Below are 57,671 nucleotides of genomic sequence, written 5' to 3' on the forward strand. Positions count from 1 at the left end.
AAAAGAGTCGCATAGAGAAAAAAAACATTTAAATATAAAAAAAGGAGATGTGCCTTAGTGTTGACACATCTCCATATTTTATTAAATCTGTTAGCACATCATCCAAATTATCGAGCTACTGGACCTGCTGTTTTTTCATATTTTCCAGTCTCTTCATTATACATGAATGACATAGCATAATTGCCATCACCACGGCCAGAATATATCTTATAGACTACTATATAGCTTAAACCCGGATCCGGTTCAGTAATCCATGATGGCAAAAGAATTTCAGAAATACCAAATGCAAGACGCTCATCCATAATTTCTTGTGTTTCTTCGTCAGTCTTACCATCCAAATATCCATCAATATTATAATAAGCCTTCCAAGTACCATATTTGTTATTGATATTACCATACTTACCAGAAGAACCAAAGTAATATTCTTCCGTAGTAGGATTCTGACTACTCATGAAAGCCGGTTTATTCTCAGCGACCCAATTCACCAACGTCTGGTAATCTTCAGCGGCAAAAGTAATCACATAATTTCCACCCAGTAAACGAAGCAGTGTCCACGTACTACCATCGAAAGAGAGTTCTGCAATCTTCGTAGACACAGCCAAATTCTCAGCAAACGGATCGTATGCAGCCCATGCATTACCATCATACTTATATAGGGCTTTTTCATCAGTGGTTATCTTATTTGCATAATACTTATATGTCACTTCACAAGTAGTCCCTGACTTGGCATAAGCTAATTTTTGTTTCAAGAAAGTAGTTAAATAAAAATCTACATCCATATTTGAATCAAAATTATTATACTTGCCCGGTGTCCCACTTTCAGTGCCCATAGCATCATAATCTTCATTGGTCAACTCATATTTTTTGTCCGGTGTAAAGCTACTGAATTCTTCCCAGTCATTTACTCCCTTCTTATAAGTCTTTACTAAGCTAGAAGTAGTCCCACTTGCATAATATTTATAAGTAATACTAATAATCTTTCCTTCAGCAAGGCTTGCATATTTTTCAGAACAAAATATCTTCAAATAAGCATCAACATCCATACTAGAATCAAAATTATTATATTTTCCTGGTTGCCCCGCATCTGTACCCATCGCATCATAATCCTCAGTCGTCAATTCATAAGAAACATCCGCTGTTACTGGTTCATAATCCACAGTAATGTCACCAAAAAGCACATTAACCTTTGCCATGGAACCTTTATCACAATAAGGATAAATCTTCTTTAGCATACTGTTTAGTTCATTCTGTAGGGCTCCTCTATCTGTGAAATATCCTTCTGCAGGATACTTCCCTGTGAAATCACCCTCATACTGAATAACATCAGTTACAAGGGTATCATCGTATCCATCAAAATACTTGTCATTATAATCGCAACCTACTAAAAGAAGTAGTATTGCAAACAAACTAAATATCATTTTTTTATTCATAATCGTACTTCTTAAAGGTTTAGAATGTGAACTTCAATCTTACGTTATAAGTACGGCCAAAGCCATAGAGCACGCGATATGCAGTTTCCCAGTTACTATCTGATCCATCATAAGCATCAGCAATATACTCCTGATTAAACAGATTATTCACATTACCGCTCAAGGTTGCACGCACTTTACCAAAATCAAAGGTGTATCCAGCATTCAAATCAAATGTACTATAGGAAGGTATTCTCCATGGTTCATTAATTGCTATCTTTGCATTGGGCGCTAATCCACTAGCACTGATAGCATAGTCAGCATAGTTGCGACCAAAGAAATTCCAGTCAAGCCCTACACGTACTCCTTTCATCGGACGTACATTGAGTCCTAAAGCCGCCGTTGTTTGTGCTGCACCACCCACATGAATGTTGTCCATTTTGAAGTTAGCTTTTGCATGATCTGAAGCTCCTATACCAGATGCTATTCCACCATCAAGATCTTTCAACGGTTCACCTGCTGTGTTGTAGAAATAACCATTCGCATCGCAATCCCAACGCCAGTCACCAATAGAGAACATACCAGTAACATCCATCCATTGGAATGGTTTAACAACAAAATCAAGCTCCACACCCATATGGCGTGCATCAACACCTTGCATATTCACTGTCCAACGGTCATTAACAGTTTGCCCACTGTCACCAGTATACTTAAAGTCTTGAGATCTTGTCATTGTTTTATCCATCCACTTCGTATAGTAAGCATTCACATTAGCTGTGAAGAAACGACTACGATACCCATAGCCTAATTCAAAAGAGAAAATTTTTTCGTTCTTGGCATCAGGATTCAAAGCATGGCTATTCTGAGAATTAATGAAAGCTGCATCAAACATTGGAGCACGACTAATATAACCCAAGTTGAAGAATACATTATGATTCTCCGTCAGATTATAGTTTACCCCACCCTTAAGGTTCCAGCCTAGATAGTTGTTTGTATCAGACTTTGCATGTTGTTTGTCATAATAGAAACGATCGTAACGCCAGTAACCTGTATTGGAAACAGAACCTGAAACGAATGCACTCAGCTTATCACGATTGTATTCCAATTGTCCAAATACACCTTCTGACATAACAAAACCGTCATAGTCACGATAAACAACATCACCAACCTGCAATTTCTTATTTTTAAACTCTGCGGTACCAGCTCCCGCATAATTCTCAGCTTTTACATTACCACGATTATAATCTACATAATATGCTCCATTATAAAGATCAACGATCTTGTTTTGGTGCAATCCTTTATAATAACGGAAATCAACACCCCCATAAAAATCTAAATACTCTCCAAACTTTGTTGTATAAGTAGAAAGTAAACCATACCACATATGATTATTCAAGTTCTTACTCATTACCATCTTAGAACCTGTAGTACTTTGTTCATTCATTTCCTGAATCTGATCATAGGCAAATGTTCCATCTGCATTACGGAAAGTCGTATTCACTATACCATTACTTGCACCATACCACATATTTTTATGATCATTATCAGTCTGTCCGCTATATCCGTTGCCACGCCCAATAGACACATATAAAGCCGTACTCAAACTTGATTTCTGATCAATCTGCCACAAGTGGTTCAATGAGATTTGAGGTTTATGGTATTCGTTATACTGAGTCATTTTACGCTCACCATTTTTACCGAAACCATAAGTAGGATTATATTTATAAGGACTATCACTACCCATGTAATTTTTAACTCTTTGCCACTCTTTAATGGTCAACCCATCTTGATTGCTACGTTGATAATGTTTTTGAGGAGCTGCAAAAGCACTAAATGTTAATTGATGGTTATCATTGAAGCGTTTTGCTACACTGATAAAGTAGTTATACCCTTCAAACTCAGTACCCTGAACATAACCATCACCCCATGTTTTACCACCAAGCAAAGTAAATGCCCATCCATCTTTTGACAAGCCAGAGGAAACACTAAACAAAATTTTGTTGTAACCGTCATTACCCATACCGTAGGAAACAAAACCACCTTTCGTAGCCTCTGTGCTTTTAGTTATAACATTGATTGAACCACCCACTGCAGGAGAAGCAACTTTAGAAGCACCCAAACCGCGCTGTACTTGCATTGAGCGGGTAACATCGGACAAACCTGCCCAATTGGACCAATATACCTTATTATTCTCCATACCATTCATTGGTACGCCATTAATCATAACAGCTACATTTTCTTGCTTGAAACCGCGAATTACAGTTTTAGAGTCACCATAACCACCACCGTCTTTCGTACTATATACACCCGGCGTAGATTTTAAGATTTCGGGAAACTCCTGTGTACCCAGCTTTTCTTCGATAAAAATCGGATCTACTGTAGACACGGCAATCGGAGTCTTACGAGCCACAGCCACCGACGAAGTAATCGTAACGTCCGCCAGCATCACTGCATCCGGTTCCATCTTGATAGTACCCAAATCAACAGAAGCTCCCTTCTGTGTTATTTTCTTCTTAAGGTCTTTAAAACCTACATACTTGAACAGCAGTGTTCCACCTTGAGCAACACTTTGCTTAAAATAACCATCAATATCGGTCACCGTACCTTGTGAAGTGCCTTCTACCATAACGGCAGCACCCACCAACGGTTCGCCTGTTTCGGAGTCGACAAGCTGCCCCCTCACTGCTGTCTGAGCAAATGCCGCAGCACTAAATACGGACAGCACTGCCATCAACAGGAAATGAATTAGATGTTTTTTCATACTTCTGTTTTTTGTTAATTAAATGTGTTAATTAGAATTGTTAATTAAGTATTAAATACTGTTTTAAGACGCAAATATAATTAATAAGATTTAGATTTGTATTACATTTCTGCTACAAAATTTTAGGGTATATAGGAGTTATTGAAACTTTTTATAACAAAAAAGCCCTACAAGATTTTTGCAGGGCTTTCTATTTGTCACTAAAATATAATTTATGCTATCAGATTCCTAGCAATTATTAATCATTCATTAGCTTTCTATAACGAACACGGGTAGGTTCTTCTTTTCCTAAACGTTTCTGTTTATTTTCCTCATATTCTGAATAAGAACCTTCGAAATAGAAGACATTGGAGTCTCCTTCGAACGCAAGAATGTGAGTACAAATACGATCGAGGAACCAACGATCGTGACTGATGATTACGGCACATCCGGCAAAATCTTCAAGACCTTCTTCAAGAGCGCGAAGTGTATTCACGTCAATATCATTGGTAGGTTCGTCCAATAACAGTACGTTACCCTCTTCTTTCAATGCCATAGCAAGATGCAGGCGATTGCGTTCACCACCGGAAAGTACGCCACAAAGTTTCTCCTGATCACCACCAGAGAAATTAAAGCGTGACAGGTAAGCACGCGCATTAATATCGCGTCCACCCATACGAATCAGTTCCGTACCACCGGAGATTACCTGATAAACACTTTTATTCGGATCGATGTCACTGTGTTGCTGGTCTACATAAGCCACCTTTACGGTCTCTCCTACTTCAAACTCACCTTTATCTACAGTTTCCAATCCCATAATCAGACGGAACAGCGTAGTTTTACCGGCACCGTTAGGACCGATAACACCAACGATACCATTGGGAGGAAGCATAAAATTGAGATCATCAAACAGTAACTTATCACCATAGGCCTTTGCCACATGTTTTGCTTCGATAACTTTATTACCAAGACGCGGACCATTGGGAATGAAGATTTCCAGTTTCTCTTCCTTCTCCTTGATGTCTTCGTTCATCAATTTATCGTAAGAGTTCAAACGTGCTTTACCTTTCGCCTGACGTGCTTTAGGAGCCATACGCACCCACTCCAATTCACGTTCCAATGTTTTACGGCGCTTACTGGCTGTCTTTTCCTCCATTTCCATACGCTTAGTCTTCTGCTCCAGCCAGCTGGAGTAGTTACCCTTCCAAGGAATACCTTCACCACGGTCTAATTCAAGAATCCAGCCTGCTACATGATCAAGGAAATAACGGTCGTGAGTAACAGCAATTACTGTACCTTCGTATTGTTGTAAATGTTGCTCCAACCAATCGATAGATTCAGCATCAAGGTGGTTGGTAGGCTCATCCAGCAACAGTACGTCAGGCTTCTGCAACAACAAGCGACAGAGTGCCACACGACGGCGTTCACCTCCAGAAAGATGTTCCACGCTTGCATCTTCGGGCGGGCAACGAAGGGCATCCATAGCACGCTCTAATTTACTATCCAGATTCCAGGCATCAGTTGCATCGATAATATCCTGCAACTCTCCCTGACGTGCAAATAGCTTGTCCATCTTATCAGCATCCTCGTAGTATTCAGGCAAACCAAACTTCTGATTGATCTCTTCATACTCAGTCAATGCATCTACAATGGGCTGCACACCTTCCATTACAATCTCTTTTACAGTTTTTGTAGGATCCAGATAAGGCTCCTGAGCCAGATAGCCTACTGAGTAACCCGGTGAAAATACCACTTCGCCCTGATAAGACTTGTCCAACCCGGCGATAATCTTCAGCAAGGTAGATTTACCGGAACCATTCAAACCAATGATACCGATCTTTGCGCCATAGAAGAACGAAAGATAGATGTTCTTCAACACCTGTTTATTGTTCTGCTGAATGGTCTTGTTCAGCCCTACCATAGAAAAGATAATCTTTTTATCGTCAACTGTTGCCATAAAGTTTTAAGTGTATTATATTAATAATGTATTTACTTTAATACTATGCAGCGCTCTTTGCAATCTGCCACAAAACTTTGGCAAAGATAAGAAAAAAAGAGAAATCCTTTTGCTTTTTCAAAAAATGTCTCTATCTTTGCGCCCGCTTAACAGCGATAAAGGTCTGATTCGCTAGCTCAGCAGGTAGAGCACAACACTTTTAATGTTGGGGTCTTGGGTTCGAGCCCCAAGCGGATCACTTAGGAGAAAAGACAATACTCCGCCAAAGTATGACAAAGCTCTCTAAACTAACGGTTTAGGGAGCTTTTTTCTTACCCCATACGGACAGTAAAAAGAACTTCAAAAGCCAATTTCAGACTAATAATCGTTACCAAATCGTTACGGTATTTTGTTACGGAGAAAATCGTAACGATTTTAACGCTAAGTCATTGATATGTCGCATATTGTCACTCGTTAGTCCGCTTCATTCCGAACATAGAAAACTAATTTTGCAAATTAAAAACGTTACGGTATGAAAAGTACATTTAGAATCCTCTTCTATTTAAAGAAGAACGAACCGAAGAAAGACGGAACAGTGACCATTATGGCACGTATCACAGTCGATGGAGAAACCAAGCAATTCAGCACGAAGAAAACAATTCTTCCTGAAGATTGAGATATAACATCAGGTCGTGCAGTTAATAAGAGTGGGAAAAGCACCAGTGCCAAAATTGGAAAATCCGACCTTGCTGCCCTCGACCGCAAGATCCAGCTCTCCCTCAAGCCCGTCAAACAGAATGAAGACAGCAACAGCAAGGACGAGAGCCAAACCGAGAACAAAGGTCACGGCATCACCCCGTCACCGGGCACACCTTCGGCATCACCAACAACGTCCCCCGCATCCGACGGCAAGCCCTACGTCCACCAGCCGCCCGACTTCCTTTCCGCCCCTCCGGAAAAGAAGCCCCCGCACCTGAACCAGCCTCCCGTCAGCTTCAGCATCAAAGATGCCATGAACTCGTTAGGCAGCAAACTCGTCATCGGTGGCATTCCCAAGCCCGGCAACAAGGACGACCCGGACACCGCCCACACTAACAAGCCCAAAGGCTTTAAACTTTAACTAAAAAAAGCCGCTACAACCTGTTAATAATAGCGTAGCGGCTTTACATCTTACTCCAAAATATATTTCCAATTTACTCTGTCTAATAAAAAATCTTCAACCCCTTTCTTATAAACATGTATTTTCCTTTTCTGGCTATGAAACCATGTTTTATCTTCGTATTCTTTATAAAGATTATAAATCTCATAATCAAAAGCTATTCCTTCGGGTGTTTTTTGAAATTCTTCATCTGTAAATGTAACATTTACAAGTTTGGATTTCCCCCAGCATGTAAAATTCGATAAAATAGAATTTATATGTGGGTCGGAGAATGAATATCCCATAGTAATTATAGCTCTACAATCATTGCAATCATTAGTAAATGCATTAAAACCTAAGTTAAAAGGGGTACTAAAGCCTCTTTGGGTTTTTGTATAACCTGTAATGATTGGAGAAAACAATAAAGGCTCATTTGGATTACCTCCATCAGGATTTAATGCTTTTATATATTTAGGAGCTTGGGGATTATAAATTACACTATATTTCATTTTAACAGGATCAATCTCTGTGTCCAAAAATATAGAACCATGCAAATTAAAATGGCTTAAATGTACTTTTCTAAATCTTTGTAAATCATAAATAAATACTTTATTCCCATTTGCTTTGTCTTTTAAAGCTTCATATACTTTAAAATGTGGAGATAGAATTTGAGGAATTAAACGATCGTAGTTTGTAGTATATATTTTAATAGAATATCTTTTGTTCATTAGATAGCTTATGAATTCAATTAAACTTTTGTTTATTCTTTCATTCTTTTTGTCTAAAACATATTTATTATATTCTTTGATTTTATTTAAAACGAGATTTATAAAGTGTTGATAAATACTATGAATATAAATTCTTTGTTCATCTTCATTTTTATCTTTAAAAATTTCAGAAAAAGTTTCTTTCAAATCATAAATCACAGGGGTGAAAGATGTGTTTTTAACAGATTTACCTATGTTTGTAGAAGATATAATATAGTTCATCATAGATTCTATTGCAGCTATGAATGTTTCAAAATTAGCTTCTCCATAATCATAAAAACTATCTAATTTATTAAAGATAAATTCTCCAATAGTTTGCCCATTTATTGAAAAAGTATCATCTTTAATAAATGCTTCTTTAATACTTGATGAACTTAATTTTACCCATGGGAACACAAAGCCTGCTCCTAATAAAATGACTATCTGTTTGTTATTCATATACTTCTTAGGCCTATGCTTATTATATAGTTTCATATTATTTTCTGATTATAATTTACATATAAAGTGTAAAATCTCTAATTATACTACATAACAATAATCCGTTTTACAAAATTTTCCATATTCGTTCATATTCTAATTTCCCCCAATAGTCTTCTTTTATATATGTTTTCATTTTGTTTCTCAATACTTCATCCTTTAAAAGTTCCTTTAATATATCATCTTCACAACGACACAACCATGTTGGTTTTATCATTTGTTTATTTTTAAAATGCAATGGATTTATCAAAAAATTAAAACATTCATTTACTGTACCAAATTGATCTAATATTGGATGTAATTCTTGCTGTTTAGTATCTTTTCTAATAAGAACTAATACAGCACAAACAGTTTCTTCTATTTGTTTGTATTTAGAAACATTGTTAAATGGTTCCTCAATTAGCATAGACAATGTTGCTACATCTAAAATCGGTATTCTGTAATTTGAATGTATAAGAGCTGCATAATACAGGGCATTTAGATTTTCTCTAAACCATAATATAGCTTCTTTCTTAAGATTTTCTGATAATGCCGGATACAATGACGCCAAATAGAAATAATCATCATTAATCTTAATATCATTTAATGATTTTATATTGTCTATAGTTACGTTTTGCGCATTTAGATAGCTACATAAAAGAAATGTAGCATTATTCGAATTATCATCATTATGAACACTCATAATGTTATTTATCAAAAATATAGCATCATTGATTTTGGGCTTATGTTTATATATCAAATTTGTTATATCTTTTCCAAATCTCATAAAATAAGTATTATCCCAAATGTGATTTATGATCGGATATAAATCAGAATAATTAATATTTTCACAATTTGATTTATTAATTATGCTGATGATATTTTGTATAATATTGCAAACAGAATCTCTATTAATAATTAAATAGTTCATACTATTATTATTATTGATACTCTCGTTTGCATTCCTTATAATTGAATTTATAAAAGAACAGCCATTTTCACTCAATATTATGTTTTCTATATTATAGCGTTTGTAAATTTTCAATAGATTTTCGTTTTGAATATGAAAAATAAGTATAAGTAGATGTTCTTTACTTAATTCGTCTATTTTGGTTTGGCCAAAGAACCTATCCCCATTTGATTTTGTCACATTACTGATAAGTATGCCTGCTGCTACATTATAATATATGTCTTTAGAATAATTATTATTGTCGCAAATAATAAAATTCTCATTACAAAAATCTAATTCCTGATATGATTTATGTTCCAAAAGAAATATTTTGCTATTTGAGGAAAAACCACCTTTTTCAGCAGAAACTCTTTGGCCGGATAAATCTTCTTTTAAAATATCACTTTCAACTAAATTTATACTGTGAAAACGATACGAAAGCAAATCTTCAAGAACATGTTTAATCGATTTATCTATTGGAAGTTTTATTAAAACATCCTGCAAATCAATCCTCTCAATATCTTTTACAATTTTTTCATGATCAATATCACTTCTATTCATCAATTGAATTTTTATACCGTATCTTATTGCATGAATATTATGCATACAAATAAAGTACAAAATATATCTTTGTTTCTTCCAATTTTCATTGGCTAAATCTTTGTACATCAGATAAGCTTGATAATAATCACCTAATTTATATAGCAAATATGGCAATTCCAAATCTTCGATATTATATTTCTTTACTTGATGCCTTATTTTTTTAAGTAATTGGATAAATTAATATAGTCGAGCTCATAAAAAAGTTCTATACCTGTTGTTGTAGGGAATAACTTTTTCAATTTTCTATAAAATGTTGTATTTACAATTTTAAGATTGTCTATTTTGAATATTCTATTTAAGTAAGCTTGCTTCCTTAAATAGAATATTTTACCATTATATTTATTGATGAATTCTTTTCTTCCTGTATATGTTTGTAATTTTTTTGTTAGATTCTTTATATATGGTGAGTGTATTTGTAGTCCACTTGAATGATAATTCCAAAAGGAAATTTCTTCTTCTGGAAAAATATATTTTAGTCCATTTCCTAAAACTTTAATTTCATCTTCATATGATTTAATACGTTTATATAAATAATCAATCAAATCGTTTTCTTGTCTATATTGTTTTATTAAAACCAATTGTTTATATAAAGCAATACCATATTGTGAAGTCAATCCTATATCATCTATATTAATTGATTGCATTTTTATTTTTTCATTTACAAATTCGGGAGTTAGTTCAACAATATTAATTCCTTTTTTTTCATAATAGTTTCTTTGTATTGAATCTATATCTTTATTAGTCAACAAGTAGATACGTTGCATATTTTCTTTTAGAATATTGCTTACGCTATTTAACAATATCTTAAGATTCATATCATTGAAAGAGAAACCAATAAATAAGATTAATTTTGATGCAAAAAGTGACTTTACAAAAGCATTGATTAATGGAAAGTTATTATTATAATTATAATAATCATTTTCCGTTAAAACAATATTCCCAACATTAAAATCTCCATGCATCTTAATAAGCATATTTTGATATTGAGTATATGGCAAATCTTCATCTTTCCTTATTATGTGATATTGCATAAACTTTTGTTCTATATTTTGCTCTATTAGATCATCATAATTAGTAGTTATTATGTGACAAGGAGCTAATTCTAATATAGCATCATGAATTGGATTAGGAGCAATTTTTCCATGCAATAACAACTCTTTTATTTTCTCGATATATTCTTTATAACCTCTTGAATCTTTATACAATTGTGCGATTTTCAAATCATCCGTTTCATTTTTCAAAGAATCTGGTAATTCTTTTTTAAGTCCTTGAATTAATTCACTCCACATAGGTACACCGGAATTCGCAGACACACCTGCACCCACAAACATAACGAGCTTACCCTGTTTACTTGCTTCTTGTATATGCAATATATTTGACAATTGTATATTTTCCATATAAAAATAAGATATTAATTATATGAATCTGTTTAACTCTTCTACCAACAAATAAACAGTAGTGGAAGACTCTTGTTGTGCCGGGTTATTCCCATCAAATTGTTTCATGATAGTTTTAGCATGATTAATAGCTTGTTCTTGTTTAGGGAATAAAGCATTAAACATTTTAAAGCTTACACCCGACTTCTTTGTATAAGCAAATCCGAGCAAAGTACTCAACATTTTTTCATATCTGGAACGATGCAAAGCCCCTTGATACAGATTAAAGTGAAGTAAGAACCAAAATTCAAAGGCCTGATTACTATAAGCCACCTCAAAACCATTTTGGCGTGCTAATAGTATAGCAGAGTTAAAGTCATTTTCTGGAAAATCATCTTTGTCAAAGACCACCCAATTCTGATTGTATGTCCTTCCTTTTTGCCTTTCCTGCTCTTTTATATTGATAGCTTTCTGTACTAATGCTAATGTTCCCATGCCTTGACCGATAGCTTTCACATTGGCAGAAGTCAAGCGGAAAGCATTAAAATAGTCCGGCTCAGTATTAACCCCTTCGCAAATAATCAGAAATGTTTGTTTCACTTCACGCACACCACTGATACGGGTTATTTTTCTTTCGATACGCGGATTTATATTTTTCCTTTTTGTAGCCGCCATAGTTTATTTTTCTTGCGTATTAAACAAACGGGTTAAATCTCCGACAATTGGAATAGCTCCGTACTTTCCGGATAAGTAATCTTTTTCAAACGAAGCATCATTACGAACTTTATACTCTGCTAATGAATAAAGTTCGGTTGCCCCATAACGGTCTTTTTGTGTGAACCAAATCTGATCCCGTCGGAATATATTAGCACTCAACAAATTAGTATCGTGAGTAGTGAAAATCAATTGAGCATTTTTCGGATTTGTTTCTTTTGAATTAAACAAGGCAATAATTCTACACGTAAGAAGTGGATGCATCTTAGAATCAAATTCATCTATAATCAGACGCTTTCCATTATCCAAAGCATCAATAATAGGATATGCTAAAGAAAAATACTTTATTGTACCTTCCGATTCATTTTTCCTGAATGGGAAAGTAACAGCTTTGACTTCATTACCTTCATCATCGTACTGCGTATGCGTACTGACAATAGTATTATCAATTTTTTCAATATTCTCAATACCTAAATCAGCATAGCGTGAAAACTCTACAATTCTCTGTTTCATTTTGATGTCATCCAGTTGGATAGTGGCGGTATTCCATATCTTCTCATCATTAGAACCAGAAATAATAGTGGTATCGTTCAACCATTTCATTATCTCCACTGCTGTCGGATCATTAAATTGTGCCGCAACAGAAAGCAATAATGCATTCGCTCTCACCATTCGTTTACCTGCAAGCTCTTTACCAACGACAAACTTGGTATGAATATCGAAGCTATCTTTTTCCCGGTAGAATAGTTCCACCTCCTTAGCCCTCTTTTTATTAACTTTTTGATAGAGCCATTCCGAATGTACCAAAGAATTATCAGCTTCAAATCCATAACGATATTGATTATCTTCATCACAGAATATGGCTTCAAAATAACTTGGTTCACCCGCAGTAAGCGAGTTTAACCGGAAACTTTCTATATTAACACGTTCCCCTGCCTGAATATCTTTCGACGAATTTATCACATACCACTTAAAAAACTCAAAAGCCTTAATGAAATTGGATTTACCGGATGCATTGGCACCATAAACCACCGCACTCTTCATTAACGATAATCCGGCAGTCCCTACACTAAAGATTATATCTTCAGCCGGAACCTGTACTTCTTTCAAAGCCGATGCCGCTAATGACAATATAGATTGTTCTTTGAAAGATAGAAAATTTCCTATTGTAAATTGAATAACCATACTTTAATTGCTTTATTCGAGATTTTATCACAAATATAGCTTTTATTTTTCAAAAAAGGACACCTGTCAGATGAATTATATTATTTTATGCCTAACAACATGTATTCCTACTTTCATTTTCAAATTTTCGGCAGTATTTACCTGTTACTGCCAAAACTTTGAAAAAATATCCCATCCTATCATCACGACAGTACGGGATACACACACAACGTCAGGTTATCGGCTAAATCTGCTTAAATGGAAATTATAACAACCTAAATATCTTCTGTTACTTCGTTCTCACCATCGGACAACATACCATCCTCTGTACGTTCATCTTCCTTACATTCTTTCGTTTTGCCTTTCCCTACATTCTCCCCATCGAAATACCTCCGTATAAACTCGTGCAAGTCCTTCTCCCTATAATACGTCTTATGCAGGATCGTATGATACTTCAACCCATTATCCCTATACCGTTGCAGTGTCCGTTTGCTGATGTTCAGCAGCAGGCAAACGTCCTGGTTATCGTACAGCCGTTCCCCGTTCAGGTAATTTTGCGGCTTCTTGTCCTTCTTGTCCAGTGCACCTACAACTCTTTCCACTTGTTCGAGCAACCGTTCCATATACGCCTCGAATGTTTCTTTATCCAATGGTATCATAAGCCCGCCTATTTTAAGTTCCCGATGATATAATAACTCTGGTTCGACGGGTCTTTCCGTATGATTTCCTTTTCCCGCATGAACTTGATATAACTTTTCGCCGTGCGTTCCTTCACGTCCAGTATCGCTTGAATCTGTTCCGCTAAATCCACATAAGTAATAAAGTCCTGCCGTCCGAAAATATCCCGTGCCACCGCCACGAGTTCATCCTCTTTCCGCTTCTCCTTTTCCTCTTTCGGCTTTTCCCCCAGATACACGTGCATCCCGGCATCCTTATCCCATGCAAACTACATGATAGGCACATCCAGCGGGCTACCGTCACGCACCTTCAGCGCCTTCACCACCGACACCGACGGATCAGTATCTTTCTCTATCGAGAGGATAGCCGCCGCCTTTCGTTGCAACTCACTACCCAGATGCCCGCGCAACTTCAGCCCCGAAGGAATAAAATGCAGGATAGTAACGATACAAGTATTGTAAATCCCCGCCAGCCGGTACAATTCCTCCACCACGGCAATACTTTCCGTTTCATCATTCGCACCCTTTATCAAGTCCGCAATCCCGTCAATCACCACCATGTGAATCCCCCGGAACTGATAATGAAACTTATCCATGCTTTGGATAATCGCCTGCAAACGCTCTTTCCGGCTCATTCCCGTCAGGCAATACGTTTTCAGGTATTCCGGCATCGTTTCCCGTCCGCAACGCCTTAAAAGGTTTGTAATGTTCTTGTACGTCTGCACCTCCGACTGTTCCGTATCATAAAACAGAATCGCCTTTCGCTTGCTGTTTTCACAAACCGACACCCCCAACGTATCCATCACCTTATCCTTATTCTTATCGGATTGTCCGATGGCACCGGCTATCAATGCCGTCACATAATTACTTTTTCCGGTTCCCTCACCACCGGTAATACAGAGGATATTCCCTTGCGTGCTTAACGGCACATCATTCACCGACACAACCATTTGTGCCACGGGCGGCGGATTATTAAAATCCACCTCACAAGATTTCAGAGCAGACATAGTTTCGCTGTATATTGTATCCAGATAATCCAGAAATAGTTTAATCAAATCCTCCCGGCTGTTTCCCAAACGGAAAAAGTCCGAAATATCCTTTTCCACCTTCGTTCCCGCCAGTGGCAGCAACAATCGTTTCACCCCATAGTTCTTCAACGCCAGTTCTTGTTTTGCCGAACTGTCCAGCCCCGCTTTATCCACATCATAGAGCAGGACAATATGTTTGAACCGGAAAGAGAGCCTATGAATAATCCCCACGGGAATAGTCACCGTTTCCGAATTGAAGCAGATAGCATGAAACCCGTGAACCGTCAGGCTCATCACGTCCTTCTCACCACCCGTAATAAAGAGCAAATCCCCCTTAGCAGGCAACTGTTCCAGCCCAAAGCAGTAATTTTCCCCAAAATCCCCGGCATATAAAAAGCGCATCTCCGAGTGCGGGCGGTACACCTTCACATATTGCTTTGCAGTATATCCGAATACCGGTTCTTTATCCGTCGCCACAATGCTGAACGGTTTCCCTTCGTTATTCTCGCTGCTGAACTTCTTCAACGAAACCACCCGGAACAATTTCAGCACCTCTTGCGTGATACCACTTTCTCCCCAAAAGGCAAGTTCCGCAGCCGTAAAGCTCTTTTTTCGGTACATGTGTAACTTCCGCAATCACCGGAACAGATGTAGTAGAGGAAATTCTCATTTCGAACTTGTCAGATAAGCCCAAGTGCATATCCCGATCAATGATAGCCAGTATTTGCACAAAGTCTTTAGGTTCTTTACAATTCAGTCCGTTTAGCTTGCCGACCAACGCAAAACAGTCCCCCGAATAATCATCATTTCCGAAATCCTTCATTTTGTACATTCCGTTTCTCCGGTCAAAATACACATTACACGAAGCCTTGCTATCTTTGTACAGCGGATTTAAGAAATTACGTCCGAGTTTAAAAGAGAAAGGGATATAATACTTGAAAACCGCCAACCCCTTATCCGTTAGCAGAAGAATATCCTCTTTATCCATTCTCGTTATCATTCAAGAAATAATTCCTCCGAAAATTCTCCCTATCCTGTGGTTTGCATTTGATGATGCGTTCATTCAGTCCCCGTTCTATTTCCGAAAGTTTATAAAGGCACCGTCCTCTTAGCATAGAGTAACTTATCAGGTTTTCGTTTCTCAATCGTTGTAATGTGCGTGTACTTATATTAAGGGCATCCGCCACCTGATTACTATCCAGCCACACCTCATTTTCCTCTTTGGGCATAACCTGTGCCTTTGCCACGAAGTCGGTAATTCATTGAATTTTCCCGACAAGGTCTTTATACACCTTGCTATCCATTGTTATTACTTCCATATTACAGTTATCATTTTAATTTGCTGCAAAGTTCATCCAATAGTGCCGGAGCATTTGCCAACTTGTTACCAACTTGGCATAACTTTTCAAGAAATACCTAATAAATTTAACCTAATAACCATCTTTTCAATATCTTCGCATTTTGGAATTACCGTATGACTATAAATTAATTAAAGAAAATATGTGGACGCCTTACAAAGATTTAGAGACAATAGAGGATATTATGCCGTTATTAGAAGATAACAATAAACTTATAATACCAATATGCGATTCAATTACAACACTTATAGATAAATGTATTGATCCTTATGAAAACGAATATATCTGTGTTGATCGAGATAGAGCAACCGTTATAGGTTTGTTTACAAAAATATTTAAATGTTATCAAGATGGTCTTACCGCATATAAAAATAATAAATTTGAAATATGTATCATACATCAAAGAATCATCTATGAAGCATACATTAAATTCCTCTATTTAATGAAACATGGAAAAACAGTACAAAGACAATACCGCTTAATATCCTATAAAAACAGATATGAATTTTACAAAACATACCCAGAAACCTGTATAGAAGATCACGGATACTTTCACGTTAGGAATACAAAGTTTTTAGAGTTATTAAAGGCAGATGGCTTTACCATCGAAGATTTGGAAAATAATAAGAAATGGAAACTTGACGGAAAATCATTTAAACAGTTACAACAAGAATTGGATAATGAAGAACTATATTCCTCTGTCTATGGTATGGCTTCTGATCCGATACATTCTGATTGGGGAGAAATTAGTCAATTACATTTAATAGCAAATGATGAAGAAGGTGTGATGTGCGCAAATAAAGATTATAATTCATCCCATTACAGATATATAATTCCCTTCGTCATGATTCCTATTGATGCTGCAATTGCCTATATCCAATGGATTAAAGAAGAATTAGAGATAACTCTTCTGGAGAATTTGCTACCCACTTTTTATGATATTAAAAGAGTTCTAAATATTATTGCTAAGCAAATATTTATCGAATATCAAGGAGAGAAGTATTTATATGAATGATCCCTGCTTTCATAGTCTGGTGCAAGGTGCAAGCCTATACTTATATATAGGCTCGCACCTTGCACCGGAAAAATATTTTTATCTATTTAATACTCAAATAGTTTGGTAGATTAAAAGGAAAGTTGTAGTTTTGAACCCGGAAAGTTAAGCAGACACAACGGTGTCATAAGCAGACAAATCAACATTTTGGAAATCGTTACTAAATCGTTACGGTACGATTTTAGTAGTTTAGAAAGCATTTGTGTTTCAAACACATACAGCCATAAAGTGAAAATCCCAAGCGGATCACACAAAAGGAACTTTGAAAGTTCCTTTTTTTTATTCAAAGAAGGCTAAAGCATCTGATTGATAGCTCCTTACAAATCAAAACACAAAGAAGACTTTAACTAAATAACTATATCTAAACCATTCGTTATGAAGAGAAAATTACTATTGCTGGCCCTTTTGGCCTTATCCTTATCTGCCGTTCAGGCTCAAACCAAACTCAAATGGAACGCTTTGTATTGGGCTATGGGTGTAGTGAACATGTCAGCAGAAACCAAACTTACAGATAAGTGGACATTCAATGGAGATGCCGTATACTCACCCTGGAAAAGCATCGAGGGCAACCCTATGAGATTCGGCCAATTAATTGTAGAAGGCAGATATTACCCTAAAGGAGCATTCAACGGACTCTATGTAGGAGGATATGGCAGTTATCACAGACTGTTTAAATTCACAAAATGGAATTATATCAATCATGATAAATATCAAAAAGGCAATGGCATGTCTTTCGGAGCAACTTTAGGCTATCAAATTAAAATAAACGACCGTTGGGCAGTAGACCTTTTCGCAAGCTATGGATGGCAACATTCCAGATATAAAGGTTATATAAAATCTACCGGAGAAATGTATGTGGGCAAAAATGCCAGCGCCGAATGGTTACCCTACAAATTAGGTGCATCTTTTGTTTACCGACTGGTAAAATAATTCTAAATATCATTAAATAAGCACGTACCTGATTATCTTTATCAGTACATTTGATTGTTACCCATATATATAATCCATAAAATATAAGTATGTATGAAAGCAATCCGAATTATTTTTTCCTTATTGCTGATTATGGCAATCAGTATACCGACTCTTTCTGCACAAACTAAGAAAGAAAAGAAAGAGCTAAAGAAACAAGCGGTTGAAAAACTCATCACATCCGGGAAATATAAAATAGATGTGAACCGGGCACTTCCTGCAAGGGGACGGTCCGTGATGCTGACTTCTCCATATTCTATAGAAATCAGAAACGATTCCATCATATCCCATCTACCTTATTATGGAAGGGCCTATTCAATTCCTTATGGTGGCGGAGAAGGGCTTAACTTCAAAGCTCCACTTACCGACTATAAACTGGATTGGGATAAGAAAGGAACAGCAAAAATTAAATTCACGGCACGGAGCACGGAAGATAAATTCAATTTTGATATCGATATTTTTAGCAACGGCTCCTCTACCATATTCGTAAACATGCAAAACCGCCAGTCCATCAACTTTCAGGGAGAAGTAGATATGACGGAAAAAGAAATGGAAAAATAAGGTATATAACCTGCCAATGATTACCTTTGTGCAATGACATCCTAAATTTATGTACAAAGAATACCCACCATGCAGTCTGCTCTCCCCCTATATTGACAAATATTGGGAATTTAAAGGCAATCCTGAATATGGAATGCGCATCAACATACTTCCCGACGGATGCACGGATTTTATCTTCACCCTTGGAGAGGCTACACAGACGGTAGATGGCAGGCTAACCATGAAACCTTACCGTTCCTACTTCATTGGACCGATGAATAGTTACTCGGAACTGGTAGCTTATGCGGAAACCATTCATATGCTGGGAGTCCGTTTTCTACCTTCCGGATTATCACGTTTCATACAATTACCCCTGCACGAACTTACCAATCAAAGAATCTGTGCTGATGAAGTAACTAACTTCTTCGATGCCTCGTTTGCAGAAAGACTATGTGAAGAGGATAACTTTGGAGACAGAATAAAGATAATAGAAGAATTATTCATCAAGTCTTTATACAAATATGATCTACAGACGGACCCACAGATTGCGTTTGCCATAGAACAAATAAACCGTCATCAGGGAAAACTCCCGGTACAATCATTAGTGGAAGATATTTGTCTCTGCCAACGACAATTCGAACGTAAATTCAAAATGAATACAGGATATACTCCCAAAATATACAGCAGAATTATGCAATTCAAGAATGCGGTAGATCTATTGAGGAGTGCTACCTGCGATAACCTGTTATCTACTGCTGTTCATGCAGGATACTATGATGTCCCCCATCTTTCAAGAGAAATAAAAAGAATGTCAGGTAATACCCCCTACTCTTTTCTGGCCCTTCCTTCGCCGGAAGAAGAAGTCACGCTGACTTACGTAGAAGCGTAAATGTCGTTTTTATACAATGAAGGAATATCTCCGGCTACTTATATTTGCACCATTCAATTAACAAAACAGATTAAAAAGATGGAAACACTTGAAAAGAAAGCCGCAGAAATGCTTCAAAAGAGCGAAGTAGTAGTTCTTACCTCTATTAACCAAGAGGGATATCCCCGCCCTGTACCAATGAGTATGGTTAAAGCCGAAGGTATTTCAACCGTTTGGATGTCAACCGGAAACGACTCATGGAAAACAGTTGATTTTCGAAAGAATCCGAAAGGTGGTTTATGTTTCTATGCCCAGGGAGACAGTGTTTGCATGACCGGTGATGTAGAAGTTATCACAGATGCAGACATCAAACAAGAACTTTGGCAAGACTGGTTCATCAACCATTTTCCCGGCGGCCCGACTGACCCGAACTATGTCATATTAAAGTTCAAGGCTAACCATGCCACTTACTGGATAGAGGGAAAGTTCATCCACAGAAAAGTTTAATGAGTATTAAGCTGTGTTCAATAAAAAGATAATCTATCGGAAATTAACTCAATAAAGAATATAAATTCATATATTTGCGTTTACTATAAAACGAACTTATATATGAAAATCAAAACTTTATTATTCCTGTTCATCTGTCTCTCTTTAAGTGCCTGCAAGGATGATGACGATCCAAGTGGTAACAGTGATCGTCCTGATACGCAGGCATGGATAGAGGATACCATGCGCGAACATTACTATTGGTACAATGAAATACCGGTAGCCGGCAAGCTGAATTATGCGAATGATCCGGAAACTTTCTTTTATTCATTACTGTCTGATAAAGACGGGAAAGTTCGTGAAAGCAAACACCAATATTTCTCCTATATCAAAGAACTCACAGGAGGAAATACGCGTAGTACGATAAATGAAGAGTATTCATACGGTTTTGAATTTACAGGTATTTATGCTGATAAAACACATCAGGATATACTTGCGCTCGTACTATATGTAGTAAAAGGTTCGCCGGCTGATGATGCCGGATTGCAACGAGGCGACTGGATTACAGAAATCAATGATGCTCCAGTTACAGATGCTAATTTTGCATCATTATCCGGTGGCGAAGCCTGTTCATTAACAATAGCCAAATGGGACCCGGCAACAAAGAAGTTTGTGATTCAGAATGAAAAAATAAATTTAGCATCAGCCCGGAAAGTTGAAGATGATCCGGTATATACATGGAATGTCATCGAAAGTCCGGTCAAAAATAAAAAAGTAGGTTATCTGCTTTACAACCATTTCACTGCAGGGAAAAGCGATGATGACACGTCTTACGACGACCATTTAAAATCTCTTTCAGGCTCTGACTTTAACGGAGTGGATGAATTTGTCTTGGATTTACGGTACAACAATGGTGGAGCATTATCTTCCGGTATCTTATTATGTACCATTCTCCAACCAGGAAATCAAGTTGGCAACAAATTAGGTTACCTACAATACAATGATAAACAAAAAAACAAAAAGGTCCAATTTAATACAAACAAGAGTTTGCTCGGATCAAACGGGAAAAACCTGAACCTAAAAACACTGTATGTATTAGTAAGTAGTTCCAGTGCATCCGCTTCGGAAATGGTGATCAACTCATTGGAACCTTTTATGAATGTTGTGGTAATTGGAGAAACAACTGTAGGTAAAAACGTCGGTTCACTGGAATATACAAGCGACGACAAAAAGTGGGAGATGCACCCTATTGTTTGTCAAATATACAATTCAGTAGACTTTACTGATTATGCTGATGGAATAGCGCCGGATGTACAACTTGACGAAGCATTCACATACGTTGATGCTCAAACTGTATCTCCCATTGAAATGTTTCCTTTAGGAGATCCGAATGAACACTTATTTAAAGCTGCCATAGACCTGATTGACGGAAAAACCACCCTCACCCGGAGTATAGATGCACCGGGCACAGTCGCTTACAAAAAGGTTCCCGGTAACTCAATAGACAGAAAAGCAACCGGCAGTGTGATTATTAACAAATAATCCGTAAATTTGCAGTCCGAAATTTACAGACTGTAAATCATGCAAGGAACAAAGAATCTGACTAAAGGGCCTATCAATCGCCAGTTATTTAATCTGGCGATACCTATTATGGCTACTTCCTTTATCCAGATGGCGTACAGCCTGACGGACATGGCATGGGTGGGCCGTTTAGGCAGCGAAGCAGTTGCTGCTGTCGGTGCAGTAGGTATACTCACCTGGATGTCCGGTTCCATAGCCTTGCTGAATAAAGTAGGTTCTGAAGTCAGCGTAGGGCAATCTATCGGGGCTCGTAGCGAACAAGATGCACGGCAATTCGCTTCGCATAATATCAGTATTGCCCTGCTCATTTCTGTATGCTGGGCAGCCCTGTTATTTCTATTTGCCGATCCTATCCTGCATATATTCGAACTGAAAGAGCATATCACACAGAATGCCGTAACTTACCTACGTATTGTCTCAACAGGATTACCTTTCGTATTTTTATCGGCCGCCTTCACAGGAATATACAATGCGGCAGGACGAAGCAAGACACCTTTCTACATCAGTGGTACCGGATTGATAATGAATATCATACTCGACCCGTTATTTATCTTCGGTTTTGGCTGGGGAACAGTGGGTGCAGCCCTCGCCACATGGTTATCCGAAGCTACAGTATTCGGTATTTTCATTTATCAGCTACGGTATAAAGACAATCTGCTGGGAGGCTTCCCTTTTCTTACCCGTCTTAAAAAGAAATACACCCACCGTATATTCAAGCTCGGGCTTCCGGTAGCTACGCTGAATACCTTGTTTGCCTTTGTCAATATGTTCCTTTCGCGTACGGCTTCGGAACAAGGGGGACATATCGGACTTATGGCTTTCACTACCGGAGGACAAATAGAAGCCATTACCTGGAATACCTCGCAAGGTTTCTCTACCGCATTAAGTACCTTCATTGCACAGAATTATGCTGCCGGAGAAAAATCAAGAGTAAAAAAGGCCTGGCGCACTACACTCTGGATGACATCTATATTCGGTACCCTATGCTCATTACTCTTCATTTTCTTTGGAAGTGAAGTGTTTTCCATTTTCGTACCCGAACCGGAGGCTTTCCGCGTAGGTGGTGATTTCCTGCGTATAGACGGTTATTCACAGCTCTTCATGATGCTGGAAATTACCATGCAAGGCGTATTCTACGGATTGGGAAGAACAATTCCACCAGCCATCATCAGTATATCGTGCAACTATATGCGTATACCCGTAGCCCTGCTTCTGGTACACATGGGAATGGGGGTAGATGCTATATGGTGGGCCGTAAGTGCAACCACCATTGCTAAAGGATTTATCCTCACACTCTGGTTTATATTTATAAAAAGAAAAATTCTCTAAAAATGGAGAAGAAAAAGCCTAAACATAACATCAACATATTTGTTATATATCTAACTTTGCATTACAAACATAGTAACATTTTTAAAAGAACAAATTATGAAAAAGATGAAAATTAGTGTACTGTTATTGAGCGGTGCTATATTATTAGGAAGTTGCAGTACAATGAACAATACCGCAAAAGGCGGTGTGATTGGTGGTGGATCAGGCGCAGCAGCCGGTGCTATCATTGGCGGACTTATCGGTAAAGGTAAGGGCGCAGCTATCGGTGCGGCTGTCGGTGCGGCAGTAGGTACAGGTGCCGGTGTTGCCATTGGCCATAAGATGGATAAGAAAGCTGCCGAAGCTGCCAAAATTGAAGGTGCACAAGTAGAGAAAGTAACCGATACCAACGGACTTGCTGCTGTAAAAGTAACTTTCGAATCAGGCATCCTGTTTGGTTTTAATTCATCAGCATTGAGCAATACATCAAAAGCTTCTTTGCGCGAACTGGCCCAGATTCTGAAGGAAGACCCTACAACGGACATTGCTATCGTAGGCCATACAGATAAAGTAGGTACTTATGAAGCAAACATGAAAGTTTCAAAAGACCGTGCATATACTGTAGAAAACTATCTGCAGGATTGCGGCGTTTCTCCTGCACAATTCAAGCAAGTGGAAGGCGTAGGCTACAATCAGTATGATGACAGCATGACAGCCAGTCAAAACCGTCGTGTGGATATCTATATGTATGCCAGCGAACAGATGATTAAGAACGCAGAAGCAGGTAAATAAGCTACAAGATACAAAGCTACGAGCTACAAGTTGCTACGCAATGTTTTTTAGGAAAAAGCAAAGATTTTGCTATCACACCTAAAAGCGTCCGTACTTGTAGCTCGTAGTACGTTACTAACCAACAAAAGCCACGGCAATAAATATGAAGAAGGTTTTGCGAATCCTACGCAATCTGATACTCTTTTTCTTTATCTCCACTATTCTCACAGTGGTGATCTATCGTTTTATTCCCGTTTACTTCACTCCCCTTATGGTTATCCGTAGTACCCAACAGATTTTTAAAGGCGAAAAACCGGTCTGGCATCACAGTTGGGTTTCTTTTGATAAAATCTCTCCTCACCTGCCGATGGCGGTAATCGCTTCGGAAGACAATCGCTTTGCTACTCACAATGGTTTCGATTTCATAGAAATAAAAAAAGCTATGAAAGAGAATGAAACACGAAAGCGGAAGCGAGGAGCCAGTACCATCAGCCAACAGACTGCAAAAAATGTATTTCTTTGGCCCCAATCTTCATGGACGCGAAAAGGACTTGAAGTTTACTTCACCTGGCTTATTGAGCTCTGTTGGTCGAAAGAACGGATCATGGAAGTATATCTTAACTCTATCGAAATGGGAAAAGGTATTTATGGAGCAGAAGCTACCGCCAAATACAAGTTCCACACCACTGCTGCTAAACTAACAGCAGGTCAAAGTGCATTGATTGCAGCAACCCTTCCTAACCCCATACGCTTTGATTCCGCACACCCGTCAGCTTACATCCTGCGCAGACAGTCACAGATATTAAGGTTGATGAAGTTAGTTCCCAAATTCCCTCCAACAGAAAAAGCAGAAAAGAAAGCAGCCAAGAAGCAGAAGACAGAGAGGAAGAAAAAGAAATAATCTGTGTATATTTGTGGCATTAATATCTACGGGATGAAGAAGGTCTTGCCATTGTTTTTAATTTGCATACTTATCTGTTGTGGAGCACATGCCCAACGTACAGAAGTTTATAATCCGCATATACATACGGTGCAGGTCATCGCCAACAACGACTATATGGCTCCTGCCGTCATCCGGTTAGGTGAAGGTGAAACTGTAGAAATCTCATTCGACCACCTCACGCACGATTACCATCGTTATCAGTATGTCCTCACACATTGCAATGCAGACTGGACCCCGTCCGACCTTTCCGAAACAGAATACCTGGATGGTTTCAATGATAATCCGATAGAGGATCACGATATTTCCGTCAACACTACTCTGCCCTACACACACTATCGCCTAACGCTTCCTAATGACCAGGTACGTCCCAAACTTTCCGGTAACTATCGTCTGGTGGTTTATGATGATGCAGAGGGCAAGAATAAACCCGCTTTCAGCACTTGCTTCCGGATATTGGAGAAAGAGGTAAACATATCAGCACAAGTCAGCAGTGATACAGAGATAGATCGTAACAAGACCCATCAGCAAGTCAGCTTCAGTATCCAGCATAAGGGATATCCCATTCGTAACCCTCAGAATGAAATCAAAGTGCACGTTTTACAAGATAATCGTACAGACAACGAAGTTACCAATCTTCAACCTTCTTACGTTGGTCCTGACCAGTTACGCTACGAACATAACCGTGCGCTGATATTTCCAGCAAGAAACGAATATCGCCGTTTCGAAATGGTGAGTACACGATATGCCTCACAAGGTGTGGAAAGTATCCGCTATCATGCCCCTTACTATCACGTCACGCTGCAACCGGACCTGCCTCGTCTACTCAATTATAGTTATGACCAGGATCAAAATGGACGTTTTGTAATACGGTATGATGAAGCGGTGGATAACAATACGGAAGCAGATTACTTCTTTGTACATTTCTCTCTGTTATGGGAGAATCCGCTTACAGAGGGAAAGTTTTATCTGCAAGGAGCTTTCACGTATGATGATTTTAATGAAGAGAATCTGCTGAAATATAATCCGGAGACTCACGCTTATGAGTGTGCCCGATTGCTGAAGCAGGGAGCATATAATTACCAGTATCTGTATGTAGCCCCCGGAAGTACAGTAGGAAGCACCGCACAGGCAGAGGGGAATTTCTATGAAACGGAGAATGAATATCTGATACTTGTTTATCACCGGCCTTTTGGAGAGAGGTATGACCGACTGATTGGTATGCAACAGGTTAGTTATAAATAAGAAGCTACCTAAACAGGTATAAGAAGCAAGCTAAACAGGTATTTACCCAGCTCATTTTGCATCTAAACAGTAAGTCTTATAGAGTGTTGACCTTGGTTAACAGGCCTGTCAACGTTGGTTAACAGAACCGTCAACCAACGTTGACAGATCTGTTAACCAACGTTGACACCCAATTATTCCTAAGAGCAAACGTTATATTCATTAGTCCTGAACAAAACAATCCCTTATATAAAACAAATGAATCAATAGCCTTTTAGTACGAATGCCCTCCGTCCTTCATCTCTTTCTCATCGATCTTATGTATATCAATGCTCCTCCAAGCATAGAAGATATACGCGAGCACAAACGGAACCAAGAAAGAAACATAGAACATCACCCTCAATGTAAACTCACTGGAACAGCTGTTTGCCAGCGTCAGTGAACTTTGCAAATCACTTGTAGAAGGATAATAAGCCGTATTATTGTAGCCCGCAACAAGCAGTAATGCCAACACTGTAAGTACCGTACCGATACCTGTAAACCAAATACCCTTATCAAATTTAGGCTTCAACAAACTCTTCCCAATACCAAAAAGCACTAGTACCACCCCAATAAGGAAAAGCACCAACACCACCGGCATTTCAATAAAGTTCGTCAGATACTTATAAGGCTCCATGAAGATTTCTCCCGTCTCCGGATTCACAGCATATCCATCCGCCAACAGTGTACGGATAACAAATGACAAAAAGAATACCAGGAACAACACCGAATTTCCTATCAGGGAACGACGGCTACGTGCCACCAAATCTTTATCATCAATATTATTAATAAAGTACAATGCACCCAAAATACGTGCAAGGAAGAATACAGCCAATCCCAACACTACATTCCATGGGTTAGCCAATGCATCCAGTCCGTGCCAGCCATTTGCCCAATGGCTGATAACAGGCATCACCGTATTCGTCATACTGGCTTTATTGATATAAAACTCCGAACCTGTAAAGAACGTAGCCACCGCACCACCCAGCAGTACCGGACCTACTACACCGTTAATCACCAGGAAAGTACGATATGTATTTTTTCCCAGCAGATTACCCGCCTTGCTCTGGAATTCATAACTGACAGCCTGCAACACAAAGCTAAACAGGATAATCATCCACAACCAGTATGCACCACCAAAACTCGTACTGTAGAACAATGGGAACGATGCAAAAAATGCACCGCCAAACGTAACTAACGTCGTAAATGTGAACTCCCATTTCCGCCCTGTAGAGTTAACCATCATCTTCCGATGTTCTTCCGTCTTACCCAGACAGAAGATAAGCGAATTACCTCCCTGCACAAACAGCAGGAATACAAGAAGGGCCCCCAGCAATGATACCACGAACCACCAATATTGTTGTAGAAAAACGTAAGACATGAACTTTAATTTTTAATTATTAATTTCTAATTATTAATTATTCTCCGGTCCTTTCTTTATTGCCTTCAACAGAATACCGATTTCTGCTATCAGCATAATAGTAAACAACACCAGGAAGATAAAGAATGTCGTCTGTACGGAACCCACATCCAGCTTAGAAATAGCCGCATTCACAGGCAACATATCCTGTATAGCCCACGGCTGACGTCCGCACTCTGCAACTACCCATCCGGCTTGTCCCGCCAGATAGCCCAACGGAATGGTCAGTAATGCAACCCAATGCATCCACTTCATCTTCGACAAATCACGCTTATATACCAGGAACAGTATTACAATAAAGAACAATATAAAGTAACCACCCAGCATCACCATCACACGGAAAGCATAGAATGTCAACGGTACATTAGGTACCAGATCATTCACATCCTTAATATATCCATAGCCGAAATAAGCTACATTTTCTTTCAACGTTTTGGCCGCTATCTTCGCATCTTCCTCGTTACCTGCCGACTTGGCATCACGATAAGCTGCCAATGCAGCAATTGCTGTCTTCCCACGCTCTATCTTCTCTTCTGCGGAAAGTGCTTTGGTACCGTCTTTCAATTCATATCCACCCTCCAACAAGTCTGTAATACCGGGTACAAATGCATCCATTTTTCTTTCAGCAAGCAAAGAGAGCATCTTTGGTATCTCCATCCTGAACAGGAAAGGAGCCTGTCCGTCATCGTATGTCTTCTTTTCAGGATTCAGCATACCGATTGCTACCAATCCGGCCCCTTGCTGCCCCTCGTAATAACCTTCCATTGCTGCCAGCTTCATCGGCTGCGTTTGCGCCACCTGATAACCCGACCCATCACCGGTCCATGCAGAAAGCACAGCCGAAACCAAACCTACCCAGGCAGCAATCTTTATGCTTGACAATGCAAACTTCTTATCCCGTTTCTTCAGCAGGAACCAGCAGGCAACACCTACCACAAATACAGCACCCAGCACCCAACCGGACAACACGGTATGGAAAAACTTATTTACTGCTGTAGGTGATAATGCTACTGCCCAGAAATCTACCATCTCATTTCTCACCGTATCAGGATTGAATTCCATCCCCACCGGATTCTGCATCCATGCATTCGCCACAAGTATCCACCAAGCAGATATTGTGGCCCCCAATCCCGTCAGCCAGGTAGATGCCAGATGGAATTTCCTGCTCACCTTATCCCAGCCAAAGAACATGACTGCAATAAAAGTAGCTTCCATAAAGAAAGCCAAAATTCCTTCGATGGCAAGTGGTGCTCCAAAAATGTCGCCCACAAACCAGCTGTAGTTACTCCAGTTGGTTCCGAACTCAAATTCAAGAATCAGTCCCGTGGCCACTCCCACGGCAAAGTTGATACCGAACAATTTCATCCAAAACTTGGCGGTGCGTTTCCAAAACTCATCCCCCGTACGATAATACATGGTCTCCATGATACCCATGATGACTGCCAGCCCCAATGTGAGCGGCACAAAAATCCAGTGATAAATGGCTGTCAGTGCGAATTGCGCCCTCGACCAGTCAATCAGAGAAGTGTCGATGTGTTCAAGCATAAGAAATCAAGTTATTAATTATGAAGTTATAAGTAATTTACAGTATTAAGCGCTGGTCAATCCGGAGTGGAAGAAGGAGGATCACCAAGAGCACGGTCAATAAGTTCCCTACTTACATATTCCTCTTTATCTTCGCCTACCGCAGACGAGTTTAGATAATTGGGGAAGAAGAATATACGCAATATGAAAAACATGATGAACAGTTTCACCAGAATAATGAACCACAGAGTTTTCCCGAGCGTCATACCCCGGAATCCATCGACGTAAAACCGCCAGATTTTCTGGATTGTATTCTTCATAATAGAGAAATTATAATCATTACAAATATAAAACTTTTATATTCTAAATAACAAATAAAAGGGCAAAAAGTTAGTTATCGACACAAAAAAGCATTCCGGCGTCGAAAAATTCCGAACCGTCTATCTATTTTGCAGGGCATTTTACGACACTGTATCTTCGCAAACGTAAAACAATATAGCATAACGAAGATATGAGAAACGTAAGAAGATTGACAGTGATAACACTCAGTGTGGCAAGCGCCTGTGTCGGCAGCACGACTCTGCAGGCACAGGATGCGACTCCCACTGCAGCGCAGGAAATCACAGTACAAAGTACTTCATCGCAAGACGATGCGGCGCTCCCCTCTCAGTGGGACTTGCAAACCTGCATTGACTATGCCCTGCAACACAACATCACCCTGAAGCGTAACCGTATCAGTGCGGAAAGCGCCGAAGTGGATGTGAAAACTGCGAAAGCAGCCCTGTTTCCCAGTTTGTCGGCAAGTGTCAGCCAACGTATCGTAAACCGCCCCAACAGCGAGACGAATACGATTATCGATGGTGACAACATCACCAGTAGCACCAGTAAGACGTCGTACAACGGTAGCTATGGTATTGATGCCAGTTGGACCCTCTACAATGGCAGCAAGCGCCTGAACACCATCAAGCAACAGAAGCTGAACAACCGCATTGCCGAACTCAATGTAGCCGAAAGTGAAAATTCTATCGAAGAGAGCATTGCACAAATATATGTGCAGATACTCTACGCTGCCGAAGCTGTTAAAGTAAATGAGAATACTCTTGCCGTCAGCCAGGCCGAACGTGATCGCGGACAACAGTTGCTGGAGGCCGGAAGTATCGCCAAGAGCGACCTCGCACAGTTGGAATCACAGGTCAGCACTGATAAATATCAGTTAGTGACGGCACAAGCCACCTTGCAAGATTACAAATTACAACTGAAACAACTTCTGGAGTTGGATGGTGAAAGTGAAATGAATCTCTATCTGCCTGCCTTAGGTGATGAAAATGTGCTGACGCCCCTGCCCACCAAAACAGATGTGTATCGAGCTGCTCTCACTTTCCGTCCTGAGATAGAATCGGGCAAGCTGAATGTACAGGCTTCCGATTTGGATATCAGCATTGCCAAAGCAGGATATATCCCTACACTGAGCCTCAGTGCCGGTATCGGTACAACGAACGCCAACGGCAATGATTTCTCCTTCTCCGAACAGGTGAAGAATAACTGGAACAACTCATTAGGTCTGACCGTAAGCATTCCTATCTTCAACAACCGTCAAACCAAAAGTGCGGTACAGAAAGCCCGCCTGCAAAAACAGACCAGCGAACTGGACTTGCAGGATCAGCAGAAGACCTTATACAAGACTATTGAAAGTTTATGGTTAGATGCCAATAGTGCACAACAACAATATGTAGCAGCTGCCGAGAAACTACGCAGTACACAGACAAGTTACGATCTCATTCAAGAGCAGTTCAACCTGGGCATGAAGAATACAGTAGAACTGCTGACAGAGAAGAATAACCTGCTCAATGCGCAACAGGAAACATTGCAAGCCAAATATATGGCTATATTGAATGCACAGTTATTGCGATTCTACCAGGGAGAAGGGATAAGGTTGTGATAGAATGATAAGGTGATAGAGTGATTAGTGATAAATAAAAGAAACGATATGAGCAAGAAGAAAATTATCAGTATGGCGGTCGGAGTCATCATTGTAGCCGGCCTAGCTATTTGGGCATTTGGCGGAGAAGCCCAAAAACGGAAAGTGGTATACGAGACGACTACTGTAAGTCGTAGCGACATTTCCAACTCTGTGACTGCCACAGGCACCATTGAACCGGTGACTGAAGTGGAAGTAGGTACACAGGTCAGTGGTATCATTGATAAGCTGTATGCAGATTATAATTCGGTAGTGACCAAAGGGCAACTCATTGCCGAAATGGATAAAGTGACCCTGCAAAGTGAGCTTGCTTCACAAAAAGCAACCTATGATGGTGCCAAAGCCGAATATGAATATCAACAGAAGAACTACGAACGCAACAAAGGTCTGCACGAGAAGCAACTCATCAGCGATACGGATTACGAGCAAAGCCTCTACAACTACCAGAAAGCCAAAAGTGCCTATGACAGTAGTAAGGCATCTCTTGCCAAAGCAGAACGTAACTTGTCGTACGCCACCATCACCTCTCCTATCGACGGCGTTGTTATCAGCCGTGATGTAGAAGAAGGACAGACAGTAGCTTCCGGCTTCGAAACTCCGACCCTCTTCACCATTGCTGCGGACTTGACACAAATGCAAGTAGTGGCCGATGTAGATGAAGCTGACATAGGCGATGTAGAAGAAGGACAACGTGTGAGCTTTACAGTAGATGCTTATCCGAATGATGTATTCGAAGGTAAAGTTACACAAATCCGTCTTGGAGCAACCAGCAGTTCAAGCAGTACCACTACATCTACCACTGTGGTAACTTATGAAGTAGTGATCTCCGCCCACAACCCTGATTTGAAGTTGAAACCGAGATTGACAGCAAACATTACAATCTATACACTGGATAAACAAGGAGTACTGAGTGTTCCAACAAAGGCTTTACGCTTTACACCGGCAGTTCCATTGGTAGGCAAGGATGCCGTAATCAAGGACTGCGAAGGAGAGCATAAGGTATGGACCCGTGAAGGAGATACGTTTACCGCACATCCGGTCAGCATCGGTATCTCTAACGGAATTATGACGGAAATTACAGGTGGCATCAATGAAAACACGCAAGTCGTAGCTGATGCAGTAATCAGCACAGGCAGCGGACAGGCAGCTGTAGCCGAAGGACAGGAAGGAGGAGAAAGAAGTCCTTTCATGCCTGGCCCTCCGGGAAACAATAAAAAGAAAAATAATAAGTAATCATATTATGAGTAAAACAGTCATAGAATTGCAAAACATCCGGCGTGATTTCCAAGTGGGCGAGGAAACGGTGCATGCCCTGCGTGGCATCTCCTTTTCCATTGCCGAAGGAGAGTTCGTCACCATCATGGGTACGTCCGGTTCCGGTAAATCGACACTGTTGAATACCCTGGGTTGCCTCGATACTCCTACCAGTGGAGAATACTTGCTGGACGGTATATCCGTACGTACCATGAGCAAGCCTCAGCGCGCCATATTACGAAATCGGAAAATCGGTTTCGTATTCCAAAGCTATAATTTGCTGGCAAAGACAACTGCCGTGGAGAATGTAGAATTGCCTTTAATGTATAATGCTTCTGTCTCAGCAGCCGAACGCAGACGCCGGGCCATAGAAGCTCTGCAAGCCGTAGGGCTGGGCGACCGTCTGGAACATAAATCGAACCAGATGTCGGGTGGACAGATGCAACGTGTAGCCATTGCCCGTGCCTTGGTAAACAACCCTGCGGTAATCCTTGCCGATGAGGCAACAGGTAATCTGGACACGCGTACTTCTTTTGAGATATTGGTTCTTTTCCAAAAACTACATGCCGAAGGACGCACCATTATATTCGTTACCCATAATCCCGAAATAGCCCAGTACAGTAGCCGGAACATTCGTCTGCGTGACGGGCATGTGACGGAAGACACGGTGAATACGAAAATTCTATCGGCAGCAGCGGCACTGGCAGCATTACCGAAAAATGATGAAGATTAAGAAATATAAATTATGAACGGAACAAACCTTTTCAAAATAGCCCTCCGCGCCCTTGCCAACAACAAGCTTCGCGCCTTCCTCACCATGCTGGGTATCATCATTGGTGTGGCCTCCGTCATCACCATGCTTGCCATCGGACAGGGTTCGAAGAAAAGTATCCAGGCACAGATATCGGAAATGGGGTCGAACATGATCATGATTCACCCGGGCAGTGATACGCGTGGCGGTGTCCGTCAAGATGCTTCTTCCATGCAGACTTTGAAACTGACCGATTATGAAGCATTACGAGATGAGACTAACTTTCTGGCAGCTGTCAGTCCAAACGTATCGTCCAGCGGACAGCTTATTGCCGGAAACAATAATTATCCTGCCTCCGTAAATGGTGTAGGTACCGAATACCTCGAAATTCGCCAGTTAAGTGTGGAAAGCGGCGAGATGTTCACCGAAGCTGACATCCAGAATGCAGCAAAAGTCTGTATCATAGGTAAGACTATTGTAGACAACCTCTTCCCTAACGGACAGAACCCTATCGGACATATTATCCGTTTCAATCAGGTTCCCCTACGTGTAGTAGGTGTGCTCAAAGCGAAAGGATACAACTCCATGGGTATGGACCAGGATGAAATTGTGCTGGCCCCCTACACCACCGTAATGAAACGCATGTTGGCCGTTACCTATCTTCAAGGTATCTTTGCCTCTGCCCTCTCCGAAGACATGACAGATTATGCCACGGACGAAATTACCACCATCCTGCGCCGTAATCACAAGCTGAAAGAAAATGATGACGATGATTTCACCATCCGTAGCCAGCAAGAACTCAGTACGATGCTGAATTCTACCACCGACTTAATGACTACACTTTTGGCATGTATTGCCGGCATTTCTCTGGTAGTAGGTGGTATCGGTATCATGAACATTATGTATGTCAGCGTAACCGAACGTACGCGTGAAATCGGTCTGCGTATGTCCGTAGGCGCACGTGGCGTGGATATTCTTTCACAATTCCTGATTGAGGCCATCCTTATTAGTATTACAGGTGGCATCATTGGAGTCGTCATCGGCTGCGGAGCCTCATTCATTGTGAAGAACGTAGCCCACTGGCCCATCTACATCCAGGCATGGAGTGTATTCCTCTCCTTCGCAGTCTGTACCGTCACTGGTGTGTTCTTTGGCTGGTATCCGGCTAAGAAAGCAGCAGATCTGGATCCGATAGAGGCAATCAGATACGAGTAAATGAAGAATGAAAAATGAAGAATGAAGAATTATGCTGCGCAGTCATATTTGTATGGAAATTCTTCATTCCTCATTCTTCATTTTTCATTAAAATTATTATTTTTGTAATATGATTATGCAAGAACCCAAAACACGCCGGATTGTAGAAGTCCTCATTCATATCATCGGATGGGGCATTGTTTTTGCCTTTCCATTTCTGCTGATGAACCGCAGTGGATTCACGGTTAGCTGGATAGACTACCTGCGTCATGGCAGTACAGTGCCGATATCGTTCCTTATCGTGTTTTATATAAACTACTGCTTCTTTATTCCCCGCTTTCTGTTTGAAGGACGAATTAAACAGTATATCATACTGAACCTCCTGCTTATACTTTGCACCGCTATTGGTGTACACTTCTGGCAGGATTTCATCTTCCATACCTATGTGAAGTCCACTCCTCCCAAGCGTCCCGGACCTCCCAGTTGGATATTTATTCTGCGCGACGTATTCTCAATGGTTCTCACTGTCGGTCTGGCAGCTGCTATCCGTATGAGCGGTCGCTGGATAAAAGTGGAAGCTGCCCGTCGTGAGGCAGAGAAAAGCCGTACAGAAGCTGAATTGAAAAACTTGCGTAATCAACTGAATCCGCACTTCCTGCTCAATACCCTGAACAATATCTATGCCCTTATCGCTTTTGACAGCGATAAAGCACAAGCTGCTGTCCAAGAGTTGAGCCGTCTTTTGCGCCATGTTCTCTACGATAACCAACAAAACTTTGTTGCCTTGGGCAAAGAAATGGACTTCATCCGCAACTATATCGAGCTGATGCGTATCCGTCTTGCCTCCAACGTGACCGTAGAGACCCAAATCGATGTCCGTGCCGATAGCCGTACGGAAATAGCCCCACTCATTTTCATCTCCCTCATAGAGAATGCCTTCAAACATGGCATCTCCCCTACTGAGCCCAGCTTTATCCGCATCCATTTCAGCGAAAGTCCCGGTCAGGTGTGCTGTGAAATAACCAACAGCTACCATCCCAAAAGCCAAGCTGATAAAAGTGGAAGTGGTATAGGGCTGGAGCAGGTACGGAAACGTCTGGAACTGACCTATCCCGGTCGGTATGAATGGAAGCAGGGAGTAAGTGATGACAGAAAAGAATATAAATCAATATTGGTGATAAGGTTATAAAGTGATAGAGTGATAAAGTAATATCACCCTATCACATTATCATTCTATCACTCTATAACCCTTAAATATTCAACATTATGAACTTGACTTGTGCCATAGTAGACGACGAACCGTTAGCTTTAGACCTATTGGAAAGCTACGTCAATAAGACCCCGTTCCTGACATTGGACGGAAAGTATTCCAGTGCCGTACAGGCTATGAAAGAGCTACCGGAGAAGCGAGTTGACTTGCTTTTCCTCGATATACAAATGCCAGAACTTAATGGCCTCGAGTTCTCTAAAATGGTAGATCCGCATACCCGTATCGTATTTAGTACTGCTTTTGAGCAATACGCTATCGATGGTTATAAAGTAAATGCCCTGGATTACCTGTTAAAACCAATCTCCTACGTAGATTTTTTGCAGGCAGCCAACAAAGCAGTGCAATGGTTTGAGCTATTACAGCAACCCAAAGAAGAAATTGAAAGTATATTTGTAAAAAGCGACTATAAGCTAGTACAAATAGAGCTTAAAAAGATACTTTATGTGGAGGGTTTAAAAGATTATGTTAAGATTTTTATAGAAGATAGTGCCCGGCCTATATTATCCCTTATGAGCATGAAATCAATGGAGGAATTATTACCAGCTTCCCGTTTCATGCGAGTTCACAGATCTTACATTGTCCAGAAAGAAAAAATAAGAGTTATTGACCGCGGACGAATTGTGTTCGATAAAACGTATATCCCCGTCAGCGATAGTTATAAACAGGTATTTCAGGCATTCCTAGATAAAAGGAGTTAGAATATAACATTCATTTGTCGATAAAATATCCGAATCTGTCGACAAAACATAATTTCCTATTGCATATTAAAAAATGTTTTTTTACCTTTGCATCGAACAGATAAAGGAAGTTGTGAAACTTCCCCCAATAGAATAGTTTAGTTAAGTCTAGTTTAGTTTTTGTGTGAAGCACTTCCTCCGTGAGCGAACGACAGGAAGTGCTTTTTTGTGTATCTCAACTATTCCACTCACTTTATTCCCAAAAATTGGAAAGGTTTTGCAGTAACAAACTCTTTAGCAGTATTTCCCGCATACGTCTTACCATCAAGGAGGTTCAACTTCCTGACGGGTGCTTTCTCTGAAAAATCCACATCCTTGAAGTCAACCCAGAATACATTGGGATATAAAGTAGATTCAAAGTAATAAACTTTATCCTTTTGATCGGAAACCGTTCTCCAACGCGTTGAAGATATGTTCGGCTGATCAGGAGTACTAATGCCAAACGGAACAGAAGTATTGCGTATCACGCTAAAAACACTGGCCAGTGCCGTACGTGTATCTTCGGTCTTAGGAATTGCATTAATATAGAATGAAGCCCTCACAAAACGGTCGGCAGCCCGGTTAGTGCCGGGTAAGAAGGTCGTTCCTCCAATAGTCTTCCAATAATCATCAAGTGCCAGTTGCTGGTCAAAAACGGGTGAATTGGTCATCACCTGATAGGACCTGTTATGGTGTATATTCAGCTTTCCATCTATATATTCAAAGATAGCATTATCACCCGTAGCATCTGAAATGGAGAGATGAAGAGTAGCCATACGTGTACCGTCAGGCATCATATCCGATACCACATCGAAGGTATTCTTTTCTATTTCGGAAACCGCTTCACTCACCGTTGCAAAATTATCAAGCATATATTGCACCCAGGCAGCTATGGACAAAGCCGGTTTTTCACCATTCCATTGAGGATAAGACGATTCTGCCAACCATAATAAATTAGCAACGAGTCCTTTCTCATTCATGCCGTCAGTGCTACATATATCATAAGCCGAAGTAACGACACTACCATATTTGGATTTCCAACGCATCGGGTCCTTTCCCACCTCTCCATTACGCTCCATGCCTCGCGGAAAGATCCAGATATTACTACGGGTATCTTCCTTCCAATCCATGGTACGGCCTGTTATCACCATATCTTTGTTTCCTTGATAAACTACACGTGTACAAGCCCTTACACGTTTCTGAGGTATTACTGAAAAGATAATCACAAGCGCGGTGATTAAAAATACATTTGTCTTACACATAATTATCTGATATTAAGTTGTTAGTAAGTATGAATACTAACAAAAGTACAGACTACAAAGTTCTTAAAAGAACCGGGAGACTATCTACCGGAAATAAATAAATATTAAAATTGAAAACAAACCACAAGAAATGCTGTTGGAAGGGGAAACTTAAAAACGATAACAGTTATGAATTACGGTATTAGTATCCTTTTCAGGGCTATCCCACTGCTGATGGCTCTCTTCTGTTTTGGCTACGGAGCCTTTGTGCTCGACATGGGGACGGACGTAAACCGATTTGTTGCCGGGCCCGTAGTATTTTCATTAGGAATGATATGCATTGCATTGTTTGCTACTGCAGCTACCATCATCCGGCAACTCATCCACACATACAGTACTGCGGCAAAATACGTATTGCCTATTCTCGGCTATCTGGCTGCAATAGTATGTTTCATTGGTGGAATGACTTATATAAATGACGGTATTACTGCCGCCCATTTCGTAGCAGGGCACGTCATTTGTGGAGTAGCATTTATCACCGCCTGCGTAGCTACCACTGCCACTGCATCCACCCGTTTCACTCTAATCCCACAAAACTCAAAACGAACGGATCATACCGTACCGGCAAAAGCTTTCTCATCTGCACAAGGAGATGCGCTGATTATTCTTGCTGTCATCTTTGCTGTAATTACATGGGTATGGACTTTCTGGCTATTAGGACAAAGCAGCACTCATGTTGCTTATTTCGTAGCCGGACATGTTATGGCAGGATTAGCTTGCATATGCACCAGCTTAGTGGCACTTGTAGCTACCATATCACGCCAGATACGGAACACTTATGCCGGTTCGGAACGAAAATGGTGGCCTGCCCTTGTATTGGCAATGGGTACACTTAGTATCCTCTGGGGACTTTGGATACTGACTGACATCGATCCTGATAAGTCCTCCATCGGATATATAATGATAGGTCTGGGTTTGGTTTGTTACAGCATTTCCAGTAAAGTGATCCTACTGGCAGTTATCTGGCGGAATGTCTTCAAACTGGCGAATCGCATTCCGCTTATTCCAGTACTCACTGCACTGACCTGCCTTTTCTTATCTGCCTTTATGTTTGAAATGGCGACACTGGACGACGTTTACTTTGTTCCTGCACGTGTATTGGCCGGATTAGGAGGCATCTGCTTCACACTGTTCTCCATCGTCAGCATCCTCGAAAGCGGGACATCCAACTCATAAATCACTCTCTCAATAATTGCTTTTATGGATGGGCTAAGGTTTTGCCAGCTCATCCATAAATACTTCTACATTCCATGCATGATGGGCTACATAGGCAGCCGGACCGGTATCACCCGAATCCAGAATATCCTGCACGACATTAGCCTTATTTCTGCCTGTAACGAAGAAGATCAATTGCTTGGCATTGAATAACAGACAGCCGGTCATAGCAATACGCTTCTGACCGTTGTAAGGATTCACACTCACCTCATAAGGATGAAAGGAAGAAAGTAAATGCTCCTGTCCGGGAAAAATAGACGAGGTATGTCCATCTTCGCCAGCACCGAGCAACACAATGTCAAGAGCCGGGAATCCATGCCAGAGAGATGCATGACAACGTACTACACTGGAGTAACGCTTCGCCTCATTGTCGGGACGATTGTTACCATCGATAGGAAAAATGTATTCCTCCGGCATATGAACCTTATCCAACAACAAACGGCGCATAGTGCCATAATTACTTTCTGAATCTTCGGCAGGCACACAACGTTCATCCACCCAATAGATGCGCATACGCAACCAGGGAGTGGCATCCTTGAACTCATCCGCCCACAAATCGAACATGAGCGAAGGCGTACTGCCTCCGCTGAATGCTATGTGGAAAATCTTTTGCGGCTCTGCCTCCATCAGACTTATGATGTGTTTGATAAGAGCTCGTGCCGTTTCAACAGCTGTACTATAGATATAAGTTTTCATAACTCACAATATTGATCAGTGTTCGTTAAGTTTTTACACGGATTGGTCCAGTCAGCACCATGTTCGTGCATCATAGCTTCACTCTCCAGAGGTCCCCAGGTTCCGACGGGATAGCCATAGAGAGGTGCATCCGGATATTCGTTCCAATAGCGCAATACCGGATCGAAGAAACGCCAGGAAGCTTCGACGGCATCACTACGAGTGAAAAGGGTCGGATCACCCTGAATACAGTCTTCTATCAGGCGGGCATAAGCATCACCTGTAGCCTTTCCGCCCAATTGGTCATAACTGAAATCCATCATCACCTGCTTCACATCGAATCCCGGACCGGGCACTTTCATACCAAACTTCAGTACGATGCCCTCATTGGGTTGCAAGCGAAGGATAAGTTTATTAGCCCGCGGACAATGTCCGCCATGGCAATGAAACATCTGATGCGGTGTCTCACGGAAATGCACTACAATCTCCGTCACCTTCGTAGGCATCTGCTTTCCTGTGCGGATGTAGAAAGGTACACCACTCCAGCGCCAGTTATCGATACCGATTTTCATGGCAATGTAAGTTTCAGTGCGCGAGTCGGCAGGAACGTTCTTTTCTTCACGGTAGCCCTTTTTAGAACCGGAAGCCGTATATTGCCCGCGGACTATATGTTCATTCAAATCTTCATCCGTCAGAGGTTTCAAGGATTCATAGACCTTCACCACTTCATTACGGAAATTGTCAGCCGTAAAAACTGCAGGAGGTTCCATAGCGGTAAGAGCTACCAACTGGATAAGATGGTTCTGAACCATATCCCGCAAAGCTCCTGTTCCATCATAGAAACCGCCACGCTGTTCAATACCCAGATTCTCTACTGCAGTAACTTCTATATAATCGATATAATTACGGTTCCACAGCGGTTCGAAGATGCCGTTGGCAAAACGGAAAGCAAGAATATTTTGAGCTGTTTCTTTACCGAGAAAATGATCGATACGATAAATCTGGTGCTCCTCAAAGACGGAAGCATATATTTTGTTTAGTTCTTGTGCTGACTTCAGGTCGTAGCCGAAAGGTTTCTCAACGATGATACGGGTATGCTTACGATTCAATCCGGCTTTTTTCAGATGCAGGGGAATAACTCCATAAAGTGAAGGAGGCGTAGCAAGATAGAACAGCAAATTATCCGGAGCTTTCTCACCTGTGATTTCCTGTAAACGCTTGCCCAACATTTCGTAACCTTCTTCTTTGGCAGGATCTATGCTGAGATAATGTAAATGAGTACAGAATTCCTTCATCCCTACTTCAGCGGGAGTGACAAAATGTTCCAGTTCATTCAATATATAGTCACGGTAAGTATCATCCGCGTAGTCTGTGCGCCCAATTCCTAAAATGCTAAACTCTTCCGGCAACCGATTATCTTTATAAAGAGAGTAGAGTGCCGGCATAAGTTTGCGCTTCGTCAGGTCACCCGAGGCGCCGAATATGATCATTACAAATTTACTCATTTAATTTAGTGATTAGTGGTTAGTGATTAGTAGTTAGTGACTACACATTATATGTACCTGATTTTGTATCTCCGCCATGTCCGGTCCAGTTCTCATGGAAGAATTGCCCGCGAAGTTCATCAGTACGTTCGAAAGTATGTGCACCAAAGTAATCGCGTTGTGCCTGAATCATATTGGCAGGTAACTTCGCAGATACCAGTGAATAGAAATAGTTCAGTGCAGAAGAGAAAGCAGGAACAGGGAGTTCTTCTTTCATTGCATGAGCTACAAGATGCTTCCAACCCGAAAGCAATTCTTTAATTTCATCCCGGAAGTAAGGAGCAAGCAGCAAGTGTTTCGGCTTCTGTGATGCTTCAAAAGCTGCAGCTATGTCATTCAGGAATACACTACGGATAATACAACCACCACGCCACATACGGGCAATGGATGCCAGATCGAGATCCCAACCGAAAGTATCGGATGCCTTTTGCAATACAGCAAATCCTTGTGCATAAGATACCAATTTGGAAGCATACAAGGCCGAATAAATATCCTTCACCAGTTCCGGTTTATTATATACCACTTGCGAACGCTGGCAAGCGAATTGCTTGGAAGCCGCTTCACGCAGATTTTTCTGTGCCGAAAGGCTACGCTCAAAAACAGCCGTAGCAATCAGTCCCAAGGGCATTCCCAGTTCCATAGCATTGATAACAGACCATTTACCAGTACCTTTCTGTCCGGCAGTATCCAAAATCTTATCAATCAGATATCCACCTGCCTTATCTTTATGGCGTAAAATGTTGGCAGTGATTTCTATCAGATAACTGCGCAATTTACCCTCATTCCAATGAGCAAATACAGAAGCCATCTCTTCATTATCCAGTTGCAATAGATTCTTCATCACCCAGTAGGCTTCGGCAATCAGCTGCATATCGCCATACTCGATACCATTATGTATCATCTTGACAAAGTGTCCCGAACCAGCCGGCCCAATCCAATCACAGCAAGGAGTACCATCGGCAGCACGTGCAGCGATACTTTGCAGAATGGGTTTCACTTCATCCCAGGCAGTAACAGAACCACCCGGCATAATAGAAGCACCATTCAGCGCCCCTTCTTCTCCGCCGGAAACACCAGCTCCGACAAAACGAAAACCTTTCTGTTCAGCCAATGCCACACGACGATTGGTATCTTCGTAATTTGAATTTCCACCATCTATTAGTATGTCTCCCGGAGAAAGATACGGAAAAAGCTGTTCCATCAACTCATCTACCGCATTGCCCGCACGAACCATCATCATGATTTTGCGCGGTGTAGAAATGGACTCCACAAAATCGGGTATTTCAGTATATCCTTCAATAGTCTTTCCTTTGGCACGGCCATTGGTAAAGCGTTCTACCACACCTTCTTCTACTCCCGGAACGGTCCGATTATACACGGATACGTGCCATCCCTTATCTGCCATGTTCAAGGCCAGATTCTCCCCCATTACGGCAAGTCCAATTAAGCCGATGTCTGTCTTTTGTTTGTTTTTGGTCATAACTTGCATTTTTTTGTTATTGTTTCATTGAAATGGAAACAATATGCCAAGGGCATTTGTTCGTATGAATTTCGAATAAAAATCGTACTTTTGCAAACATGACTACATTTCACCTGAAAAACTTAAATACAGATTTATGAAAAAACTACATATCGGACTACTGCCGCGTATCATAATAGCCATAGCATTGGGCATTCTTTTGGGTAATTTTCTTCCCGGAGGTATGGTACGCTTTTTCGTTACGTTCAACAGTATTTTCAGTGAGTTCCTGAACTTCTCCATACCACTTATTATTGTAGGGTTAGTGACAGTGGCAATTGCCGATATTGGTAAAGGTGCCGGAAAACTATTATTAATTACAGCACTGATTGCTTATGGGGCAACCTTATTTTCCGGTTTCTTGTCTTACTTTACTGGTGTAACAGTATTTCCTCACCTGATAGAACCCGGAGTTCCGCTGGAAGAAGTCAGTGAAGCGCAAGGCATATTGCCTTTCTTTTCTGTTGCCATACCTCCGCTGATGAATGTTATGACAGCTCTGGTATTAGCTTTCATGTTAGGACTTGGGCTTGCTCAACTGAAAAACGATACGTTGAAGAATGCTGCACGCGATTTCCAGGAAATTATAGTTCGCATGATCAGTGCAGTCATTCTGCCATTGCTCCCTATTTACATATTCGGTATATTCCTTAATATGACACATTCGGGACAGGTATTCTCCGTATTAATGGTCTTCATAAAGATAATCGGTGTGATCTTCCTGTTGCATATCTTCCTTTTAGTGTTCCAGTATTGCATAGCTGCACTATTCGTCCGTAAGAATCCCTTTAAATTATTGGGACGGATGATGCCTGCCTATTTCACCGCCTTAGGTACACAGTCTTCTGCTGCCACTATTCCTGTCACATTGGAACAGACTAAAAAGAATGGGGTATCATCTGACATAGCAGGTTTTGTGATTCCACTTTGTGCTACGATACATCTATCCGGAAGTACGCTCAAGATAGTTGCATGCGCCCTTGCCTTGATGATGATGCAGGGTATACCTTTCGATTTCCCACTATTTGCCGGTTTTATTTTCATGCTGGGAATCACCATGGTAGCGGCTCCCGGAGTTCCTGGTGGTGCTATCATGGCATCTTTGGGTATATTGCAGTCCATGCTTGGTTTCGATGAATCGGCACAAGCATTGATGATTGCGCTCTACATTGCGATGGATAGCTTCGGTACTGCCTGTAATGTAACGGGAGACGGGGCGATTGCGTTGGTAGTGGATAAGATATATAAATGAAAAAAGTTTTGTTTTCTCGTAAAAAACAACGAATTTTGTCCTCTTAAAATCAATTTATAACGAAGCCTACAATATGAAAACAGCTCTAATCTCCGGAATAACAGGTCAGGACGGTTCGTTTCTTGCCGAATTCTTATTACAAAAAGGATATGAAGTTCACGGTATTCTCCGCCGTTCATCCTCATTCAATACAGGACGTATCGAACACTTGTACTTCGACGAATGGGTGCGCGACATGAAACAGAAACGTACTATTAACCTGCATTACGGCGATATGACGGATAGCAGTTCGCTCATTCGAATCATTCAGCAGGTGCAACCGGATGAAATCTATAATCTTGCCGCACAAAGTCATGTAAAGGTATCTTTTGATGTACCGGAATACACAGCTGAAGCGGACGCCATTGGTACACTCCGTATGCTGGAAGCTGTCCGCATCCTGGGCATGGAGAAAAAAACAAAGATTTATCAGGCATCTACTTCGGAACTCTACGGAAAAGTACAGGAAGTTCCTCAAACGGAAACAACGCCTTTCTATCCCCGTAGCCCGTACGGAGTAGCCAAACAATATGGTTTCTGGATTACCAAAAACTACCGCGAAAGTTATGGAATGTTTGCCGTAAACGGTATCCTTTTCAATCATGAAAGTGAACGCAGAGGTGAGACATTTGTAACCCGCAAGATTACGCTGGCTGCTGCACGCATAGCACAAGGTTTTCAGGATAAATTGTATTTAGGTAATCTGGACGCACGCCGTGACTGGGGATATGCGAAAGATTATGTAGAGTGTATGTGGCTCATTCTTCAGCATGATACACCGGAAGATTTCGTGATTGCCACAGGAGAAATGCATACTGTTCGTGAGTTTGCCACACTCGCCTTCAAAGAAGTAGGTATTGAACTGCGTTGGGAAGGTGAAGGTATCGAAGAAAAAGGCATTGATGTGAAGACAGGCAAAATCATTGTAGAAGTAGATTCAAAATACTTCCGTCCTGCCGAAGTTGAACAATTGCTGGGTGATCCTACCAAAGCCAAAACACTTTTGGGCTGGAACCCAAGACAAACCAGCTTTGAAGATCTCGTGAAGATTATGGCAACGCATGACATGAAGTTTGTGAGAAAGCTGTATCTGAGATCACAAGAGAATTAATACATAAAACTTAAAATATAATGTTAGACAAAAACGCCAAAATCTACGTAGCAGGTCATCGTGGCCTGGTAGGTTCTGCAATCTGGAAGAACCTGCAAGATAAAGGATATACCAATCTTATTGGCAAAACCCACAAAGAAGTCGACTTACTGGACGCCATTGCCGTTCGTAGATTCTTTGATGAAGAACAACCGGAATATGTATTCCTTGCTGCCGCTTTCGTAGGCGGCATCATGGCAAACAGTATCTATCGTGCCGATTTCATCTACAAGAACCTGCAAATACAACAGAACGTCATCGGAGAAAGCTTCCGCCACAATGTAAAGAAACTCCTCTTTCTGGGCAGCACTTGCATTTATCCACGCGATGCCGAGCAACCCATGAAAGAAGAAGTACTTCTTACCTCTCCCCTGGAATACACCAATGAACCCTATGCCATAGCTAAGATTGCCGGACTGAAAATGTGCGAAAGCTTCAACCTGCAATACGGTACGAATTATATTGCTGTAATGCCTACCAACCTCTATGGCCCGAACGATAATTTCGATCTGGAACGCAGTCATGTACTTCCTGCCATGATTCGCAAGATACACCTTGCCCACTGTCTGAAACAAGGTGATTGGGATGCCATACGCAAAGACCTGGATCTCCGTCCCGTAGAAGGCATTGACGGAACCGGCAGCAAAGAGGATATTCTCACCATTCTTGCTAAATACGGTATCAGTGACAATGAAGTGAAACTTTGGGGTACCGGTACACCGCTTCGCGAATTCCTTTGGAGCGAAGAAATGGCAGATGCCAGTGTATTCGTCATGGAACATGTAGACTTCAAAGACACCTATAAACCAGACGATAAAGACATTCGTAACTGCCACATCAATATAGGTACAGGTAAAGAAATCTCCATCCGCAACCTTGCCGAACTGATAGTTTCTACTGTAGGCTACAAAGGCCAACTGAGTTTCGATAGTAGCAAACCGGACGGCACCATGCGTAAACTGACCGACCCTTCAAAACTACATTCTCTGGGTTGGCACCACAAAGTAGAAATAGAAGAAGGCGTACAACGCATCTATCATTGGTATTTAAAATCGTAAATATTTCAATAGTCCTGGCCATATTTTAATATGCCAGGGCTAAATTATATACATATCCCGCTTTTTTTAGCTAAAAATTTGCTTTCTTTTGATAAAGCCTTATATTTGCACAAATTTCAAATAAATGTGCAATATATAATATCATGGAACAAAGCTTTATCGCCTACATTGAGAATAGTATTAAAGAGAATTGGGACCTTGATGCCCTGACAGATTATAATGGCGCTACCCTACAATACAAAGATGTAGCCCGCAAAATAGAGAAAGTACATTTAATCTTCGAAGCAAGCGGTATTAAAAAAGGCGATAAGATAGCCATCTGTGGACGTAATAGTTCACACTGGGGAGTCACCTTCCTTGCCACACTTACCTACGGAGCGGTTGCAGTTCCTATCCTTCATGAGTTCAAAGCGGACAATGTACACAACATTGTCAATCACTCCGAAGCCAAATTACTCTTTGTGGGCGACCAGGTATGGGAAAACCTCAACGAATCTGCCATGACTATCCTGGAAGGCATCATTCTGATGACAGACTTCTCCATTCTCATCTCACGCACACAGAAACTGGATTACGCCCGTGAACATCTGAACGAACTGTTCGGCAAGAAATATCCCAAGAATTTCCGTAAAGAACACATTAAATATCACAAAGATCAGCCCGAAGAACTGGCAGTCATCAACTATACTTCCGGAACGACGAGTTATTCCAAGGGGGTAATGCTGCCCTACCGCAGCCTGTGGTCCAATACGGCATTCGCATTCGAAGTATTGCCATTGAAAGCCGGAGACAAGATTATCTCCATGTTGCCAATGGCACACATGTACGGGTTGGCATTCGAATTCCTGTACGAGTTCTCAGCAGGATGTCAGATCTACTTCCTAACCCGCATGCCAAGCCCCAAAATCATTTTCCAGGCATTCTCGGAAGTGAAGCCCCACCTTGTAGTGGCTGTACCGCTTATTATAGAAAAGATCATTAAGAAGAACGTGCTTCCGAAACTGGAAACACCTACCATGAAGCTATTGCTGAAAGTTCCCATCATCAATGACAAGATTAAAGCAACTGTACGCGAAGGAGTAGTCAATGCTTTCGGCGGGCGTTTTGCAGAAGTCATCGTAGGCGGTGCCGCTTTCAATCAGGAAGTAGAACAATTCCTGCACATGATAGAATTCCCCTACACGGTAGGTTATGGGATGACAGAATGTGGTCCGATTATCTGTTACGAAGACTGGTCACGCTTCAAACCGGGTTCCTGCGGTAAGGCGGTTCCGCGTATGGAAGTGAAAGTCCTTTCTTCCGATCCGGAAAATATACCGGGGGAAATCGTATGCCGCGGACCGAATGTTATGCTTGGATACTATAAAAATGAAGAAGCCACACGTGAAGCAATCGACGCTGACGGTTGGCTGCATACAGGCGACCTTGCACTAATGGACGCCGAAGGGAATATCACCATCAAAGGACGCAGCAAGAATATGTTGCTCGGTTCCAGTGGACAAAATATATACCCCGAAGAAATAGAAGATAAGTTGAATAACATGCCGTACGTTGCCGAAAGTATTATCGTGCAGCAGAATGAAAAGCTTGTCGGACTGGTATATCCGGACTTCGACGATGCCTTTGCACACGGCCTGACTACCGCAGATATAGAACGGGTCATGGAAGAAAACCGTGCCACGCTAAACACCATGTTGCCTGCATACAGCCAGATATTCAAAATGAAAATCTATCCCGAAGAATTTGAGAAAACTCCAAAACGCTCCATTAAACGATTCTTATACCAGGAAGCAAAGGGATAAGATTGTAATTAACCGACTAACCTTTATTAAAGTATTATCTCAAATGAAAAGCGAATTATTAATATCGGCTGCCATGATTCCAATGTGGGGCATGGCAGGAGAAGCGATTGCAGCATCTCCGGAAAAAGGTGTGCCGAAAGAAAAGCAACGTCCGAACATTGTTTTGTTTCTGGTTGATGACATGGGATGGCAGGATACTTCTCTGCCCTTCTGGACTCAACGGACACACTACAACGACACCTACCATACACCGAACATGGAACGTCTGGCAACACAAGGCAAGATGTTCACACAAGCGTATGCCTGCAGTATCAGTTCCCCTACCCGTGTCAGCCTTTTCACAGGAATGAATGCAGCCCGCCATCGCGTAACCAGTTGGACATTACGTAAAAATACCACTCACGAACAACCCGACTCAGTAATGACCTATCCCGAATGGAATGTAAACGGCATTTGCCAGGAACCGGGAATTGAACGTACTACCCAAGTGACTACGTTGGCACAGGTACTTAAAGATAACGGTTACCAGACCATACATTGCGGTAAAGCCCATTTCGGAGCAAATGATACACCTGGAGCCGATCCGCTGACAATGGGATTCGAAGTGAATATAGCCGGACATGCAGCCGGATCACCTGCCAGTTATTACGGCAAAAATAATTTTGGGAATAAGCCGGATGGCAAAAGTCCGTTAGCTGCCGTTCCCGGATTGGAGCAATATCATGGCACGGATACTTTCCTCAGCGAAGCACTTACATTAGAGGCTATGAAAGCTTTGGATAAGGCACAGCAAAAGGATAAACCATTTTTCCTATACATGGCTCATTATGCCATTCATACTCCCATACAACCCGATTATCGTTTTTACCAGAAATATCTGGATAAAGGGCTTCCTCCCGTAGAAGCAGCTTATGCCACCCTCATCGAAGGCATGGACAAGAGCTTGGGAGACCTGATGGATTATCTGGAACGTAACCAGCTAACAGACAATACCGTAATCCTTTTCATGTCCGACAATGGCGGACTGGCCGCACATACCCGCGCCGGAGAACTCCATACTCAGAACTACCCACTCAACAGTGGAAAAGGTTCCGCCTATGAAGGAGGTATCCGCGAACCAATGATCGTAAGCTGGCCTGGTGTAGTGGCTCCCGATACGAAATGCGGAGATTATCTCATGATTGAAGACTTTTATCCGACCATCCTCGAAATAGCAGGTATTCAAGAATATACCACCGTACAACAACGGGACGGCATCAGCTTCATGCCATTGCTAACGGGAAAAGGGAAGGTAAAAGACCGCGATATCTATTGGCACTATCCTCATAGCTGGGGACCTTCGGGGCCGGGTATCGGAGCAACTTGCTCCATTCGTTCCGGTGACTGGAAACTCGTCTACTACTTTGTAGACGGTAAGCGTGAACTATTCAATATCCCCGCTGATATCAGCGAGAAAAACGACGTGGCAATGGAAAACCCACGCATTGTAAAGAAATTAGCACAGAAATTAAGTAACTACCTTCGGTCGGTAGATGCACAGCGTCCTACGCTCCGTGCAACCGGTAACTTAGCGCCCTGGCCGGATGAAATTAAAGATTAAAATCAATGAGAAGATTATTTCCATCTATTATTGCATTACTGATAGTTGCAGGAACACTTTCTGCACAGACTACAGACAACAAATCGACTGAAACAACCAAGAAAAACAGAGAACCTGTCGGCGTCAATCTCTCCCTGTGGAAAAATATGTCCACACAACAGACTGATACTGTAGGAAGTACTTGTTTCAACCTCGGTCTATTCTCTTCTATGAACCGTCTGAACGGCGTGGGTATCAATCTACTGGGTAGTGTGGTATACCGTGACATGAACGGTGTACAGGTTACAGGTCTTGCCAACCTGGTAGGAGGCAGCATGCGCGGTGTTCAGATAGCAGGTATCAGTAATGTGAACGGAGATAATCTCTGTGGTGTATCCTTGTCCGGTTTAGTCGGTATCACAGGAAATCATGCACAAGGTGTTATATTCTCCGGACTTACCAATATTGTAGGAGACAATGCCAGTGGTGTTCTCATTGGTGGCTTGCTGAACATTGCCGGAGAGAATTCTTCGGGAGCACATATTGCAGGATTAGCCAACATTTCAGGCGAAGATTTCATTGGTATCACCGCTTCCGGCTTGCTGAACATCGTAGGCGAAAATCTGCGAGGCGTACAAATCAGCGGTTTGGGTAACATCACAGGAGAAAACATGCAAGGTTTACAGATATCCGGTCTGGGGAATGTGGTAGGTGAACACTTCACAGGAGCACAAGTTGCCCCTTTCAATTTTGCCGGAAAAGGAAAAGGCGTACAGATTGGATTAGTCAACTATTATAAGAATAGTTTCGACGGTTTCCAGTTAGGTCTGGTCAATGCCAATCCGGATACTAAAGTGCAGTTAATGCTTTTCGGAGGCAATGCTACAAAACTGAATGTAGGTGCTCGCTTCAAGAACAATCTGTTCTATACCATCTTAGGCGGTGGTACGCACTATCTGGATTTCAGCGATAAGTTTTCAGCCTCTCTCTTCTATCGTGCAGGTCTTGAGCTTCCCCTATATAAGCAATTATTTATCAGCGGTGACCTGGGCTTCCAGCACATCGAAAACTTCAAGAACAAAGACTATGGCTTCCCTGCACGCCTTTACGCTCTCCAAGCACGTGTCAATCTGGAATATCGTCTAAATGACCGTTTGGGTGTATTCGTCACAGGTGGTTATGGTGGCAGCCGCTACTACAACAAAGGGGTCACTTACGATAAAGGAGTGATTGTGGAAGGAGGAGTGGTGTTGTTTAAATACTAAAATCACTTTTCCTTTATAAGTCCCGTCCTGTACGCCACCAGCAACTTCTTCAAGTCTTGTATCTGTGTCACCAGTATTTTTCCTTGATCCGTATCTTTCACCATCATACGTTGTGAATTGAACTCTACGACAAAGATATTAGACTTGATGTCCTGGCCTTCCTCTATCGCCTTCTGACGGCTTTGGAACGGTTCATGTTGCACTAATTGCAAGCCATGTGAATGATAGACCAACGTATATCCGGCAATACCTGTTTCCGGTTGATATGCCTTGGAGAACCCGCCATCAATCACCAACAACTTACCATCTGCTTTTATCGGTTTTTCACCCTTGATGATCTTCACAGGTACATGGCCATTAATGATGTGTGAATGAGGTCCCGTGACTTCGAACTCTGCAAGAATGCGTTCACAAATATCAGCACGATTACGTAGAGTATAGTAATATCCTTTCGTCTCTTTAGCCAATTCTTTTTCTCCAATGAAATAGCGTTCAAAAATCGCCATTTTATCTTTGTCAAACGATGGAGCATCCGGGCCACACCACATATACCACACATAATCCAGTGCAAAACTCTTCTCCTCCGTACCGTCTTCATCGAAGTAAGCCGTACGGATCAACTGGTCTGTCTTGCACAATAGTTTCCTGCCCCAATACTCCTTCTTTCCAATACGGACATGTTTGAAACTACCATCCTCATTCAGAGGCATGGAAGCATGGTACAGCAAATTACTGTTACAAACCAGATACATTCCTCCATATGTAAACAAGCAACGCATATGTTTCTTCAACTTCTCACTATTCATGAACGAAGCATGGATTTTATCTATCAGTTCCCGTTCCTCATCAGACAGACGGTATGGTTCAGCCGGATCTATGGTCGGGAAGTTTGTGTCACGCAATGGATATTCCTTTCCCTCGTATACAAAGACGCCTCTCTCAAAATCAATCTTATCCAGTAACTTCCGGTTCTGCATACCGAACTCCGGACGACGGTCTATAATCTCCGCTTCCAGCTTGAACTGTATCACCGTAATCGCCTTATGCATCTGCGTAATCAGCCGTAAAGTCTTCTCATTGTAGTTGCTGTCCACAAAGTTCATCTTCGGAGCGAAGATTGTACAGGGATCATCCGCATACGTATCCATGGCAAACGTGGCAAGTGGTAACAGGTTAATACCATATCCGTCCTCCAGTGTAACCAGGTTGGCATAACGCATCGACATACGGATCACATTGGCAATGCAGGCATCATTACCGGAAGCGGCTCCCATCCACAGAATATCATGATTTCCCCATTGAATATCAAAATTGTGATAATCACAAAGTGTATCCATAATGATGTGTGCTCCCGGGCCACGGTCGTAAATATCACCTACAATATGCAGAGAGTCAATCGTTAACCTCTGAATGAGATTACACATTGCAATGATGAAATCATCCGAACGCTTGGTGGAAATGATAGTACTGATAATTACATTGATATAGGCATGCTTGTTTGGCTCTACGCTCGATTCATGCAGCAACTCCTGAATAATGTACGAGAATTCAGCCGGAAGTGCCTTACGCACTTTAGAGCGTGTATATTTGGAAGAAACATTCTGGCATACCTTCACCAATTGATTCAGTGTAATCAGATACCAGTCATCCAGATCGGCTTCCTGCTCTTTAATCAACTGTAACTTTTCTTCGGGATAATAAATCAGAGTACATATTTCTTTCTTCTCACTCTCACGCAATGTATGCCCGAAGATTTCATTCACTTTCCGTTTCACCGCTCCCGAAGCATTCTTCAACACATGTTGAAAAGCTTCATATTCACCATGAATATCGGTCAGGAAATGCTCTGTCCCTTTCGGGAGGTTCAGAATGGCTTCCAGGTTAATAATTTCTGTACTGGCATCCGCAATCGTCGGAAAACTGCGTGACAGCAACTGCAAATAACGCAAGTCGCTCATGATGCTTTCAGGGGTAATATTACTCATGATATCTAATTACAATTTACAAATTACAAATTATATATGGGCTTGTGTCTTCATTTCAAACCTCAACTCTACGTTCCTAATCCTCAACTTTACGTTCCCAAACCTCAACTCTCAACTTAAAAAGAACATCAGCAGCACTTGGGCGATAATCACACGCAGGAACATGCACAAGGGATAAACCGTAGCATAAGAAACTGAAGGATTATCACCGGGAATGGTATCATTAACATAATTCAAAGCCATTGGATTCGCCATACTTCCGCACAGCATTCCGGCTACCGAACCGAAATCGACTTTCATCCAACGGAAAGCAATGACTCCCATTATCAACACAGGAACCACGGTTAGTGCACAGCCGATAGCTATCCACAACAACCCTTCCGGACGGAATACCGTATCAAAGAAATGAGCTCCCGCATCCAGTCCCAGACAGGCCAGGTAGAGTGACAAGCCCAAGGCACGTAGCATCAGGTTTGCGCTACGGGTTGTATAAGTCACCATATGCATGCGTGGTCCGAAAGTACCGATAAGGATACCCACGATAATCGGTCCTCCCGCCAGGCCCAGCTTTACAGGAGTACTGACACCGGGTATGGCAATAGGTATCGCTCCCAAAGCAAGGCCAAGGACAATACCCACGAATACAGCCACCAGATTAGGTTCCTTCAAGCTCTTCACTGCATTTCCCAAAACTCTTTCCACATTTTGTATAGCAGCGGCCTCCCCCACTACCGTCAACCGGTCGCCCAATTGCAAGGTAAGTTCCGCCGTAGCCAGCAGCAGCACCCCGCTACGATAGACGCGACTGATATTGATACCATAATGATTACGTAAATGGAGTGAACCGAGTTTCTTTCCATTCAGTTCCGGACGTGTCACCACGATACGCTGGGAGATCAACTGGCTATCAATGGCATTCCAGTCAATATCTTCCTTGTTCCAGTCCGTGTTTTCTTGCTCACCGAACAATACAGTCAAGGCAGGAACATTTCTTTCTGAAGTGATAACAAGCAAGCGGTCGCCTTCTTTAATCACTTTTTCAGAAGTGGGGATGCTGACATTCCCATCCCGCCACAAACGGGAGATCACAAACTTAGGATAACTCAACTGAGCTATATCCTTCACACTCATATTAAAGATTGCCGGATTGTGCACCTGGAATGCAACAATATAGGGTTTATTCACATCGTCTTTCTCCTTGACTTCCAAATCAGCCTTACGTACCAGCGCCTTACGTATCATCAGAATACCGAGAATAACTCCCACTACTCCTATCGGATATGCCACCGCACACCCCAGAGCCGGAGTATTCGCTTCGATTCCCATCTGTTTCAGCGTTTGCTGTGCAGCCCCCAGAGCCGGTGTATTCGTTGTTGCTCCGCAAAGAATACCTACCATATCCGGCAGAGAGACTCCCAACCCATAACTTCCCAGCAGTGTCATCAGCGTACCGATCAACACCACGCCTACTGCCAGCATATTCAATTGTACACCGCCTGTGCGGAACGAACTGAAGAAGCCAGGACCGACCTGCAGTCCCAGTGCATATACGAATATCACCAAGCCGAAGCTCTCCGCATAGTTCAGCATCTGCGGGTCTATAGACAATCCGAAATGCCCGGCAAGGATACCTGCAAAGAACACGAACGTCACTCCCAACGATATACCGCAGATATGTATCTTTCCCAGCCCCAAACCAATAGCAGAGATCAGCGAGAGCACCACAACCGCCTGTAGGGCGGAGTGTTCAATGAATAAACTGTATAACCAATCCAATGTTTTTACGTTTTATTGATTTCAGTCCGCAAAGATAGGAAGTATTTCCCGGAGAAAAGGAATAATTGCATAAAAAAAGCGGTCATCTATTTGATGACCGCTTTATTCCTTGTACACCCTCAGGGACTCGAACCCTGGACCCATTGATTAAGAGTCAATTGCTCTACCAGCTGAGCTAAGAGTGCATTAAATTTTCCGTAGTGGATACGAGAATCGAACTCGTATTGCATGCGTGAGAGGCATGTGTCCTAACCGTTAGACGAATCCACCGGCTGTTTGCGGAAGCGGGGGGATTCGAACCCCCGGTACAGTTACCCGTACGTCAGTTTAGCAAACTGGTGGTTTCAGCCACTCACCCACACTTCCTTAAACCTGCATTGTTTCTCAAATGCGGTGCAAATGTATGGGAAACTTTTGGACTATGCAAATCTTTCCATCATATTTTTTTCTGACTTTTTTCAGGAAAAGGTGTAATCTGTTAAAAGTCAAAAGCAAAGGTCGGAAAAAAAATAATTTATTTGACTCATATCAATTCTTCCCTCCCTCTCATTCCGTACCTTTGCACGATTTTTCATCACCGGATTTCAAACACTACGAAATGATACATCAGGAAAGCTTAAAAAAGCGACTTGCCAAACTCGCTGCCCCCATCTTTATAGAGACCCTGCTCATCATGATGCTGGGTGCTGTAGATACTATTATGTTGAGCCGCCACTCAGATAGTAGCGTTGCCGCCGTAGGAGTGGTCAACCAGATCATCATGCTTACTTTCCTTATATTCGAGGTTATCAACCTTGGCACCTCTGTTCTTTGCTCCCAATACCTCGGCGCACGCCTGCAGAAGAAAGTAGTCCAGGTAGTCGGCGTATCCATCCTTGTGAATATAGTGATCGGCGTCTCTGTCAGCTTGTTCCTTTTTTCCTGTGCCGGACCGATACTACGCCTCATGGGACTCACTCCCGAACTGATGACGGACGGTATGGACTATATGCGCATCGTGGGTGCTTTCGCTTTCTTTCAAGCTATCTCCCTAACCCTGTCCGCTTCCCTACGCAGTGCAAACAAAGCCATCTATCCAATGCTGGTAACCGTCGTTGTCAACATACTTAATATCATAGGTAACTACTCCCTTATCTTCGGTCGCTTCGGCTTCCCGGAACTTGGTGTAGAAGGTGCTGCCATTTCCACAGCTTTCAGCCGCGGAGTTTCCATGGTACTACTATTCATTATCCTGTTCCGCAAACATATCCACCGTTTCCCTGTCGCTTATTTCCGTCCATTCCCGTGGCCCGAGCTGAAGAACCTGATGAAAGTAGGCCTGCCCTCTGCCGGAGAGCAACTCTCTTACAGTTCATCGCAAGTAGTGATTACCTTTTTCATCAATATGCTGGGCGTCGAAGCACTGGCCACCCGTACCTACTGCGTCAACATTATCATGTTCGCCTACCTCTTCAGCATTGCCATGGCACAAGGAGGCGCCATCTGCATCGGTCATCTCATCGGAGAGGGAAAACCTCATGCTGCCTTCCTTATGGGAAAATACGTGATGAAGAAATCCGTAATGATCACCGTCATACTTTCCACGGTTCTGGCCGTCTTCGGAAACACCATTTTCCACTGGCTGACCTCCAACGAAGAGATCATCCGGCTGGGTACCACCATCCTCATCATTGACGTTATTCTCGAAATCGGACGACCTATCAATATTTTTGCCACGAACGCTCTGCGTGCAGCCGGCGACGTCAACTACCCGTTTTACGTCGGACTGGTAGTTCAGTGGAGCGTTGCCGTCGGGCTGGGATACATCTTCGGTATTCCTTTGGAATGGGGCATCTGTGGTATGTGGGTTGCCTTCCTGTTGGATGAAAACATCCGGGGAGCTATCTTCGTACGACGCTGGTATAGCATGAAGTGGACAACAAAGGGTTTTGTCGCTAAGCACTAATCATTTCACAAGATTTGATTTAAATCAAATCTTTCGTACCTTTGTGCCCGGAAACGGTTATAAATACCAGCGAACAATTATGGATACACTATTAAAAGAAACAGTTAATGCCACTGTGAACTCCCGTTATCCGGGTATGGCACCTGAGGGTAGAAAACTGATAGAAGATATTCTGATCCGCAAAGAGCTGGAAAAGGGTGAACTCCTATTCAAGGAAGGGCAAGTCTGCCACCACATGGTATTTGTGGGTAAAGGCATGATGCGCCAGTTCTATTACAAAAACGGTAAAGACGTCACCGAGCACTTTTCCTACGAAGGCTGTGTCATCATCTGCATAGAAAGTACATTGAAGCAAGAACCTACCCGCCTGATGGCAGAAGCTCTGGAACCTTGCACAGTATACCTCCTCCCCTACGATAAATTCATGAGATTGACAGAAATCTCCTGGGAAATCAATATGTTCTACCGTAAGATACTGGAGTACTCACTCATCGTATCTCAAGTGAAAGCTGACTCCTGGCGATTCGAAACAGCACGCGAACGCTACAACATGCTGATGCATACCCATCCGGAGGTCATCAAACGGGCACCATTGTCACATATCGCATCTTATTTGCTGATGACGCCCGAAACCCTTAGCCGGGTACGCTCGGGCATACTGTAAAAAAGACAATATGAATCTACATTTTTTTGATTTATATCAAATCATATTCCCCAAGAACTCTCTAACTTTGCGCCATCAAAAAAGAAATAGAATTAGTTTTTATAAGGAAAGAGATTAGTTTTTAGGGTATAGATTAAAAAAGAGGTAACAATGTATAGAGGTTGTTACCTCTTTTTTCGTTCACTCCACAAAATTCATTTAAAAAACGTGTAGTAATGCAAACTTATTCATATATTTGTATTAATGGAAATGAAGCCACACGTAGCACTACTAAAAATAACGCTGTTGTTCACACTTATACTGGCGGGATGCCAGGGAAGTCCTGATAAAAAGACCCGCCTGCTGCAATTGCCACAGGAATTATTTCGGGATGGAGATATCGCTTTCAGAAGAGGAACAGGGATTACAAGTAGAGTGGTGCTGGCTGCAGACCGTGAAGGAACGTATTCGCATACCGGCATCCTGAAGAAGAAAGACGGACAATGGTATGTGATACATGCTGTGCCCGGCGAACCGGATTTCAAAGACGATCCGGATCGTGTAAAAATGGAGACAGTTGAAGTGTTTTTTGAAGAAAGAAAAGCTATTAACGGGGCCATTATGCGTATTGCAGAGGATTCTGCAAGCGCATACAGAGCAGCAGTACAGGCAGAACGGTTATATCATGCCCATGTACTATTCGACCATGATTATAATCTGG

Annotated in this window: 46 protein-coding genes, 4 tRNA genes and 2 pseudogenes (1 of these 52 running past the window's edge); 28 read left to right on the forward strand and 24 right to left on the reverse strand. The window is 41.7% G+C overall.

Features of this window, described 5'->3' with window-relative positions:
- Positions 1-107: 107 nt before the first annotated feature.
- From BWI44_RS20160 to ettA, 3 genes are all read right to left on the reverse strand, one after another.
- Positions 108-1,430, reverse strand: coding sequence for a hypothetical protein (locus BWI44_RS20160; protein ID WP_138292575.1), 1,323 nt, complete (start codon positions 1,428-1,430; stop codon positions 108-110).
- Between the two features lie 19 nt (positions 1,431-1,449).
- On the reverse strand, positions 1,450-4,170 hold the full coding sequence (locus BWI44_RS20165; protein ID WP_138292574.1) for a TonB-dependent receptor: 2,721 nt from the start codon (positions 4,168-4,170) through the stop codon (positions 1,450-1,452).
- A 238-nt stretch (positions 4,171-4,408) separates the two neighbouring features.
- Positions 4,409-6,106 carry an energy-dependent translational throttle protein EttA gene (gene ettA / locus BWI44_RS20170; RefSeq protein WP_117692598.1) on the reverse strand — a complete coding sequence of 566 codons (1,698 nt, stop codon included), beginning with the start codon at positions 6,104-6,106 and terminating at the stop codon, positions 4,409-4,411.
- A 165-nt stretch (positions 6,107-6,271) separates the two neighbouring features.
- Here ettA and BWI44_RS20175 point away from each other — a divergent pair.
- Positions 6,272-6,344, forward strand: a tRNA-Lys gene (locus BWI44_RS20175).
- A gap of 273 nt (positions 6,345-6,617) precedes the next feature.
- A pseudogene (locus tag BWI44_RS20180) lies at positions 6,618-6,758 on the forward strand (Arm DNA-binding domain-containing protein); the annotation flags it as partial.
- A gap of 242 nt (positions 6,759-7,000) precedes the next feature.
- Here BWI44_RS20180 and BWI44_RS20185 read toward each other — a convergent pair.
- The 9 genes and pseudogenes from BWI44_RS20185 to BWI44_RS20225 form a co-directional block, all read right to left on the reverse strand.
- Positions 7,001-7,135: a hypothetical protein gene (locus tag BWI44_RS20185; protein WP_259341428.1), complete on the reverse strand. Its 135-nt coding sequence runs from the start codon at positions 7,133-7,135 to the stop codon at positions 7,001-7,003.
- Positions 7,136-7,255: 120 nt separating this feature from the next.
- Positions 7,256-8,464: an SIR2 family protein gene (locus BWI44_RS20190; protein ID WP_117692602.1), complete on the reverse strand. Its 1,209-nt coding sequence runs from the start codon at positions 8,462-8,464 to the stop codon at positions 7,256-7,258.
- 70 nt (positions 8,465-8,534) lie between these two features.
- Positions 8,535-9,956 carry a hypothetical protein gene (locus BWI44_RS20195; protein ID WP_195209196.1) on the reverse strand — a complete coding sequence of 474 codons (1,422 nt, stop codon included), beginning with the start codon at positions 9,954-9,956 and terminating at the stop codon, positions 8,535-8,537.
- Positions 9,957-10,150: 194 nt separating this feature from the next.
- Complete coding sequence (locus BWI44_RS20200) at positions 10,151-11,395, reverse strand: SIR2 family protein (protein ID WP_195209195.1); 1,245 nt, start codon at positions 11,393-11,395, stop codon at positions 10,151-10,153.
- An 18-nt stretch (positions 11,396-11,413) separates the two neighbouring features.
- Positions 11,414-12,049, reverse strand: coding sequence for an RloB family protein (locus BWI44_RS20205; protein ID WP_005805535.1), 636 nt, complete (start codon positions 12,047-12,049; stop codon positions 11,414-11,416).
- Positions 12,050-12,052: 3 nt separating this feature from the next.
- On the reverse strand, positions 12,053-13,273 hold the full coding sequence (locus tag BWI44_RS20210) for an AAA family ATPase (protein ID WP_007663422.1): 1,221 nt from the start codon (positions 13,271-13,273) through the stop codon (positions 12,053-12,055).
- 254 nt (positions 13,274-13,527) lie between these two features.
- A complete protein-coding gene (locus BWI44_RS20215) occupies positions 13,528-13,911 on the reverse strand; it encodes a helix-turn-helix domain-containing protein (RefSeq protein ID WP_070100918.1) in 384 nt (127 codons plus the stop codon).
- 8 nt (positions 13,912-13,919) lie between these two features.
- A pseudogene (locus tag BWI44_RS20220) lies at positions 13,920-15,945 on the reverse strand (toprim domain-containing protein).
- Positions 15,938-16,216, reverse strand: coding sequence for a helix-turn-helix domain-containing protein (locus BWI44_RS20225; RefSeq protein WP_286816450.1), 279 nt, complete (start codon positions 16,214-16,216; stop codon positions 15,938-15,940). The pseudogene BWI44_RS20220 and the gene BWI44_RS20225 overlap by 8 nt, the downstream one beginning before the upstream one ends.
- Before the next feature lie 202 nt (positions 16,217-16,418).
- Here BWI44_RS20225 and BWI44_RS20230 point away from each other — a divergent pair, with 202 nt between their 5' ends.
- The 10 genes from BWI44_RS20230 (at position 16,419) to BWI44_RS20275 (ending at position 26,077) form a co-directional block, all read left to right on the forward strand.
- Entirely contained in the window at positions 16,419-17,330 is a 912-nt protein-coding gene (locus tag BWI44_RS20230) for a DUF5677 domain-containing protein (protein WP_195209194.1), read from the forward strand.
- Positions 17,331-17,744: 414 nt separating this feature from the next.
- Complete coding sequence (locus tag BWI44_RS20235) at positions 17,745-18,299, forward strand: DUF3575 domain-containing protein (protein WP_115501794.1); 555 nt, start codon at positions 17,745-17,747, stop codon at positions 18,297-18,299.
- A 93-nt stretch (positions 18,300-18,392) separates the two neighbouring features.
- Positions 18,393-18,899, forward strand: coding sequence for a DUF4251 domain-containing protein (locus tag BWI44_RS20240; protein WP_195209193.1), 507 nt, complete (start codon positions 18,393-18,395; stop codon positions 18,897-18,899).
- 49 nt (positions 18,900-18,948) lie between these two features.
- A complete protein-coding gene (locus tag BWI44_RS20245; protein ID WP_007663441.1) occupies positions 18,949-19,767 on the forward strand; it encodes an AraC family transcriptional regulator in 819 nt (272 codons plus the stop codon).
- 78 nt (positions 19,768-19,845) lie between these two features.
- On the forward strand, positions 19,846-20,253 hold the full coding sequence (locus tag BWI44_RS20250; protein WP_021967793.1) for a pyridoxamine 5'-phosphate oxidase family protein: 408 nt from the start codon (positions 19,846-19,848) through the stop codon (positions 20,251-20,253).
- Between the two features lie 102 nt (positions 20,254-20,355).
- Entirely contained in the window at positions 20,356-21,774 is a 1,419-nt protein-coding gene (locus tag BWI44_RS20255) for a S41 family peptidase (protein ID WP_195209192.1), read from the forward strand.
- A 39-nt stretch (positions 21,775-21,813) separates the two neighbouring features.
- Positions 21,814-23,142, forward strand: a complete 1,329-nt coding sequence (locus tag BWI44_RS20260; RefSeq protein ID WP_195209191.1) for an MATE family efflux transporter — start codon at positions 21,814-21,816, stop codon at positions 23,140-23,142.
- Between the two features lie 96 nt (positions 23,143-23,238).
- Positions 23,239-23,913 (forward strand): OmpA family protein, encoded by a 675-nt coding sequence (locus BWI44_RS20265; RefSeq protein ID WP_007663451.1) that lies wholly within the window; start codon positions 23,239-23,241, stop codon positions 23,911-23,913.
- A 142-nt stretch (positions 23,914-24,055) separates the two neighbouring features.
- Entirely contained in the window at positions 24,056-24,793 is a 738-nt protein-coding gene (mtgA, locus tag BWI44_RS20270; protein WP_195209190.1) for a monofunctional biosynthetic peptidoglycan transglycosylase, read from the forward strand.
- Positions 24,794-24,826: 33 nt separating this feature from the next.
- Positions 24,827-26,077 carry a type IX secretion system plug protein gene (locus BWI44_RS20275; protein ID WP_195209189.1) on the forward strand — a complete coding sequence of 417 codons (1,251 nt, stop codon included), beginning with the start codon at positions 24,827-24,829 and terminating at the stop codon, positions 26,075-26,077.
- 253 nt (positions 26,078-26,330) lie between these two features.
- On the opposite strand, the gene BWI44_RS20280 is transcribed toward BWI44_RS20275, so the two are convergent.
- The 3 genes from BWI44_RS20280 to BWI44_RS20290 are packed head-to-tail and all read right to left on the reverse strand — an operon-like array spanning position 26,331 to position 29,359.
- Positions 26,331-27,476, reverse strand: a complete 1,146-nt coding sequence (locus tag BWI44_RS20280) for a cytochrome d ubiquinol oxidase subunit II (protein ID WP_195209188.1) — start codon at positions 27,474-27,476, stop codon at positions 26,331-26,333.
- Positions 27,477-27,509: 33 nt separating this feature from the next.
- Positions 27,510-29,060: a cytochrome ubiquinol oxidase subunit I gene (locus BWI44_RS20285; protein ID WP_115501788.1), complete on the reverse strand. Its 1,551-nt coding sequence runs from the start codon at positions 29,058-29,060 to the stop codon at positions 27,510-27,512.
- A 56-nt stretch (positions 29,061-29,116) separates the two neighbouring features.
- Positions 29,117-29,359 (reverse strand): DUF4492 domain-containing protein, encoded by a 243-nt coding sequence (locus tag BWI44_RS20290; protein ID WP_118216498.1) that lies wholly within the window; start codon positions 29,357-29,359, stop codon positions 29,117-29,119.
- A 191-nt stretch (positions 29,360-29,550) separates the two neighbouring features.
- On the opposite strand from BWI44_RS20290, the gene BWI44_RS20295 reads away from it, so the two are divergent.
- The 6 genes from BWI44_RS20295 to BWI44_RS20320 all read left to right on the forward strand — a co-directional run bounded on the left by BWI44_RS20295 (position 29,551) and on the right by BWI44_RS20320 (position 36,184).
- Positions 29,551-30,978, forward strand: a complete 1,428-nt coding sequence (locus BWI44_RS20295; RefSeq protein ID WP_044534137.1) for a TolC family protein — start codon at positions 29,551-29,553, stop codon at positions 30,976-30,978.
- A gap of 48 nt (positions 30,979-31,026) precedes the next feature.
- Positions 31,027-32,250 carry an efflux RND transporter periplasmic adaptor subunit gene (locus BWI44_RS20300; protein WP_195209187.1) on the forward strand — a complete coding sequence of 408 codons (1,224 nt, stop codon included), beginning with the start codon at positions 31,027-31,029 and terminating at the stop codon, positions 32,248-32,250.
- Positions 32,251-32,257: 7 nt separating this feature from the next.
- On the forward strand, positions 32,258-33,004 hold the full coding sequence (locus BWI44_RS20305; RefSeq protein ID WP_007663465.1) for an ABC transporter ATP-binding protein: 747 nt from the start codon (positions 32,258-32,260) through the stop codon (positions 33,002-33,004).
- Between the two features lie 12 nt (positions 33,005-33,016).
- Complete coding sequence (locus tag BWI44_RS20310; RefSeq protein ID WP_007663470.1) at positions 33,017-34,237, forward strand: ABC transporter permease; 1,221 nt, start codon at positions 33,017-33,019, stop codon at positions 34,235-34,237.
- Positions 34,238-34,346: 109 nt separating this feature from the next.
- Entirely contained in the window at positions 34,347-35,405 is a 1,059-nt protein-coding gene (locus BWI44_RS20315; RefSeq protein WP_118423012.1) for a sensor histidine kinase, read from the forward strand.
- Positions 35,406-35,482: 77 nt separating this feature from the next.
- Positions 35,483-36,184, forward strand: coding sequence for a LytR/AlgR family response regulator transcription factor (locus BWI44_RS20320; RefSeq protein ID WP_195209185.1), 702 nt, complete (start codon positions 35,483-35,485; stop codon positions 36,182-36,184).
- Positions 36,185-36,411: 227 nt separating this feature from the next.
- On the opposite strand, the gene BWI44_RS20325 is transcribed toward BWI44_RS20320, so the two are convergent.
- Positions 36,412-37,464 (reverse strand): linear amide C-N hydrolase, encoded by a 1,053-nt coding sequence (locus BWI44_RS20325; protein ID WP_195209184.1) that lies wholly within the window; start codon positions 37,462-37,464, stop codon positions 36,412-36,414.
- A 168-nt stretch (positions 37,465-37,632) separates the two neighbouring features.
- Between BWI44_RS20325 and BWI44_RS20330 the strand changes: the two genes are divergently transcribed.
- Positions 37,633-38,679 (forward strand): DUF2776 family protein, encoded by a 1,047-nt coding sequence (locus tag BWI44_RS20330; RefSeq protein WP_115501783.1) that lies wholly within the window; start codon positions 37,633-37,635, stop codon positions 38,677-38,679.
- Positions 38,680-38,712: 33 nt separating this feature from the next.
- Here BWI44_RS20330 and pgl read toward each other — a convergent pair whose 3' ends face one another.
- The 3 genes from pgl to gnd are packed head-to-tail and all read right to left on the reverse strand — an operon-like array spanning position 38,713 to position 42,426.
- Entirely contained in the window at positions 38,713-39,414 is a 702-nt protein-coding gene (pgl, locus tag BWI44_RS20335; protein WP_007663488.1) for a 6-phosphogluconolactonase, read from the reverse strand.
- A complete protein-coding gene (gene zwf / locus BWI44_RS20340; RefSeq protein ID WP_007663490.1) occupies positions 39,411-40,898 on the reverse strand; it encodes a glucose-6-phosphate dehydrogenase in 1,488 nt (495 codons plus the stop codon). Before zwf ends, pgl begins: the two co-directional genes overlap by 4 nt.
- Positions 40,899-40,938: 40 nt before the next feature.
- Entirely contained in the window at positions 40,939-42,426 is a 1,488-nt protein-coding gene (gnd, locus tag BWI44_RS20345) for a decarboxylating NADP(+)-dependent phosphogluconate dehydrogenase (protein ID WP_044532057.1), read from the reverse strand.
- A gap of 127 nt (positions 42,427-42,553) precedes the next feature.
- Here gnd and BWI44_RS20350 point away from each other — a divergent pair, with 127 nt between their 5' ends.
- The 6 genes from BWI44_RS20350 to BWI44_RS20375 all read left to right on the forward strand — a co-directional run bounded on the left by BWI44_RS20350 (position 42,554) and on the right by BWI44_RS20375 (position 50,601).
- On the forward strand, positions 42,554-43,708 hold the full coding sequence (locus BWI44_RS20350; protein WP_195209183.1) for a dicarboxylate/amino acid:cation symporter: 1,155 nt from the start codon (positions 42,554-42,556) through the stop codon (positions 43,706-43,708).
- Positions 43,709-43,781: 73 nt separating this feature from the next.
- Positions 43,782-44,858, forward strand: a complete 1,077-nt coding sequence (gmd, locus tag BWI44_RS20355) for a GDP-mannose 4,6-dehydratase (RefSeq protein WP_138292558.1) — start codon at positions 43,782-43,784, stop codon at positions 44,856-44,858.
- A 20-nt stretch (positions 44,859-44,878) separates the two neighbouring features.
- A complete protein-coding gene (locus BWI44_RS20360; protein ID WP_115501778.1) occupies positions 44,879-45,955 on the forward strand; it encodes a GDP-L-fucose synthase family protein in 1,077 nt (358 codons plus the stop codon).
- 143 nt (positions 45,956-46,098) lie between these two features.
- A complete protein-coding gene (locus tag BWI44_RS20365; protein WP_195209182.1) occupies positions 46,099-47,757 on the forward strand; it encodes an AMP-binding protein in 1,659 nt (552 codons plus the stop codon).
- Positions 47,758-47,800: 43 nt separating this feature from the next.
- Positions 47,801-49,357, forward strand: a complete 1,557-nt coding sequence (locus tag BWI44_RS20370) for a sulfatase (protein WP_138292556.1) — start codon at positions 47,801-47,803, stop codon at positions 49,355-49,357.
- A gap of 5 nt (positions 49,358-49,362) precedes the next feature.
- Positions 49,363-50,601: an LA_2272 family surface repeat-containing protein gene (locus tag BWI44_RS20375; RefSeq protein ID WP_195209181.1), complete on the forward strand. Its 1,239-nt coding sequence runs from the start codon at positions 49,363-49,365 to the stop codon at positions 50,599-50,601.
- 2 nt (positions 50,602-50,603) lie between these two features.
- On the opposite strand, the gene BWI44_RS20380 is transcribed toward BWI44_RS20375, so the two are convergent.
- The 5 genes from BWI44_RS20380 to BWI44_RS20400 all read right to left on the reverse strand — a co-directional run bounded on the left by BWI44_RS20380 (position 50,604) and on the right by BWI44_RS20400 (position 54,728).
- On the reverse strand, positions 50,604-52,586 hold the full coding sequence (locus BWI44_RS20380; RefSeq protein WP_195209180.1) for a fructose-1,6-bisphosphatase: 1,983 nt from the start codon (positions 52,584-52,586) through the stop codon (positions 50,604-50,606).
- 111 nt (positions 52,587-52,697) lie between these two features.
- On the reverse strand, positions 52,698-54,362 hold the full coding sequence (locus BWI44_RS20385) for a putative transporter (protein WP_007663505.1): 1,665 nt from the start codon (positions 54,360-54,362) through the stop codon (positions 52,698-52,700).
- 112 nt (positions 54,363-54,474) lie between these two features.
- A tRNA-Lys gene (locus BWI44_RS20390) sits at positions 54,475-54,547 on the reverse strand.
- Between the two features lie 13 nt (positions 54,548-54,560).
- Positions 54,561-54,632, reverse strand: a tRNA-Glu gene (locus tag BWI44_RS20395).
- Between the two features lie 9 nt (positions 54,633-54,641).
- Positions 54,642-54,728, reverse strand: a tRNA-Ser gene (locus tag BWI44_RS20400).
- A gap of 232 nt (positions 54,729-54,960) precedes the next feature.
- Here BWI44_RS20400 and BWI44_RS20405 point away from each other — a divergent pair.
- From BWI44_RS20405 to BWI44_RS20415, 3 genes are all read left to right on the forward strand, one after another.
- Entirely contained in the window at positions 54,961-56,307 is a 1,347-nt protein-coding gene (locus BWI44_RS20405; protein WP_044155227.1) for an MATE family efflux transporter, read from the forward strand.
- 79 nt (positions 56,308-56,386) lie between these two features.
- Positions 56,387-56,971: a Crp/Fnr family transcriptional regulator gene (locus BWI44_RS20410; protein ID WP_007663511.1), complete on the forward strand. Its 585-nt coding sequence runs from the start codon at positions 56,387-56,389 to the stop codon at positions 56,969-56,971.
- Between the two features lie 243 nt (positions 56,972-57,214).
- A protein-coding gene (locus BWI44_RS20415; RefSeq protein WP_117707659.1) for a YiiX/YebB-like N1pC/P60 family cysteine hydrolase crosses the window boundary here: on the forward strand, positions 57,215-57,671 show its 5' portion. 176 nt of this gene lie beyond the right edge of the window; 457 of the gene's 633 nt are visible here — the first part of the coding sequence; its start codon is at positions 57,215-57,217; its stop codon lies off the right edge, out of view.

Source organism: Bacteroides sp. Phil13 (assembly GCF_001940965.1).
Taxonomy (GTDB): domain Bacteria; phylum Bacteroidota; class Bacteroidia; order Bacteroidales; family Bacteroidaceae; genus Bacteroides; species Bacteroides intestinalis.

Coding starts and splice junctions, on each gene's coding strand:
- BWI44_RS20160 (WP_138292575.1), bottom strand. CDS start 1,430: ATGAATAAAAAAATGATATTTAGTTTGTTTGCAATACTACTTCTTTTA.
- BWI44_RS20165 (WP_138292574.1), bottom strand. CDS start 4,170: ATGAAAAAACATCTAATTCATTTCCTGTTGATGGCAGTGCTGTCCGTA.
- ettA (WP_117692598.1), bottom strand. CDS start 6,106: ATGGCAACAGTTGACGATAAAAAGATTATCTTTTCTATGGTAGGGCTG.
- BWI44_RS20185 (WP_259341428.1), bottom strand. CDS start 7,135: ATGCCACCGATGACGAGTTTGCTGCCTAACGAGTTCATGGCATCTTTG.
- BWI44_RS20190 (WP_117692602.1), bottom strand. CDS start 8,464: ATGAAACTATATAATAAGCATAGGCCTAAGAAGTATATGAATAACAAA.
- BWI44_RS20195 (WP_195209196.1), bottom strand. CDS start 9,956: ATGAATAGAAGTGATATTGATCATGAAAAAATTGTAAAAGATATTGAG.
- BWI44_RS20200 (WP_195209195.1), bottom strand. CDS start 11,395: ATGGAAAATATACAATTGTCAAATATATTGCATATACAAGAAGCAAGT.
- BWI44_RS20205 (WP_005805535.1), bottom strand. CDS start 12,049: ATGGCGGCTACAAAAAGGAAAAATATAAATCCGCGTATCGAAAGAAAA.
- BWI44_RS20210 (WP_007663422.1), bottom strand. CDS start 13,273: ATGGTTATTCAATTTACAATAGGAAATTTTCTATCTTTCAAAGAACAA.
- BWI44_RS20215 (WP_070100918.1), bottom strand. CDS start 13,911: ATGATACCATTGGATAAAGAAACATTCGAGGCGTATATGGAACGGTTG.
- BWI44_RS20235 (WP_115501794.1), top strand. CDS start 17,745: ATGAAGAGAAAATTACTATTGCTGGCCCTTTTGGCCTTATCCTTATCT.
- BWI44_RS20240 (WP_195209193.1), top strand. CDS start 18,393: ATGAAAGCAATCCGAATTATTTTTTCCTTATTGCTGATTATGGCAATC.
- BWI44_RS20245 (WP_007663441.1), top strand. CDS start 18,949: ATGTACAAAGAATACCCACCATGCAGTCTGCTCTCCCCCTATATTGAC.
- BWI44_RS20250 (WP_021967793.1), top strand. CDS start 19,846: ATGGAAACACTTGAAAAGAAAGCCGCAGAAATGCTTCAAAAGAGCGAA.
- BWI44_RS20255 (WP_195209192.1), top strand. CDS start 20,356: ATGAAAATCAAAACTTTATTATTCCTGTTCATCTGTCTCTCTTTAAGT.
- BWI44_RS20260 (WP_195209191.1), top strand. CDS start 21,814: ATGCAAGGAACAAAGAATCTGACTAAAGGGCCTATCAATCGCCAGTTA.
- BWI44_RS20265 (WP_007663451.1), top strand. CDS start 23,239: ATGAAAAAGATGAAAATTAGTGTACTGTTATTGAGCGGTGCTATATTA.
- mtgA (WP_195209190.1), top strand. CDS start 24,056: ATGAAGAAGGTTTTGCGAATCCTACGCAATCTGATACTCTTTTTCTTT.
- BWI44_RS20275 (WP_195209189.1), top strand. CDS start 24,827: ATGAAGAAGGTCTTGCCATTGTTTTTAATTTGCATACTTATCTGTTGT.
- BWI44_RS20280 (WP_195209188.1), bottom strand. CDS start 27,476: ATGTCTTACGTTTTTCTACAACAATATTGGTGGTTCGTGGTATCATTG.
- BWI44_RS20285 (WP_115501788.1), bottom strand. CDS start 29,060: ATGCTTGAACACATCGACACTTCTCTGATTGACTGGTCGAGGGCGCAA.
- BWI44_RS20290 (WP_118216498.1), bottom strand. CDS start 29,359: ATGAAGAATACAATCCAGAAAATCTGGCGGTTTTACGTCGATGGATTC.
- BWI44_RS20295 (WP_044534137.1), top strand. CDS start 29,551: ATGAGAAACGTAAGAAGATTGACAGTGATAACACTCAGTGTGGCAAGC.
- BWI44_RS20300 (WP_195209187.1), top strand. CDS start 31,027: ATGAGCAAGAAGAAAATTATCAGTATGGCGGTCGGAGTCATCATTGTA.
- BWI44_RS20305 (WP_007663465.1), top strand. CDS start 32,258: ATGAGTAAAACAGTCATAGAATTGCAAAACATCCGGCGTGATTTCCAA.
- BWI44_RS20310 (WP_007663470.1), top strand. CDS start 33,017: ATGAACGGAACAAACCTTTTCAAAATAGCCCTCCGCGCCCTTGCCAAC.
- BWI44_RS20315 (WP_118423012.1), top strand. CDS start 34,347: ATGATTATGCAAGAACCCAAAACACGCCGGATTGTAGAAGTCCTCATT.
- BWI44_RS20320 (WP_195209185.1), top strand. CDS start 35,483: ATGAACTTGACTTGTGCCATAGTAGACGACGAACCGTTAGCTTTAGAC.
- BWI44_RS20325 (WP_195209184.1), bottom strand. CDS start 37,464: ATGTGTAAGACAAATGTATTTTTAATCACCGCGCTTGTGATTATCTTT.
- BWI44_RS20330 (WP_115501783.1), top strand. CDS start 37,633: ATGAATTACGGTATTAGTATCCTTTTCAGGGCTATCCCACTGCTGATG.
- pgl (WP_007663488.1), bottom strand. CDS start 39,414: ATGAAAACTTATATCTATAGTACAGCTGTTGAAACGGCACGAGCTCTT.
- zwf (WP_007663490.1), bottom strand. CDS start 40,898: ATGAGTAAATTTGTAATGATCATATTCGGCGCCTCGGGTGACCTGACG.
- gnd (WP_044532057.1), bottom strand. CDS start 42,426: ATGCAAGTTATGACCAAAAACAAACAAAAGACAGACATCGGCTTAATT.
- BWI44_RS20350 (WP_195209183.1), top strand. CDS start 42,554: ATGAAAAAACTACATATCGGACTACTGCCGCGTATCATAATAGCCATA.
- gmd (WP_138292558.1), top strand. CDS start 43,782: ATGAAAACAGCTCTAATCTCCGGAATAACAGGTCAGGACGGTTCGTTT.
- BWI44_RS20360 (WP_115501778.1), top strand. CDS start 44,879: ATGTTAGACAAAAACGCCAAAATCTACGTAGCAGGTCATCGTGGCCTG.
- BWI44_RS20365 (WP_195209182.1), top strand. CDS start 46,099: ATGGAACAAAGCTTTATCGCCTACATTGAGAATAGTATTAAAGAGAAT.
- BWI44_RS20370 (WP_138292556.1), top strand. CDS start 47,801: ATGAAAAGCGAATTATTAATATCGGCTGCCATGATTCCAATGTGGGGC.
- BWI44_RS20375 (WP_195209181.1), top strand. CDS start 49,363: ATGAGAAGATTATTTCCATCTATTATTGCATTACTGATAGTTGCAGGA.
- BWI44_RS20380 (WP_195209180.1), bottom strand. CDS start 52,586: ATGAGTAATATTACCCCTGAAAGCATCATGAGCGACTTGCGTTATTTG.
- BWI44_RS20405 (WP_044155227.1), top strand. CDS start 54,961: ATGATACATCAGGAAAGCTTAAAAAAGCGACTTGCCAAACTCGCTGCC.
- BWI44_RS20410 (WP_007663511.1), top strand. CDS start 56,387: ATGGATACACTATTAAAAGAAACAGTTAATGCCACTGTGAACTCCCGT.